Source organism: Stenotrophomonas sp. GD04145 (assembly GCF_029835135.1).
GTDB lineage: Bacteria > Pseudomonadota > Gammaproteobacteria > Xanthomonadales > Xanthomonadaceae > Stenotrophomonas > Stenotrophomonas maltophilia_P.
The window spans coordinates 55,944-113,614 of the sequence record NZ_JAODZG010000001.1 but is presented as its reverse complement, the minus strand read 5'-3'; the positions used below and the strand labels follow the sequence as shown (position 1 = coordinate 113,614).

Genomic DNA, 57,671 nt, shown 5'->3' with positions numbered 1-57,671 from the left:
ACGTGGACCTTTATGAACCTCAATCGGCATCGAACGCTCCTGTCGCTTTGGAGCAAGCAGTACGGATGGGCCTGTTCGCCAGAACGGAGTTTGACGCGCACCAAATCGATGTTGAATGCAAGATCTCCATCGATATGCCCAATGGCGCGCGTGTTACGCGCAAAGTGTCACGGCTATGGCTTCTCATCGAAATAGAGACTGAATCCAGGGCGGTAACGGGATGGCTTCTCTGTGTCGGCCAGAGCTATGACAATCTTGATGTAGCGCTCTGCTTGTCCAAGTCAATGGAACCCTGGGCTCCCAGGGACCTGACGATCCCGGACCTCTTCTACGCACCTGGCGCTGGAATGCCCGTCTATCAGGCAGCAACGCCGATAGTCACGCGCTCGGCCGCTGTCGCACTGGACAACTTCCTTGCGCACTCGGCCCATGCACTCGAAGCAGCATTCTGCAGGGCTCGGGGAGGTGTGATGATCTTCGGAAAGTCGCACACACCGCGCTCACGACCCATTGTAGAGCAATTCTTCTCGCGCTTGGAACGTGGTGCGCTGCGTAAGATCCCCGGCGGTTTTGAGCCCGCCAAACGGCTGGGGGAAAACAAGATCAGGATCAGCAACTTCTCTCCGGATGCCCATCCCATCCAGATGCACCTTCTCGAGGAGCTCCTGGACGTCATCATAGCCAACTACAACGCGACGCCTCACTCCGCACTCGGACAGATGACGCCGCTAGCGTATCTCACGAATCGCAAAGAGTCAGCGTTTGCGTTTGCGCCGGAAACCTGTGGCCTGGATGCTGCAGATATGGCTTCGACAATCGTAAGCCTGCCCGTAAAAGGCAACAAGGATAATGGGGAGTTGCCCCATGTCACCTACTTGTATGCGGACTACCGATCCCCTTCCCTTAACGATAAATGGGGACTGATTGGCACCAGGATTCTTGCGCGCGTGAATAGGCGCGATCTTCGTTCAATCGTGCTACTTCAAAGTGCCACCGTGCCATTCGGAGTGGCTACCGCGCGAGCGCCTTGGTCGCGCGCGCCGCATGACGAGAGGACGCGAAGGATCATCTGTCGTTGGTCCAAACAGCGCAGTGATTTCTCAATCGCTGGCGTGGAGTGTGCAATTGAAGCCTTCATAGCGCATCTTCGATCTACTGCAGACACGTCCCAACCCGCAGTCGACCAACTTGCGCGCTTGCAGCAGTTGCACTTCGGCCGTCTGCCCGACATTCGGTCCCAGCCAGCTCACATCCCGGTAAGAGTCCCCCGGGGAGGCAAGGTGAATCTTGATGACTAGATCGGACCTTGCGGAGGCCATCATGGCCGTCCGTCGCCTTGACCCCGACCATCCACTTTTCATTGAGTCTGGCTACCGTATCAACACGAAGCCTGTCGAACGCATGGCGGATTTCGTTCTGTACAACATTCAGCAGGGTCATCATGGGTGCTCTCTTTATTCAGAGAGCGGGGTTGGCAAATCCACGGCGCAAGACTATCTAGTCGAAACCGACTGGCGCTGGCTCGTGGAGGACGGACGCCGCGCAGGTGTGGCCAGGGCAATCGTCGCAACCTCAGATGCATGCAGGAGCCCGCTGAGCTTCTGGCACGCGCTTTCACATCAACTGGGAATGCCGCGCTGGTCATCGGCCAGGCCTCACGAGCTGAGGGCACGAATACACAATCACATGCGCGCCGCGTGTGGGCACGCCGACGTACGCAGGTACGTATTGTTCATCGACAGTGCTCAACGGCTCACCAATCTTGAGTTTCAGTGCTTAGAAGATCTTGATAACTTGATGAGCAAGGACAGGCTTACTCTCTTTTTGGTCTTTGTGTACCAAAGTGACCAGCAGGGCATCGAGCTTGGCGACATGTGGCAGCACCATCCGTCACATGTTGTTCGCCGGTGGTTTCTGGACTCAGCCCCATTTCTTCCTCTTGCGGCGCGAGATGAGGTCAGGCATGCCCTGTCGCGCTACGACGGCGCAGCATGGTGGCCGACAGAGGACATGCCATTTTCTAGATACTTCGCCACCGACGCATTTGATCGCGGATGGCGGCTGGAATCTGAAACGGAGATGATTTGCGATGCTGTGTCCGCCCTCCGGAGGGAGGTGGGACTTCCCGAACATAGTGGCTGGCCGATGTGCTCCTTCACATCGACCGTGCGGAATCTGCTAACGAACGCTTGGTTTCAGCAGAGTTTCGAACGCTTCACTCCATCTGACGTCCGTGCTGCGCTTGTGCATGTCGGGTACCTGCGAACCGAGTTCATTCGCATGCGCGAGAAGATGTCCGACAAGGCAATCGCCATCATTGAGAAGATACAGAATACGGCAAACCAGGTAGGGGGAAGCAATGAATAGCTCTCGCGCCGTAAATCCTTCTACGCCTCGGATTGTCGGCGCAGAGCATGAGTTCTATCCATACATATCGGGCTACGGCGTGCTGCAGCGGATCGTTGCACTGGGCATGCCAACAAGTGAGCAACTCATGATCATGGGGGTGAGGCGTAAGACTGGGCGCTCCATGCTCCGCCCTTTGCTTCTGCCGGGCCGGGTGCAGGATACTTTTGCGTCAGCCATCGAAGTCCGTGACGTCACAACGAAGAATCTATGGAATCCGGCCGCGTGGCTTCCAGTTCAATCACTTCGACTTCTCGCGGGTAGTGAGCTTCCATATATGCGGTGCCCCGCATGCGCACTTCACGGCTACCATTGTTCACTATTTCTCCTTCCTTCCATCTCTGCGTGCCCTTGGCATGGCGAGAAGCTCATCAGCCACTGCGAGGCATGCGGAAGGACGCTGGGCACCAGTTTTGACCACTCCGGTGGTCTCGGGACTTGTACTTGTGGATTTCAGCCAATCGACGCCCACACAGCGCTACTGGACGTCAGGCAATTTCCCGCTCGTGAAGTGTCGCAGTGGGTGGATGACTACCTTCATTGGGCATCACGCCAGCGGGCAGGCCGAGTGATTCACTTCCCCAGTGATGCGCAAAGCTGGCCTTCAGCTCTGGCGCGCCTGATTGATAGAACGACTCCTATGCCGCCCGTCCACCAGGACGATGGCAATGCTCACGTAAGGTATGAGGCTTTCCAGCCATCCGCTGACGATCCGGAGCCAGGGGCGTTCTGGGGCTGGGCAATGATTGGCGGCAACTCGGGCCTCATGTGCGCTCCGCTCCCATTGATGGCCTACGATGCTTTGACGCGGGCCACTGCAGCGGCATGCGCCAGGGTCGGACTTGAAGGCCTATCTGTCCTGAGCTTCCGCTCAACGCACTACGACACCCAAGGGCCCACTGAGGTAGAGCGGCACGAGTCGTTCCTAGCTCCCTATGGTGTTTCTGCCAGCGGCGCGACTTGGCTCAATCTCTCGGTTGTCGACCCGATGGTAACGTTAGCGTGCGGCACAGCGCTGGAGCTGGCCGCTGCGGCCTTTGGTATCGCGAACGACAAGCCGGATAGGTCCCCTTCCGTAATCGTCGCTTCGGTATTGGACAGCATTAAGGGAAGATCCGCCTTGGTCGACGCGCTTGTGTGGGTTCTGGCAACCGCTTATGAGGAAGGCTTGGCGTTGACGCTTGCAAGGGTGTTCAAGCTGAATCCGAAGGATGTACTGCCTTCAGGTGGGTATCCGGTCATCGAGCTTCAGGGTTCCGCCCGTTCCTTGAGAGAAGTCCGGGTCGCCTGGGTGACACCTCGAAAAACAGCTAGAATCCAGTAGAAATCCTAAGGCAGGCAGTTCTTAGCAATTTTTGCCATCATTGGGGCAACGGCACTGTCTCGTGCCGGACTGCGAACGGCAGTAGCCTTCATGCGAGTACGCAACACAAGGGGAGGCTTTGCCGCCGCGTGGGCTAATTGGCAATTCTAATGAACCCCCGGCAGTCGTGGGCGTGTTTTATGGGCTTCCGGAACTGTTGGGCGTTATTTATGTACTTCTGGAAATGCCGGGCGTCTTTGGTGAACTTCCGGGAATATCGGGCATCTTTGGTGAACTTCCGGGAATATCGGGCATCTTTGGTGGACTTCCGGAAATATCGGGCATCTTTGGTGGACGGAAGCTGCCAGGAAGAGGCTAAGCTCACCCCATCCATATCTTCTAAAATCAATGCGTTAGAGGCCGGGCGTTTTCGGTGCGGCAGACAGATGAGCTTGCAGCATGATCGAGATGGATCCGCACGACAGAATTGACCTGACCGGCCCTTGGGCCGGTTTCGGCTTCCAAGGTGGGCACATGTTCACCCCGGAGGGTCACCAGCTTGAACCGTGCGACATGACCTGGTGGTCCCTGACCTGCAACATTGCGCGGGAATGGCGACGAATGATGGCCGAGGCCCGAGCCGAGATAGCTACTTCATCGGTCCCAAGCCGAAATGCGCCCTCCACGACGAAATCCAGCGTGATCAACCTTGCCGAGGCGCTCAGAATTCGCCGGGAAAGGCGGTTGGGCGTGTGCGGCCCCGGTTCCGACGCCGAAACTTCCAATGTGGTCTACCTGAGCCGTGGGCCAAGGCCGCGTCAGCGCGTGTGAGGCGCTCCCGTAGGGGCGCCGCGCCTACGGGAAAAGGCTATGGCTTATTTGACTGATTGCTCGTTTGCCTCCACCTTTGGGAGCTCGAAGTTCAGGAATTTTTCGCCAGGGAATCGCAGCTCCAAGGCCGCCCGAAGCCCATCTTTCGCCGCGATCAAGGATGCCAGGGTGGCATCTACATCCTTAAGGATGTACTCGGTAAGGGTAATGAGCCCGTCAATAATTCGGGGGCCGACCTCGACGCGCAGATCATTCAACGTGAGGTCTTTTCTCTCATGGAGCTTCTTTGCCTCGGCAATTGGCTGATACTCATCAAGATGTAGCTTTGATCGTCGGTCGATGGCCTGCATGAGAGTGTGAAAGCGGCGCTCCTCAAGCCACAGATCAAACACGGCTTCTTGCTCCTCCTTCGTAACCATGAAGCTTAAATCGGTTACTTCGAAATGCTCCCTGCTCACATCCTCCGAAATTGTAGCGCTCATGCTGATTGCAGCGCCGAGCCCCAAATGGCGAACCGGGTCCACAACCTTTGTTCTGTAGTTACCTACAATGTTCACCATCCGCAAGATTCGCTGGAGTCCAGCATTTGCCTTCGCGATTTGAACTTCCCGGAGCTCCTTCGCTTTCTCTCGCTGCTGGAACTGGAATGCGAAGCGTGCACCGAAGAATGCTGCAGCCAGAGTCGCGACTGCGGAAAGGTAGTCAGTTTTAAGAAGGGCCAAGATGATCCGCCCGATGATTGCTTGTGCTTCATGAAACAGGTTGAACGCGCCGCAAGCAGTTGTAGCTTCAATGAGTCCCCCAATCGTCATCCCTGCCTCCACCTTTTTCTGCGGATTCTATCCGATGGTGTCCAGGCCCGAGCGTGCCTGTCAGCGCGCAGGCTGAAGGTGCCTCGGCACCCTGGGGCTCGCCCTACCTAATTGAGCGCTTCCACAAAGGTTGCCTTCGCTTTGATTAGAATGCTCGCAGGACGATTAGGGGGACGTATGGAACGCGAACGACCGGAATACCTGCCGCCTATCCAGCGCAGCCGCTGGAACTTCCCGTGGCTGATCACCGGCTTTCTCACGATGTTGAGCCTTGGCGCGCTTGGCGTCCTCATGCTTGGCCGCACCAACGGTGCATGGAACGAGCGATTTCTTGGCGCTGGCCAGCCTGCGGAATCGCAGCGTACGGAACTGCCGGTGCGGGCCGAAGCTGAAACGCGCCCCACGGCTGCGGACCTTGCGGAAATCAGGGCGCGGCGCCAGCAAGCTGAGGCCACAGTCAGTCGCCAAAGTGACGGGATGCGCTGCATCAACGGGATGATGTTCCGCCGAATCAACGGTGGCTGGGAGAACCTCCCCGGTTCCCGTTGCGGCGACCAGCCATCGACCAACGTGCAGTGCTTCGCAGGCAGGCCCTATAGGCAAATGGCGGCAGACGGCGGCTGGGTGTTTTCGCCGCGCGACCGCTGCCCGTGATGCGTCACGTTAATCAGAAGCTTGGCGGGTAGGGTTTGGATTCCGGGGACGTGCCCATGGGGCGCTCACCTACGCGCACGATGGCGCCTCCACTACTTGCCGCCATGACCGCGCCCGTGCCGCCGCCGCTTCCACTCGCTGCGCTCGCAGAATCAGCGGCGGCACGGTCACTGTCCAGGCGGTACAGCATTGGCTCTTCTTCGCGCCGGGGCGCTTCCCTCGGCCACGCCGTTGCAACCGTCTCAAGCGAACCTGCCGTGAGGCGAACTCCGTAGACGGCAACCCTGGGCCGGTAGCCCATCGCAATACACCTTTCGCGGACGCCCGGCAGGTGAGCGTGCAACTCACTCAGTATCGATCCAGCCCGCATCGCGCGCACGCGCAAGATCTTCTGGCGTGTCGATATCGAGGCCCAGTTCCGGTGTCTGTAGGACATGCACCATATCGGCAGGAAGTTGCTGCAGGCGCGCTCCGAAGCCGCGGTCACCGGCTGCACCCACAGGGGTGAACCAGGCGCGCGGCACTACCGCGGGAACGCCAAGCGCACTCCCGTGACGGGTGCCAGCGCACCCTGACGTCGTGGCGCGGGCACCCGAAAGCAGCGCCTGCAGATGGGAACGCTCGATTGCGGGCTGGTCGCATGCCACGACCATCACCGCGCTCACCGTCGGCAGCAGGTGTGCGCCGGCAACCTGCAGACTGCTCGCCAGGCCGCGTTCCCAGTGGTGGTTGGTTACCGGGGTGGCATCCAGCCCGGCAATGCTGGATGTCACTGCCTGTGCGTTCGCGCCTACTACGACCAGCACCTGCGCTGGCGCGAGCTCCAGCGCCAATCGGACCACGCGATGTACCAGGGTCTCGCCCTGCCGGGTTAGAAGCTGCTTGGGCTGGCCAAGTCGGGTGCTCCCGCCGGCAGCAAGCACGACGACCGCATGCGGGTCGGTCACCTGCCGTGCGCGCTTCGCCATTGCTGCAGCTGCGCGGCGATGCTGAGCGAAATCGCCTCTGGCCCTCGGCCGCCGATTTTCAGGCCAACCGGTGATCGAAGTCTCGGGGACAGGCGGTGGCGCTGATCCGGAGTCAGCAGTTTGAATAAGTCCTCGCGCCTTCGCTGCGGACCCAGCAGTCCAATGAACGCGACTTTGGTATCAGCCAGGGCCACCAGCGCCTCCCGGTCAAGTTCGAAATCGTGATGCATCACCAGTACCGCGTCGCACGGGTCGCCATGGAGGGCCTCGGCCGGGCTGGTCTGCACCTGTGCATCCGCGCCCTGCCCCGCTGAGGCCCAGCGCGCTCGCCGTTCGGCCACGCTGATCCGCCACCCCAGGCCACGCAGCAACGGAACCAGGAAGGGCGTTTCAGGACCGCCCCCCAGGATCAGGGCCCGCGGAAGCCGGGGCAGCGTCAAACACCACGCCCCCTCACCAAAGGGCTGCATACCGTCCATCGGATGCAGCTGCCACGTCCGCTCGCGATGGCCCGCGCGGAAAACAATCTGCCCCGATGCGCGAAGCTCGCGCTGTAGTGGCACACCCTCGCGCAGCCATGCCTCGATGACAACGTCGATGCCGGCCATGGCACGCAATGGCAGAAGTGCAATCCGCAGCCGACCACGGCAGCCAAGCGCGGACCCACTCAGCAGGTCCTCGTCACTGCGCGTGTCGATCTCGATCCAATCGACCTGCCCTGCCGCGCTTACTTGCTCTGCGCGTCGCGCGAGCTCGGGCTCCAGGCATCCGCCGCTCAGCCAGCCGACCTGGCTGCCGTTGCAGAACAGCACCATATCGCCGGCACCGGCGTAGGTGGAGCCATCGGTTTCCAGTACCAGCGCCAGCACGGCGTGATCCCCCGCGCGCGCGCGCGTCAAGGCCGTCTCGAGCACGCTCCGCGGGCTTCCTTCGGTGAGGAAGCCCGGTGCTGCGGACAATTGCCCGGCAGCATCCCTGAGCCCTCCTCCGCCTATCGCGGAGGCCTCCAGAGTGGCCGAGGCCTCGGATCGGTCCATGCGCAACGTCAGCCTACGTCGGGCAAGCCGGGCAACAGCTTGTCCAGGGTGATGGGATAGCTGCGTACGCGCACACCGGTTGCGTTGTAGACCGCATTGGCGATCGCGGCGCCGACCCCACAGATGCCCAGTTCACCCACGCCCTTGGCCTTCATCGGCGAGATCACCGGGTCCAGCGTATCGAGGAAGACCACTTCCTGGTACGGAATATCGGCGTGCACGGGAACCTCGTAGCCGGCCAGGTCGTGGTTGATGAACAAGCCAAGCCGCTTGTCGACCACCAGTTCCTCCATGAGGGTCGCACCCGCGCCCATCACCATCCCGCCGATGACCTGGCTGCGTGCGGACAGCGGATTGAGGATCCGGCCGCCATCGCATACGGCAAGCATGCGGCGAATGCGCGTCTCTCCAGTGTAGGCATGCACGGCGACCTCGCAGAAATGCCCTGCGTAGGTGCCGACGTCGTAGCCTTGTTTGAAGTCGCCGAAGGCAATGCCGTCCTCCGCCGACAGTGTCCCCGCCTCCGCCAGCTTGATGGTCCGCCCATCCGCCTGGATGCGGCCATCGGCGAAGTTTGCGGTGTCGCCGTTGAAGCCCATTTTCTCGCCCACCTTGCGGCGCAGGCTGACGCACGCCGCGTACACGCCTGCGGTGGAGCTTGCCGCGCCCCACTGGCCGCCGGAACCGGCGGAGGCGGGATGACGAGAGTCGCCGAGGGTCACCTGGACCCGGTCCAGCGGCACGCCCATGGTCTCGGCTGCCGTCTGCGCGATGATCGTGTAGGAGCCCGTGCCGATGTCGGTCATGTCGGTTTCCACAATCACGCCGCCTTGGCCGTCGAGCCGCACCCGCGCCGCCGACTTCATCGTCGGTGCGCCGCGATACCCCGCGGACACGCCCATGCCGACCAGCCAGTGCCCTTCCCTTACCTGCGCCGGCCTGGCATTGCGCTTGTTCCAGTTGAAGCGCTTGGCGCCTTCGCGCAGGCAGCGCACCAGGTTGCGGTCGGAGAACTTCTTGGACGGGTCGCCGGGTACGACCTCCGGCTCGTTGAGGATGCGGAACGCGATGGGGTCGAGGCCCAGCTTCTCGGCCATCTCGTCCATCGCCACTTCCAGCGCCATGTGGCCTGGCGCTTCGCCCGGCGCGCGCATTGCATTGCCTTCGGGCATGTCGAGCGTGGCGATGTAGTTGGCCACCAGGCGGTTGGCGCCCGCATAGAGCTTGGGCGTCTGCAGGGTGCCGTTCTCGCCGTCCTCGCCGTTGATGTTGCCCGACCAGTTCTCATGGGCGATGGCGGAGATCCTGCCGTCTTTCGCGCAACCGATCCGGACGCGTTGAATGGTTGCGTGCCGGTGGGTGGTGTTGTTGGCCATCAAAGGCCGTTGCAGCGCGATCTTCACCGGTCGCCCGACCTGCTTGGCCGCCAACGCGGCCAGCACCGCGTCGGCACGGATGAACAGCTTGCCGCCGAAGCCGCCGCCGATATAGGGCGAGTCCACGCGCACCTTGGCAGGATCGATGCCGAGGATCGCCGCCATGCCCTGCTTGGCCCAGTCGATCATCTGGTTCGCCGTCCAGAGCGTGAGCGTGTCGCCCTCCCAGGCGGCGATGGTGGCGTGCGGCTCCATCATCGAATGACTTTCGTCGGAGGTGTGGTAGGTCTCGTCGAGTTTGACCGCGGCGCTCGCGTAGGCGGTGTCGAAATCGCCCAGCGCCTGCCGGTCGGGCTTGCCATCGCGCCCCTTTGCCAGCGGCGCGGACGGCGCCAGTGCGGGAAAATCGAAGCGGCCCTTGCCGCGCTCATAGCGGGTGCGGATCAATGCCGCGGCGGCGCGGGCCTGCTCGAAGGTCTCTGCCACCACGCAGGCGATGGCCTGGTGATAGTGGGCCACGTCGGGGCCGCCGAACAGCGGTGCATTGTTCCAGTTCGATTTGCCGACCGGCTTGGTCTCCGGTGCGGTGATGACCGCCAGCACGCCCGGGGCGGCGCGTGCGCGGGAGGCATCCATCGAAATGATGCGCCCCTTGCCGATGCCCGCGCCGACGATATAGCCGTAGGCCTGGTTCGGTGCCACGTCATGGCGCTCATACGCATAGGGGGCGGTGCCGGTGGTCTTGCGTGGGCCGTCGATGCGCGGCGTCGACTTGCCGACGACCTTCGCCTTGTCGAACAGGTTGTCACCGGCGGGGGTGTTGAATTCAAGGGGCATCAGTGCTCTCCTTCCACCAGCACGGCTGCGAGGGTGCGCTCGGCGAGAGCGATCTTGAACGCGTTCTCCCGCGTCGGACGGGCGCCGGCGAACACCTGCCGGGCCGCGGCCTTTACGCCGTCGCGCAGCAGGGGTTCGGCTGCCTCGATGCGCCACGGCTTCGGCGCAACTCCACCGAAGGCGAACCGCGCCGAGCCGTCTTGCTGCACGACCGCGGCGACCGACACCAGTGCGAACGCATAGGACGCGCGGTCACGTACCTTGTGGTAAACGTGCCGACCGCCCAGGGGTTCCGGCAGCGTGACGTGCGTGATCAGCTCACCGCGCTGCAGCACGTTGTCCTGCTGCGGCCTGTCGCCGGGGGAACGATGGAAATCGGCGATCGGGATGCTGCGCGTACTACCGTCACCCCTGACGGTCTGGATCGAGGCGTCCAGCACCCGCAGGGCCACCGCCATGTCGCCTGGATAGGTCGCGATGCAGCTGTCCGAGGTGCCGATCACGCCCATCTGCCGGGAGAACCCTTCGAGCGCGCCGCAGCCTGATCCGGGCAGGCGCTTGTTGCAGGGCAGATGGGGGTCGTAGAAATACGGGCAGCGCGTGCGCTGCAGCAGATTTCCGCCGGTGGTGGCTTTGTTGCGCAGCTGCCCGGAGGCGCCTGCCACGATCGCGCGGGTCAACACCGCGTAGTCGCGGCGCACGCGCTCATGCGAGGCCAGTGCAGTATTGGTGACCAGCGTGCCGATGCGCAGGCCGCCCTCGTCGGTGGGTTCGATCCTGTCCAGGCCGATGTCCTGCACGTCGACCAGGTGCGTTGGCGTCTCGACCTCCAGCTTCATCAGGTCGAGCAGGTTGGTCCCTCCGGCCAGGAACTTCGCGCCCTCGGTACCGGCCACGGCTTTGGCGGCCTCGGCTGGGGATTTCGCGCGTTCGTAACTGAAGGCCCTCATGAGCGCCTCCCTGCAGAGGTCACGCCAACGACCTCTTGCATTGCCTCGGCAATGTTGGAATAGGCGCCGCATCGGCAGAGGTTGCCACTCATGCGTTCGCGCATTTCCATGCTGGTGGCCTGGGGCAGTGCGCTGACGTCCGCCTGCACATGGCTGGGGACACCCCGCGTGATCTCGTCCAGTACCGCTACCGCCGAACAGATCTGCCCCGGCGTGCAATACCCGCACTGGTAACCGTCATGCTTGATGAAGGCGGCCTGCATCGGATGCAGGTCATCGGGGGTTCCGAGGCCTTCGATGGTGGTGATGGCATCGCCCTGGTGCTGCACCGCTAGGCTGAGGCAGGCATTGATGCGCTCACCGTTGACCAGCACGGTACAGGCACCGCATTGACCGTGGTCGCAGCCCTTTTTGGTCCCGGTCAGCTCCAGATGTTCGCGCAGGGCATCGAGCAGCGTGGTCCGCGTGTCGAGCTCAAGCTCCCGGCGCGCGCCGTTGACGGTCAAGGCCACCGTGCTGATGACCGGCGGCCTGGGCGGCGGGGATGCCGCCAGTTCGGCGGCGAGCGATGACGCCCCCGGTGCGGCGGACATCGCCACGGTCGTGGCGCCGCCGGCGATCACCTGGCGACGCGTCAACTTCATTCCTTCATCCCAACTTGGCACAGTGACCTCCTGGCGTTCGGGGAAACCCCGTGGCTGGATGGACGCGCTCACACTACTCAAAGGGCACTATGCCCGTCTGCGGGGTACAGATTTGTGAAACCGGCCCGAGGCGTGCCGGAATCGTCGGTCGAGCCTACTGGCCGGTCATCTTCAATGCTGCCTCTGGCAAACGTGCGCCACTGACACTGACCGCCGCCACTTGCTTACTGATGCGCGCCAGTTCGGTTCCATCCAGCGCCAGATCCACCGCGCCCAGATTCTCATCCAGCCGGTGAAGCTTGGTGGTGCCTGGAATCGGCGAAATGTACGACCCTTGGGCAAGCAGCCACGCCAGAGCGACCTGCGCGGGCGTAGCCTTCTTCGCTGCAGCCAGCGTTTTCACCGCGTCGACCAAGGCCATGTTGGCCCGGCGTGACTCCGTGGAGAAGCGGGGTACCGAGTTGCGGAAGTCCGTCGCATCGAACTGCGTGTGCTCGTCAATCTTTCCGGTCAGGAAGCCAGCGCCCAGTGGACTGAAGGGTACGAAGCCAATGCCCAGCTCCTCAAGCAGCGGCAGAAGTTCTGCTTCCGGCTCACGCCAGAACAGCGAGAACTCGCTCTGCACAGCCGTCAACGGTTGCACTGCATGGGCCCGGCGGATCGTCTGCACGCCGGCTTCAGACAGGCCGAAATGCGCAACCTTGCCCTCTGCAATAAGGGCCTTCACCGTATCGGCAACCTGCTCGATGGGCACCGCCGGGTCAACGCGGTGCTGGTAAAGCAGATCGATGCGATCAATGCCAAGCCGTTTCAGGCTGCCCTCCACGGCGGCCCGGATATGCGCGGGCTGGCTGTTGGTACCGGCGCCACGGGCACCGGTCGCAGGATCGATGTCGAAGCCGAACTTGGTGGCGATCACCACATGGTCGCGAACCGGCGCCAAGGCCTCGCCCACCAGCACTTCGTTGGCGAAGGGGCCGTAGGCTTCGGCGGTGTCGAAGTGGGTGACGCCACGCTCCACCGCCGTGCGGATCAACGCGATCATTTCCCGCTTGTCGGCGGCCGGGCCGTACGCCGAGCTCATGCCCATGCAGCCAAGGCCGAGGGCAGAGACTTCAAGGCCTTGTCCAAGCGTGCGGGTCTTCATGCTCGAATCCTCATCGGGGAGTGTGCGGAGCTGCCAACCAGGCGTTGACGCTCTCCATGGTTTTGCGCTCCTGGTCGGCCTGCATCACGAATGCCTGCAATATGCGTGCATCAGGCGCGTGGCGAGCAAGCACGCGTAGGCTGCTACCCACGCCGTAGCCGCCATGGGTTATGAACGGCACGATGGTCTTGCCACTCATGTCGTGCTGCGACAGTAGTGATCGAATGATCGGCGGCGTGGTTTCACCCCAGATCGGGAAACCCAGGTACACGGTGTCATAGCGATCAATGCCGGTAATACGCGTGCGCAGCGCAGGTTCCACGTCGTCGTCGCGCTCCTGCCGCGCCTTCGCTACCGTTTCCAGGTAGTCCGCCGGGTAGTCCACGGCAGTCTGTATCTCAAACAGGTCGCTGGGCATGCTGCGATGAATGAGCCCGGCGACAACCCGGGTGTTGCCCGAGCGTGAGAAGCAGGCAATCAAGGTCCGTGCACTTGATCGGTCAGCGACCATACCCTCCTCCGGCACTGTGGCGGAACATCCCAGCGGGAGCGAGGCCAGGGCGGCGATGACGGCCCGGCGACCAAGGTTGGGGTTTGGAATCGTCATGGCGCCAATCTACGCCCCCAAAACAAATTCTTGCAGAGGCATAATCGGATATCGCTTATATCCGGTGCGCATCAATGAGCGTCGAGAATTACGATCAGCTGGCCATGTTCGTGCTGGTGGCCAGGGAACGCAGCTTTACCCGGGCTGCGGCCCAGCTCGGCATGTCCCAGCCTGCCCTGAGCCGGTCGATGCGTCAGCTCGAAGAGCGCCTGGGGGTGCGCTTGCTTGCCCGGACCACCCGCAGCGTTTCGCCCACCGAGGCCGGAGAGCAGTTGCTGCGGGTGATTGCACCGCGCTTCGAGGAGATCGACAGCGAGCTTGCGCAGCTGAATGCCTACCGCGACAAGCCCGCCGGGCGCCTGCGCATCACTGCCGGCGAACATGCGGCGATTACCGTGATGCAGCCGGTACTGGGCAAGCTGCTGCCGGCCAATCCTGATCTGAACATCGAGGTGATCGTCGACTACGGGCTGACCGACATCGTGGCCGAGGGCTTCGACGCCGGCATCCGCATGGGCGAGCAGGTGGCCAAGGACATGATTGCCGTGCGCGTTGGGCCCGACCTGCGCATGGCCGTGGTCGGATCGCCTGCCTACTTCCAGCGTCATCCAAAGCCGAAATCACCGCACGACCTCACCCGGCACAACTGCATCACCATCCGCCTGCCGACCCACGGCGGCATTTTCGCGTGGGAGTTCGAAAAGAAGGGCCAGGAGTTGAAGGTGCGGGTGGAAGGCCAGCTGGTGTTCAACAACATTGCCCTGCGCCTGGGAGCTGCACTGGAGGGATTGGGGCTGGCCTACATGCCCGAGGATCTGGTGAGCCCCCACGTGCAGGCAGGCACCCTGGTCCACGTGCTGCAGGACTGGTGCCCCTCCTTCCCCGGCTACCACCTGTACTACCCCAGCCGCAGGCAGTCGTCGCCTGCGTTCACCGTGCTGCGCGATGCTCTGCGCTATCGCGGTTGAACGGCGGCACGGTCATGGCGAAGGCGCGGGGGTTTGCTCCAGTGTCTGCACTGCGCGGGCTGACGCGGCCGCATGACCGCCATGTGCCAGCAGCCGGGCCAGGTGTTCCAATTGCGCGCGACTGAGGCCTACGCGCTGGCTGGCCGCCATGTGCGAGCGCAGTTGCGCCTCCACGCCGGGCATGGCCGCCAGCGCACCCACCGTGGCCAGTTCACGGCTCTGCCAATCCAGGTTGTCGCGCTCGAAGATGTCACCGAACAGGTGGGTCTGCAGGTATTGGTTGATGATGGGCGCGAAGTCCATGACCGGCCCGGTGACCGGGGCGCCGGAGATGCGGGTCTGGTTGGCGGTGCCCACGGCGCGCAGTGCATCGCCCACAGGCACTTCAGCGGTGGGTGGCTGCCCGGCTGCGGTGGCGATCCTCTGCGCCTCGCGCTCGCGTACCACGCTCAGCAGTTCGCCCAGCGCATTGAGGCTCTTGGGGAAGCCTGCATAGGCATACAGCTGCACGAGCACTTCCTTCGCTTCGCTCACGGTCAAGCCGGCATCAAGCCCTCGATTCAGTGCGGCGTTGAGCTGGGGCATGTTGCTGCTGGCAGCTGCGGCTGCAATGAGCGGGATCGATTGCTGCCTGGGCGTTAGCGGCCCGGCCACGGGGGCGTCGACACTTGCTGATGCCTCGCGATACTGGTCATCGGTTACCTGCTCCAGCCAGTCCACCGATTTCCCGCCTGCCACGCCGGTGACCGTGAGGTGGGTCATCGCACTGTGTGGCGCCGCGCCGTGCCAGTGCTTGACGCCGGCTGGGCATACCACCACATCGCCGGCCTGTATCTGCTGCACCGGCTTGCCCCATTCCTGGGTCAACCCCACACCTGAGGTCACCACCAGACGCTGCCCGGCAGGATGGCTATGCCAGGCCGAACGTGCGCCGGGCTCGAACGTGACGTAGGCAGAGGCGGCCTGCACGTCATCGTTCGCCGGGAACAGCGGATCGATGCGAACCTGGCCAACGAAGGTCTCGGCGGGGCCGGCAACCGACGCCTGGGCCCCTGCCCGGGTGATCTGCTGCGTGGGCGTCTCGCCGGCGTCGGCAAAGGGTGCCGCCACGCTCAATGCAGCGCCCAGCAGCGCGGTGTGCGCGGGTGATTTACGAGGTGTAGTCATAGCGCAAGCGTCCGGCTGTAGAACGTGGTGAGCGAAGCAACGGCGGCATCCACGTACTTGGGCACCCAGTACGTCTCGATGTGCGTGGCACCGTCCAGCAGCACCAGTTGCTTGTCGGTGGTGCCGGTCGCCTTGGCGAAGGCGTCCTGGCTCATGTACAGGCTGTCGGCCTTACTGCCGGCAATCATCAGCAGCGGCTGGTTGATCAGTTCGATCTGGTCGGTGGCGTCCCAGCGCATCAGGTCCAGCAGGCTGCTGGTGGTGTAGCGGAAGGTGGAATTGGGATGGGCATGCGTCTTCCAGTAGTACTCATAGCCTTGCCGATACAGATCGAAGGGTAGTTTGGCGATCTGTTCGTCGCTGAGGTTGGCGTCGCCGGAGTACATCACTTCGCCGCCAGCGGCTTCCTGCGCACGGGCCTGCGAAGCCTGTTGCAGGCGTTGCTGGAGAGTGTCGCGCTGTGAGTCGCCATAGCCGTTGCGGCGCACACGGCCGGAATTGAACATGCTGATGGTGGCGATGGCCTTGAAGCGCTTGTCGGTCTGCGCGGCGGCCAGCGAATAGCCGCCACCGCCACAGATGCCCAGCAAGCCCAGGCGCGAGGTATCCACCCAAGGGAATCGGCTGATGAAATCCGCCATGCCATGGATGTCTTCGATGCGGTGCGACGGCGTGTCCACGTTGCGCGGCTGGCCGCCACTGGCGCCCTGATAGGCCGCGTCGGCGGTAATGGCGATGTAGCCCTGCTCGGCTAGGCGCTGTGCGTAGAGGCCGGCGACCTGCTCTTTCACGCCGCCGTTGGGGTGGGCCACCACGATGGTCGGGTACTTCCGCGAGGCATCAAAGTTGGCGGGCGTGTAGAAGTTGGCCGCGATCTCGATTCCATTCAGCGGATAGGACACCGAATGGATGTTGACCTCGCTGGGTACGTTGCGGGTGATGGCACCTTCATAGGCCAGTTTGAAGGGATTGAGCCTGTAGTCCGCAGCGCAGGCGTTGCCTGTCGCCAGGCCGAGCGATATGGCCAACAGCGTGGCGTGCACGATGTGCTTCATTCAAGTGCTCCCAGTCTGGATATTCCCCGACCGGAGCGCACTGGGCGCCTGCGTTGGCGGGGATCAGAAGTAAAGCTAACCGTCGCGCACTCATGGAAACAGGGCATCATCCGGATATCAGTCATGCACGCATGTTATGAATGGCAATTCGGCTCAGTGATCCAGATGCTTCTTCTCCAGAAATGCACTCACCAGATCGGCGATCTGGACGTTGTTGAGGTCCGAGAACGGGAAGTGACTGTTGCCGCGAATACCCAGGTCTGGCAGATGGACAAGGGTGACATCCCCACCCTGCCGATTGACGGCATCACGCCAGGCGCGGGCCATTTCCAGTCGCGCCCGCCAGCTGTCCTGCGCGGGCAGGTCAACGGGCGTGTCGGGGATGTTGTCGCCATACAGCACCAGAATCGGAATGCGGGTCAGCGCCTTGAACTGTTCGGGCGAAACCACTGCGGGTGCTACGGTGTCGAAGGCACTGGGAATCGGTGCGGGCGCATCACCCTCTGCAAACACGAAGCTGCTGCCTGGCTCGAAGGCAACGATTGCGCGAACGTTCGGGCTCTTTATGGCCGTCATCCAGCCAGGACCACCTGCCTGCGAATGGGTAAACAGGATGGCAGGTCCTGTCTTCTGCAGTAGTGCCGCTACGCCGTCGGAGACCACATCCAGGTCAAACGGCCCGGTGTTGGGAGTGACCGAACGGAAGAACTGCTCAAGCACGGCCTCGCCTTTCGGGAACTGGCTGCCACTGAAGTAGTTTGGCCAGAGCCCGATGCGGAACTGGTTGAACCACATCTGATCGTCTGCCACGGGTGCCAGCGAGGCCTCCACCATGCTTCGGCCGGCTTTGCCTCGGCGTGGCTGATCGATCAGGTAAGTCGTGAAGCCACGACGCAGGAACAGATTCTGGAAGCCCTCGCGCCCATCGGCGGTCGTTTCCCAGCTCTTCGATGACTGCCCTGCCCCGTGCCACATCACGATCGGCAGCGGACGCGCATTCACCGGCTTCTGGTAGAAGGCGTAGACGTGGTCACCGTGGTAGCTCTGCCCGGCCGGGTTGGAGGGCTTGAGCGGATCGAACGTGCCAGGTTCCGTCTTTTTCGTGCCGCCCGCGAGAAGGCTTCCTTGCGATTCGATCTGCAGTGGCTCGCTGGCAAGCGCAGCGGTGGCGCAGAGGGAGGCCGCAATCCAGATCAGTGTGGCGGGAAAACAAGGCACCAGGGTGCGGAGGCGGGTGCGAGTCTGCATGGGTCACTCCGTGACGGATTGTCAGGGGAATCTAGCCTCCGCGCCGTGCCGGAAGAAGCACGTGTGTGCATATGACTGATGCATGCAAGGTATATATGCATGTGTACGCTGCAGTGGTTGCGTGCGAGCGAGGATCTTCAATCGGCAGCTAGTCGGACTGGATGCGAATCTCCACCGGCCCCTTCTTTCGAAGGTGCTGCAACCCGCCTTCTACTCGACCCAGTCTGACCAGGCCTTTCGAGTAGGCAAACGGCCTATGGAAGATCGCCAAATTTCCCCATGGCGCATAGAAGGCGATGTCACCCGCCAACGGCGTGATTCCCTCCGGCTCGCCCGTCACGTTGAGACGGCGCGGAAGCTGCGCGATCTTCTCGGTCTCTGCGTAGTCTTCAAGCTGCAGGGTCAGTGGCAACTGGGCGATGAACTCGCGTGCGGGAAGGCTGTCTTCCAGGGTGGCCGACAGCCGTTGGTCGTTGATGATCAGTCGAACCTTCATGGGATGAACCTCTTGGTTGGCGCTAGTCCTGGTGGTCGCGACAACTTGATGATCGGGCGCGGCTCGGCATGCTGCTGCCGTCGCAGATGCTACGAGGAGCAAGAGAAGTTTCGCGGAAGGCGACGTAAAGCGTGTCATCGCTTCGGAACCTCCCTGGGAATCGCCGCTGCTGACGTGTCCAGATCTTCCGAAGCCGTGAGGTAGGCAAGCAGCGCGGCAAACAACAGGAAGCCCGCACCGGCCAGGAAAGTACTGGCAAAACCGCAACTATCGAACAGCAGTCCGCCAAGGGCGGCGCCCAGCGCGATGGAGCACTGCACCACGGCAACCATCAGCCCGCCACCGGCTTCGGCATTATCGGTGAACGTGCGCGCCAGCCAGCTCCACCAGCCAACCGGTGCAGCCGTGGCCAACAGCCCCCAGGCCGAGAGCAGTACGGTGGTCGGCCAAAGGTGCGCCCCCAGCGGAATCAGGCCGACGGCAATCAGCGCCATCAGGGCCGGAAGGGTCACCAGTGTGCGATAGAGCCCGCGGCTGACAAACGCACCGATGGCCAGTGTGCCCACGAAGCCACTCACCCCGATGGCCAGCAGCACCCATGGAACATCAGATGCCCCCGCAAGGGTCACCCGCTCCAGGAACGGCCGCACGTAGGTGAACAGGGCGAACTGCCCCATGAAGAAGGCGGCGCAGGCCGTCATGCCCAGTGCCACCACCCGCCGCCGCAACAACACGACCACCCCGCTGCGTGATTGACCTTCCTCCGCAGCCATGGACGGCAGACAAAACCACTGCCACGCCAGGGCGACAGCAGCCACCGGCAGAAGGCACAGGAAAGCGCCGCGCCATCCGATCATGCTGCCGAGGTAGCTACCCAGTGGCGCCGCAATGACCGTTGCAAGCGCGTTGCCGCTGTTGAATACCGCCAAGGCTCGCGGGACCTCGGCCTCCGGCACCAGCCGCATCGCCGTTGCGGCGGACAACGACCAGAAGCCACCGATCACCACGCCGATCAGCGCACGGCCTGTCATGTAGACCGGATAGTTCGGGGCCAGCGCTACCACCAGTCCCGATACCGCCATCAACGCCGTGAGGATCAACAGCAACGTTCGCCGGTTCACGTTGCCCGCCAACCGGGAGATCGACAGGCTGGTCAGCACCGCAAAGGCACCCGAGATCGCAATGCCGTAGCCTGCAAGGCCTTCGGTCACGCCCAGATCTGCTGCCAAGGGCGTGAGCAGGCTCACCGGCATGAATTCCGAGGCGATCAACGCGAAGACGCATAGCGTCATTGCGAGCACCCCGCCCCAGTTCGCGCGATCCGGGAGGGCCTCGGTGCTGCTCATTTCGCCGCCAGGCCGCGCTGGAAGAATGTGGTCAGCTTGTAAAAGGGAATCAGCGGGGTGCGATCGTACAGATCCACGTGGCCGGCGCCCTTCACCCAGTAGAGCTCCTTCGGCTGCCCTGCCCTTCGGTAGGCGTCTTCGCTGAACTCACGGGAATGCGCGGCGTCGCCGGAGATGAAGAGCATTGGCCGAGGCGAGATCGTCTCAATGTCGTTGAAGGGATAGAAGTTCATGAATTTGACCAGGCTGCTGAAGAGCGGCTGGGTTGTCAGTTCGGCCTTGTCACCCTTTGGCGTGTAGGCGCCGCGCGGGGTGCGGTAGAAGTCGAAGAACTCACGCTGGATGGCGGGCGTGTCAGCATCGAGTTGGTTCACGGTGCCAGGCACGAACACCGGCGCCCCGCCCTTGAATTCGGCCAGACGCTGGTCTGTCGCGGACTGGATCACCGCCTTGCGCTGCTCCAGCGACTGGCCATTGTTCAGCCCCTGCCGTGCCGCCGCGCCCATGTCGTACATGCTCACCGTGGCGATGGCCTTGATGCGCGGGTCGATCTTGGCGGCACTGATCACAAAGCTGCCGCTGCCACAGATGCCCAGGCCGCCGATGCGGTCGGGGTCGACAAAGGACTGAGTGCTCAGGAAATCCACGGCCGCACTGATATCGTCCGAGTAGATTTCCGGCGCCACCAGGTGTCGGGGGGCGCCAGCACTCTCGCCCCAGAAGGAAAGGTCGATCGCCAGCGTAACGAAACCCTGCTCGGCCAACTTCTGCGCGTAGAGCTGCGAGCTCTGCTCCTTCACTGCGCCCATCGGGTGGCCAACCACCACTGCGGGGGCGCGGCTGCCGCCAGGCAAGCCTTGAGGGCGATAAAGCGTGCCCACCACCTCCATCTGGTACTGGTTGTGGAAGCTCACGCGCTCCCCCTTGACCGTTGGGCTGCGGTAGAAGTTGTCGGCTCCAAGAGCCCGGGCCGGCACCGGTGCGTCAGCGGCCATGGCCGAAGCCGGAACATTGAGGCTGGCGAGCAGTGCCAGCAGCAGCGTGGTGCGTTTCATGGGCGTGTGGCCTCGGTTGGGGGACTTGGGCCGCCACGATAGGCCCCGGCCCCTATATCGATAAGCCGCTTGAAAGTTGATGCATTGCTGAGTTGAGCTCACAATTGATCCATGAGCACCGTGAAGACTCACGATCTGCAAGCGTTCCTGGTTGTGGCGCAGGAGCAGAGTTTCACCAAGGCGGCTGTTCGTCTTGGGGTAACGCCCTCTGCGCTGAGCCATTCGATGCGGTTGCTGGAAGAGCGCCTGGGCATTCGCCTCCTGGCCAGGACGACGCGCAACGTATCGCCCACGGAGGCAGGCGAGCGACTGATGCGCTCGATCGCGCCGCATTTCGAAGCTATCGGCGCCAGCGTAGAGGCGTTGGGAGACCTGCGCGACCGACCCGCCGGAACGCTACGGATCTCCTGCACTGACGATTCCATGGAGACCGTCATCCGCCCGCGGCTTGCTGGGTTCCTGGCCGAGTACCCGGACATCACGCTTGAGTTCTACGTGGATTACGGCTTCACCAATGTGGTGGAGCAACGCTTCGATGCGGGCATCCGGCTCGGGGAGGCGCTGAGCAAGGACATGATCGCTGTCAGGGTTGGCCCCGATTGGCGTCTGGTCGTGGTGGGCTCGCCCGACTACTTCGAGAAGCATCCGAAACCGAAGAAGCCCGCCGACATTACGCACCACCGCTGCGTCCACATCCGGCACCGCCCAAACGGTGCCATCTATGCATGGGAGTTCGAAGAGAAAGGCAAGGAATTCACCGTGCGCGGCGACGGGCCGTTGGTCTTCAACAGCATGACCCACGTCATCAATGCCGCACTGGATGGCCTGGGCTTGGCTTACGTGCCGGAACCGCTGGTGGCCGAGCACATCGCGCACGGCAGGCTGCTGGCCGTGCTGGACAGGTGGTGCGTTCCTTTCCCCGGCTACCACCTCTACTACCCGAACCGTCGGCAGCCGTCGCCCGCATTTGCGGCACTGGTCGCGTGGTGGAAGCTGGATAGGTGATGTGGAGGCCGATGCCGGGTGCGGTCCTAATTCCCCTTTGTGCCCTGTATCGGCTGGAAATGGACACCCGCCCTACCCCGATAAACATCCGCAATCACAACCAATCTGCCCCATGCCGCGGAGTGGCGAAGGCCGGTGCGAATCAACAGCCCACAACCAGAAAGCAGCTTCAAAGCAACAACCTTTCTACCACTCTATTCCCCAGTCGGCGCTCCTGAAGTGCCCTTACGGGCCAATTCAAGCCTTTTAACATCACCAACAGGCACAAGAACAGCGCTTCTCCGCGCCAGATTCCACAACACATAGCTGTCGCCGAGGCGGCCGATCAAAGTCAGATCTCGCTGTGTTTCTCCCTCCAAGCTCAAGGTCGCGCTGTAGCTGGCGCCTCCGCGGACTATCGTTCTTGCACGCTCCTGCCCGAACCAGCTTGATGCAAATGAGACATAGATTACCCATACGGCAATGTAGGCGATCCAAGGCGACTCCCGAATGGCACGGGGCACAATGGGCACGAACTGGACGACGACAATGCAACCGACCGTAAGCGCCATGCCGAAGACAAGCGGCCACGCGTCTATCCACCAGATCAGCGCACCCAAGGCGCCGAAGAAAAGAGCAGCCAATACCTTCCCGAGAACGCTGGCTTTCGAGTTGCCATTCGTCAGTTTGGGCTCCATCCAGCCACCAAAGAGCGTCGCCACCAGCATCAGGAACAATACAAAGCCGATGGCCACAAGGCCGGCCAAGGCAAGTTCACTTACGGCAACGAACTGGAAAGGATCAAGGCCGAAATAGCTCCAGAACGCCCTCAGGTAAAGCGCGCCTTGAATCAGGCCGAACGTAGCAAGCAATGAGCCCCACCCCGCCACTTCGGCCATGGTCAGGTCCTTCTGCGCTCGCTCCATATCCCCTCCTGATAGATGTCAACGCGTGCCCATGCTGACACGCAACTCGATACCTGCAGATACTATCGCCTGTCTCGATTGCCCTGAAATTCTGCAACAACGACTCAGGCAGTCGTCACCACGACAGCCCAAGCCTGAAATCACGCCAAACCCTTGCACGACGGGCGCCTCCCTGCCCTTGCCTGCCATGCGACAACGCAAGAAGCGTCGAGGGCGTGGTCGGCATCTACCCCATGCCCTTGGCCTCCCACATGACCGGGAGTAATTCTTGGCGCGCCACCGAAAACGGGTTCCGGGCTTCGAAGCCTCGGTTCTACGCCGAAGTACACGCTTGCCAGCCAGCTATGGCGGGCGGTGCGCGGAGGCCTTGTGCCTGCCGGTTCCAGCGTAGACCGGGTTTCGAGCCTCGCACCGTCCGCCACCTTTATCGGTGGCGGCTTCCGTTTATCTGTTCGGAGCCCTGCAACGCCTACTCCCCTCCTCCGCAGCCGATCCGCCTGCATCCCGCCAACGAGCCCACACCGGATCGCAACGCCTTCGTTTCGCTGCTGCACAGCATCGGCGCAGGCGCAGCGTCCAACGGCCGGCCCTGGCCGGAGGGTCATCTGCCGCAAGGGCGACGCATGGCGCTGTCCGACGCCGACTGCTCTCTCAATGGCCTGCGCGTGGTGATGGAAATTCTGCTTGCCGCAGAGCGCGCACGGCAGCATGGAGAGCGTGACCAGTATGTCGGCAACCGCGTGCTGGAGCAGCCGGCCAGACCGGCAGGCGGCACCCATTAACGTGACGCATCACACCCAACCACGTGCCGTTAACAGTCGCGCACTATCCTCGAAGCCCCTGAACCTTCACGAGGCGAGTCCATGACCAAGCTCCACACCGTGCTGATTACCGGCTGCCTGCTGGCCCTGAGTCCGCTGGCCTCGGCCGAAACCGTGAACCTGACCAACAGCGCCGAAGGCGCCAACCGCGATGCCGGCATTGCTGCGGTCAAGAAGAAGCTGCAGGACGCCTGCACCGATCGCAAGGGCTCGCCGGATACCGACTCGTTCGAGGTGGTCTTCGAGAAGACCAGCGACAACCCCAACGTGCCCAAGCCGTACTACGTGGACGGAAAGATGAAGTGCGAGCTGCCGGGTTGAACCCGGCGACCGCTATCGACCGGCCTCGTCCCCGGACATGACGCGGTCGATCCAGCCGGCGTAGCGTGAGATGCGCACGTTGAACACCACCTGGCCATAGAAGCCGGCCTCAAGGGCGTGCTCGGGAACGGCGGTGATCCAGGAGCCCAAGCCGACCAGTTGCCAGTGGCCCTGCGCGTTGATGACCAGCGGGCCGCCGCTGTCGCCGTTGCCGAGCACGCCTTCAAGCGGCAGGGCGCGCGGCGGCGGATCGAACCGGTACCAGAGATAGCGGTCGTTGCCGCCGGTGATGGCGTTGAATGCACGCCGCAGGGTGGTGCGATGCGACCCTCCGGGAATCAACCCCTCGGCGCCATTCCCGGTGGCGCCCTTCCCTATCAAGGTGGCCACCTGCGCAACCTCGCCCGCGCCCCGATAAAGCGCGACGGGCTCGACATCGGCGACGGGCGTTGCCAACCGGATCAGCGCGATGTCATCCGATGCCGCCAGGAACGCGTGGATCTTCCCTGCACTGCCTGTTGCCAGGGCCTCTTCGCCCAGCGCGGCCGGCATCGGCCTGAAGCCGGGGTGCAGATACACACGCTCGACGGCGTAGTTGCGCCCACCGACGGTGACTTCGGCACCCATGCCGTCCATCGGTGCGGCGTGCGCGGCGGTGACCACCCAGCGTGGGGCGATCAGCACGCCGTGCCCCTCTCCCGGCAGGTCGGCCAGTGCCGGGAAGGCAGACCCATCGATGCGGTACCGGGCATCGTCCACGTCGTCACGGATGACGATGGCCCCGGCGGCAAATGGGACCGTCAAAAGCATCAGGAAGAACCAACGTTTCATGTATTTCTGCATCCCCGTGTTCAAGTGCCCACGCTAGCCGAAACCCACCTGCCTGGTGAATGGCGTGCGACCAGACCCGAAGAAGGCCGACGAAGACCGGCAAACCGGGCGCGGAGTCAGGGCTGTGCTTGCACCTGCTGCGCAGCCGACGGGTTCTCTGCGGCGCTTCCGAAGCATTCGATCAGCATCTCGGTCAGCACCCGCACCTTGCGCGCGGGGTGCGGCGTCGGCGGCCTCACCACGTACATGCCCGCCGGCCGCACCGGGTGGTGTTCCATGAGCGACACCAGTGCGCCCGAGGCAAGATGTTCGCTGACCAAGCCCTCGGGCACCATTGCGATGCCCAGGCCCGCCAACGCAGCGGCCACCAGCGCCGTACCGTTGTCGCCCTTGAAGCGCCCCTGTGGCCGCACAGCGATTACGGTGTCCCCGTCCATGAACTGCCAGCTCTCCGTGCCCTGCATCAGGCATTCGTGGGAAAGCAGTGCATCCGGTGTCTGCGGCGCGCCGCGCGTGGCGACATAGCCGGGTGTGGCCACCAGCTTTCCGAAGATCGGCCCGATACGCCGCGCGATCAGGTTGGAATCGGGAAGGTGGCCAAGCCGTATCGCGCAGTCGTAGCCCTCGACCACCAGGTCCACATGCCGATCGCTGTAGCAGGCATGCACGTGCAGGTGCGGATGGCGCTGCGCCAGCCTGGCGAAGATGGGCGCCAGGTGGGTCGGTCCGAACGACAGCGGTGCAGCGATGCGCAGGCGCCCGCGCAGTTCGCCCGCCGGAAGCAGGGTTTCCTTGGCGATGTCGATTTCGGCGGTAACCCTGGCCGCATAGTCGCGGAAGGTGGCGCCTGCTTCTGTCAGCGACGCGCCACGGGTGGTGCGGGCCAGCAGCTGGATGCCGAGATCCGCTTCGAGCCGTGCCAGCCGCCGGCTGACGATCGACTTGGCAATGCCGAGCCGCTGCGCCGCCGCGGTGACGCCGCCGGCATCGGCCACTTCGACAAATGTCCGCAGTTCCTCTATGTCCATGGCGCGTTCCCCGATGTGCGACACAGTGTAGCCCGGTCGGTGGCTACTGTCCCGAAACGCGGAATGCCAGTATCGATCCCGGGTCGCACACGCACACCGGCCTTCACATCCATCCGCATCTCACTGCCAGAGGAACAGTCATGACGTTTCGCAACGGTCTGGATTCATTGCTTCGCCCGGAAGATTCCGTCCTCGTGCTGATCGACCATCAGCCCTACCAGCTCGCGAACGTGAACAGCCACGACCCGCAGGCGGTGGTGAACAACGCCACGGCCCTGGCCAAGTCGGCCAAGGTGTTCGACGTGCCGGTCATTCTGACCAGCGTGATCGCCGAGCGCGGCGGACTGCTGTTCCGCCACATCACCGATGTGTTCCCGGGCCAGGAGGTCATCGACCGGACCTCCATCAATACCTGGGAAGACAAGGCCGTTGTGGACGCAGTCAAGGCGACGGGCCGCAAGCAGCTCATCATCGCCGGCCTGTGGACCGAAATCTGCGTTGCGATGCCGGCGATCCAGGCTGCGGGTGAAGGCTGGGACGTCACGGTCATTACCGATGCCTCAGGCGGCGTCTCCACCGAAGCGCACGAGGTGGCCATCCAGCGGATGATCGCGGCCGGCGTCAACATGATGACCTGGCTGGCGCTTGCCGCCGAGTGGCAGCGCGACTGGGCACGCGTGGCATCGGGCGAGAAACTGACGCAGGTGATGATCGATCACGTCGGCGGCAGCGGCATTGCCTACATGTGGGAACAGCAGCTGCTCAATACGCCGGTGCCTGCGAAGGCGGGCTGATCGGACAGTGCCGAGGGTGCGCTCAGGCGCCCTTCGTTCTACCCAGCTCAACCACGCGGTCGGCATCGGTGACGACACTGCGCCGATGGGTGATGGCCACCACGGTCACCTCGCTGGCCAGCGCCCGGATATGACCCATGATCTCGCGTTCGGTGGCCTCATCCAGGGCCGAGCTCGCTTCGTCCAGCAACAGGATCGCGGGCTCGCCATACAGTGCGCGTGCGATGGCGATGCGCTGCCGCTCACCGCCGGAGAGCTTCAGGCCACGCTCGCCGACGGTGGTCTCGAAGCGCTCGGGCAGTGCCTCGATCAAGGTGAGGATGGCAGCCTTGCGTGCGGCGTGCCGCAGCCGCTCGTCATCGCGCGGGCGCCCCAGCAGGATGTTGTCGGCCAGGCTTTCGTTGAGCAGCATCACGTCCTGCGGCACGACGGCGACGGCCGCGTGCCACGTCGCGCGATCGATCCGTGCCAGGTCGGTACCGTCCACCCGTATCCGGCCTTGCTGGGGCTCGATGGATTTCAGCGCCAGCTTGAACAGTGTCGACTTGCCGGTACCGGTCTCTCCCATCAGGAAGGTGATGCCGCCGCGTCCGGCGTGGAAGGTCGCATCGGTGACGCCGCGACCATTGTCATAGCGATGGCTCACTGCGTCGAACTGGAGCAGGCCGCTGCGGGCGGAGAACCGTTCGGCATGGGCCACCTGCGGTTCCTCGGGCGCGGCCCACAGGGTAGAGAGCGGCGCCAGCATGCTCCACGAGCGCGCGACGTCGTCGATGGAGCGCGCGATCATCTCCAGCGGCAGGTTGAGCTGGAGCAGCAGCAGATTGAACAGGACGATGTCGCCCACGCTCAGCTGTCCGTTCTGGTAGCGCGGCAGCAGGAGGCTAAAGGTGACGATGAACTCGATGGCCAGGCCGATGCCCAGCAGGGCGATGAAGCCTACGCGCTGCAGTACGTAGGCGCGCCAGCTGTCGCGCACGCTCTGTGCCTTCTGCTCGAAGCGCTGCACCATCCAGCTGCTGCCGCCAAACTGCCTGAGTGTTTCCATCGCATTCATGGCATTGCCGACGAAGCGGGCGTTCTGCTGGCCGGCCTCGACGGCCGCTTCGCGGTGGATGCGTGCACGTCGGGTAGCGAGCGCGGAAAGCGCTACGGCCACCGTGCCGTAGCCCAGCACGATGGCCACGATCTGCAGATTGATCAGCGCGCCCAGGGTGACCAGGGTCAACACGATCTGCAGGGCACTGGGAATGAAGGCCACCAGGCCCAGCTGCACGACGATCTTGAGCGCCCCCCGCCCCTTTTCGCCGGCCACCTGCAGTTCCGCTGCGTTGTATTCCACGAAGAAGCTGCTGGTCTTCTTCAGCAGGCGCGCGAAGTAGCGGGTACTGGTGATGAAGCCCAGATTCTCGCCGCTGAGGAATGACAGGTACTGCACCGTGTTCTGCAGCACGCTGCCCACCCCGAGCAGCACGGCGTAGAGAACGAACCACCCGGCCAGGACGGCTGCGCCCTGCCAGGGGAGGCGGTCGATCAACCGCGAGAACAGATAGGGCGCGGCAACGGTGGCCAGGCCGGAGAGCAGCACGGTGCCGGCGATGAGCAGCAGCAGCGTGCGATCGGCTTTCCAGTAGGCCGTCAGTATCTCGCTGACAGGCGCGGGCACAGCGAACGGCTTCATCACTCTCGGTCCCCGGCGTCTCGGCGGTCCACAGGGAAGGAAGTCCCTGTGCGGCTAAATGATATGATATAACATCGCCATCAAGCGCACGTGACCGTGCTGCAGGCCGATATCGGATGAGAGTGATGGACCGGGGAATGGAACAGGTATTCAAGGGCGGTAGGCGCGCGTTGCTGGCCGCGAGCATCGCTGCCGCGCTGCAGATCGGAGCACCAGCCCAGGCACAGAAAGCGGGCACCGACGACGATGCACCCACGGCCACCCTGGACAAGGTGCTGGTCATTGGCAGCAACATCCGCGATGCCGTCGGCGGTGGTGCGTCGCCGGTCATCGTGATCGACCGGGAGGCCATCGACCGCACTGGCGTGGCCTCCCTGCAGCAGCTGTTCGAGAAGCTGCCGCAGAACTTCGGTGGCGGCGCCAATGGTGCCAATGTGGCCAATCTCGGTGTTGACCGTGATACCGGCAACAACTTCGGCCAGGGCACCGCGATCAACCTGCGTGGCCTGGGTACGGGCACTACGCTGACCCTGGTCAACGGCCATCGCGTGACCTCATCGAACCGCTACCAGTATGTCGATGTATCGCTGATTCCACTCAGTGCGGTCGAACGCGTGGAGATCCTCACCGATGGTGCCTCTGCCATCTACGGCACCGATGCCGTCGGTGGCGTCGTCAACATCATCCTGCGCCAGGACTTCACCGGCTATGAGTCGTCGCTGCGGTACGGCACGGTCACCACCGGCAACATGGACGAGTACCAGGTGTCGCAGTCCGCGGGGTGGGCGTGGGACCGCGGCCGTGTGCTGGCAAGTTACGAGTTCCTGAAGCAAGGCAACCTGCCCGCCACCGACAAGGATTTCTCCCGGAACGTCACGGTCAGGCCCTACGATCTCTATCCCGGATCGAAGCGGCACAGCCTGTATGTCGATGGCGTGCAGGAGCTCAGCGATGTGCTGACGCTGAATCTCACCGGCTCGTTCGCCAAGCGCGAGATGGACACCACCATCTCCGGCACGGCCGACGAAACCCGGTTGTTCCCGCACACGCAGCAGTTCGATGTGTTCGCAGGCCTGACCCTGGAGCTCCCGCGCCAGTGGCAGGCGCGCCTGGACGCTGGATTCGGCAGGAACGAGGTGTCCTACGAGCGCACGACCATTACCGGCAGCACCGTCAGCACGGCGCCACCGACGGATACGAACTCTGAATCGCGCTATCTGGACGTGGTGGCCGACGGTGAGGTCTTCAGCCTGCCCGCCGGCCCGGTACGCGCAGCGGTCGGCGTCGGTTACCGCCGCGATGGCTATGAGCTGCTCGATCACCGTGGGCTGGAAAAGCCGCTCGATCTGCAGCGCACGATCAGGTCCGCCTTTGCCGAGCTCAACATCCCGCTGCTCAAGGAGATGCCCGGCGTTCGCAGCCTGTCGCTGACCGCGGCGGCGCGCTACGACGACTACAGCGACTTCGGCTCCACCTTGAATCCCAAGCTGGGGCTGCTGTGGGAAGCCACCGAGGGACTCTCCTTCCGTACCAGCTACGGCCGCTCTTACCGCGCGCCGGTCTACCAGGACATGCAGCTGAACAACACCGTGGTCGTGGCGAACGTGCCGAACCCGAACGCGGCCAACGGCAGCACCGTCCTGATGATGCTCTCCAACGGCAATCCCGATCTCGGCCCCGAGCGTGCGAAAACCTGGACCGGCGGGTTCTCGTTCGCGCCGCCCTCCGTTCCCGGCCTCACGGTTGATGCCAACTACTATCACATCGACTATGCGGACCGGATCGGCAGCGGCTTCGGCGGCAGCTTCCCGTCCCTGTTCCTGCAGTCCACGGCCCCCTACGCGGACATCCTGACCGTCGATCCATCGCAGCAGCAGATCCAGCAGGCGCGCCAACTGGGCGTGTCGGGCCTGGGGCTGTTCGTCTCACGTGTGGGGCCGTATGCACTCCCTGCCGGCCTGGATGAGACCAGCAGCCAGGTGATCCTGGACAACCGCTTCCGCAACAACGCATACACCTCGCAGCGCGGCGTCGATCTCAACGCGTCCTATCGCGTCGATGTGGGCCAGACGCGGATCGCGATGAACCTGGCCGGGCAGTACATCCTCGAATCGACGCGGCGCGTGACCAGCACATCGCCCGAGCTGGACGCGGTCAACGCGGTCTACTACCCGGTCGACCTCAAGCTGCGCGGCGGCCTGACCCTGGACCGGGGCCAGGCCGCAGGCGGCGTCTTCGTGAACTACGTGGACAGCTACCGCGATCCGGCCAACATCGCCCACCCACACGTAAGCTCCTGGACGACCGTCGACCTGAACCTCAAGTACCACTTCGGCGCCCCGGCCGGCGACCACGAAGGCACGTCGCTCGCCCTCAACGTGCAGAATCTTCTCGACCGGGATCCGCCCTTCATCATCAACAGCATCAACACCGGCTACGACCCCACCAATGCGACCGCGCTGGGGCGCTTCCTGTCGGTGACCCTCACGCATCGCTGGTAAGCCGGATGAGCCCGCCCTCCCCCGCCCGCTTCCGGCCTGCGTCGACGCTTCGGCAAGCTGCCGGTGTCGCGGCAACCCAGCTGACCTTGATGTGGCGTGAGCGGCGCCTGCCGTGGCTCGCCCTGGTCCTGCTGCTGCTTGCGGGCGCATCCGTTGCCACGGGTGCCGCGCGCCTGTCCCTGCAGGCGCAGGAGCACCAGGCCGTAGCAGCGGAGGAAGCGCGGCTGTGGGACGGCCAAGGCGTGATCGATCCCCATGCCGCGGCGCATGTGGGACGCGCCATTCCCGCACCGGTGCGACCCCTGGCCGCGCTCGATCCGGGACTGACCGATGTGCTGGGCACCTCGGTGTTCATCGAAGGTCACGCACAGAACCCGGCCAGGCATCGCGCGATGGACGCGGGCACCGCCCTCAGCCGGTTCGACGGTTTCTCTGCCGCCTGGGCGCTGCAGGTAGTAGCGCCGCTGCTCATCATCCTTGCCGGCTTCGCCACGCTGTCCGGTGACGTCGCCCGCGAAACCCTTCGCCAGGAACTCGGCACCGGGGCGTCGCCTGCGGTGCTGATCATCGGCCGATTGATTGCTCTGGCAAGTGCTTCCCTGCTCCTGGTGCTTGCCATGCTGGCGGCGACGGTTCCCGCTGTGGCGGGACAGAACGCCGGCTGGATGGACATCGCCGCGCTGCTGGCCATGTGCGCGGCCTACGGACTCTATCTGCTGGTGTTCTGTGCCCTCACGGTCGGTGTCTCGGCGTTGTCCAGCTCGGCGCGGACCTCGCTGGTGGTGCTGCTGGGGTTCTGGGTGGTAGCCACCGTGCTGGTGCCACGAATGGCGCCAGCGGTGGCCGAATCGCTGGATCCCACGCCCAGCGCGCCGGCATTCAGGGCCGCCGTGACGGAAGAGGCGGAGAACGGAGTGGATGGCCATGACCCTGCGGACAAGCGGCTGGACGCCCTGCGACACGCGCTGATGGCGCGCTACCAGGTCGACACGGTGGAAGAGCTTCCCGTCAACTTCCGGGGCGTGGCCCTGGAGTTCGCAGAGAGGAACTCGACGGACACCTACAACCGCCATTTCGAGCGGATCCATGCGACCTATCGGCAGCAGCAAGCAACACAGCGCGCATTCGCCTTCGTTTCTCCGGCCATCGCGCTGCAGTCATGGTCGCGCGCATTCGCCCGCACCGATTTCGCGGCGCACCTGGCCTTCCTGCAGAGCGTGGAAGACTACCGCTACCGCCTGATCCAGGCACTCAATGCGGAAGTGAAGCAGCACAAGGCGCCGCAGGGGGAGAAGCATCGTGCCGACATCGCGACCCTCACCCGGTCCGTGGCCTACACGCCGGGGCAACAGTGCCTGGCCGGCATTGCCGCGGCACAGGCGGCGAACCTGGCCATTCTGCTGGGCTGGGTGCTGCTGGCGCTTGGACTGGTGTTCTTCTCGGCCCGGCGCCTGGGGACGACCCCATGAGCAGTCTTTCCGTTGCCGGCCATGAGGCCCGCAGGCTGCTACGCGATCGGGCGCTGCCCACCCTGCTGATGCTGCTGCTGGCGCTGGCCGCCTACGCGGCGTGGAATGGCAGGGCGTGGGTCGAACAGCGTAACGCCGCCATCGGCGTGATCCAGCTCGAAGAGCAGCACACCCATGACCGCAGCCGGGTGTTCGTCGGCAAGGCGCCCTCGGTGTTGCCGCGCGTCCAACCCGTGCTACCGCCGGCTGCGATGGCGTCGGTGTCGATCGGGCAGGCGGAGGCCTATCCCTATACGGCCGATGTGGTGGCGCTCGGCGATCGCACCCAGCTTTTCAGGAACGTGTGGGCCGACATCGGCAATCCGGCAGCGCGGGCCGCAGGCCGGTTCGATCTGGCGTTCGTCATCGTCTTTCTGCTGCCCTTGGTCATCCTGGCAGCCAGTTATGACCTCTGGGCCCGCGAGCGCGAGCGTGGCATCGCTGCGCTGGTGCTGTCGCAGCCGGTCGCGGTGGGACGGCTGATCGCAGTGAAGGCGCTGGCCCGAGGCGGCGTGGTGCTGCTGCCTGCGGGAGTGATCCTGGTCGGCGCGGCGGCGTGGTCCGGTGCGGAGAGCCTTGCCGGCCTCGGCCTGCTCTCGCTGGTCATCCTTGCCTATGGCGGCTTCTGGCTGGCGGTGGCGGTGCTGATCGGCTGTTTCGCCCGGCGCACCACGGAGGCGGCCATTGCGGCCGGCGGAGTGTGGTTGCTGATCGTGGTGATGGCCCCGTCGTTGACCCTCGCCGCAGTGAATCTGGCCGTTCCGCCGCCATCACAGATGCAGCTCGCGACCGACGTGAAGGCGCGGCTGGCCGCAACGGCCAGGCAACAGGCACTCCATCGCCGCAGTGCTTCAACGACTGTACGTTCTTCGCCACCGGTGATTCCGGACCACGTGCGCGAGGCCTATGCCGACCTGCTGGCGACCGATCTCGACCTTGCGCCGCTGATCGAATCGCATGAGCGGGCGCAGGATGCACGCCGCCGGGTGCTGGACAACGTGCGGTTGCTGATGCCCGCGGTCGCAGTACAGGACGCGCTGGACCGCATCGCCGGCTCGGACGCGGATCGCGCGCTCGCCTTCCAGGACCAGGTCCATGCGTTCTGGCAGGCCCGTCGGTTGCTGCACAAGGCGTACCTGGATCGCGACGCGCCGCAGACACTTGCCGAATATGAAGCCCTGCCCCGCTTCCGGTTCGTGGAGCCGGCCGGCGTGGGCCGGCGTGGAGTGCGTGCCGATCTCGCGGCGTTGCTCGCCGCCACCCTGATTCTGCTGATCGCCGCCGGATCGATGCGTCGCCGGTTGGCGGCCCCTTGAGGAGCCCACATGCTTTCTGCAAAGAACCTGGTCAAGGAACACGGCACCCACCGGGCACTCGACGACGTCAGCTTCGAGGTGGGACCCGGCGAGATCTTCTGCCTGCTCGGAGCCAACGGTGCGGGAAAATCGACCACGATCAAGCTCTTTCTGGGCTTCCTCACCCCTACCTCCGGATCCGCGGAAGTCGATGGACTCAGCGCGCACCGGCACCCGCAGGAGGTGCGACGCAGGCTGCTGTACATCCCCGAGACCGTGGCGCTGTACGACGAGCTGTCCGGTCTTGAGAACCTGGACTACTTCGCGCGTCTGGCCGGCGTGGACGACCGCTCACCCGCCCGGCTGCGGGATGCACTGAGTACAGCGGGCCTGGCGCCGGATGTCTTCGGACGACGCGTGGGCCTCTACTCCAAGGGCATGCGGCAGAAGGTCGGCATTGCCCTGGCCATCATCAAGGACGCCAAGGCACTGCTGCTTGACGAGCCAACCTCCGGCCTCGACCCCACCGCGTCGGCCGAGTTCCATGACCTGATCGTGCGGCAGCGTGATCGTGGCACCGCCATCCTGATGGCCACGCACGATCTGTTCCGCGCGCGCGAGGTGGCCACCACGATCGGCCTCATGCAGGCCGGGCGGCTGCGCAGGACATTGGATGCCACCACCATCACCGCCAACGATCTTGAGAGCCTGTACCTCGAGGAGATGAGCCGGAGCGCCTAGGCGACTCCGGCTCCCTGCCCTGCGGGCCGCTCTGCCCAGCGCCTGAGCCAGGCTTCGATGTTGACCTGCGGGCCGAAGATGCCGAGCACCTGCGACGAATGATCCGGGCCGACCCGACGGATGCCGGCGTCGGCCGACGCGCTGTCGATGTACCCACGCCGGGCCAGCAGGCCATCGACCAGCAGGCTGCGGATGAATGCCTGATGGCCCAGGGTGACCGCGACCGAATGATCGTCGAGGTAGGACTTCACTTTCCGCGACAGCAGCGCATCCGGCAGCAGCCCCTGCAAGGCACGCCGTGCGATCGTCCGGTCCTCCGCATCCGCCATGAGCAGGCGCAGTGGCATGCGCGCGAACAGTTCGACCAGCGGCTGTGCGCTGATCGGAGAGACACCGTGCCAGCGACCCGCGCCCTCGAACGGATCAAGGACGCTGGTCGGAAACACCATCCGGCTGATGTGCGCAAGCTTGTACGGTGACACCTCATGCCCTTCGTTGCGCGCGTGGCGCAGCCAGGCCGGTGGCGTGACGTCCTGCTCGGACACGTCGACCTTCACCCATTCGCAGGGGTTGCCCCAGCGACCGTTGATGCTGGCGGGCCGCCTGAGCAGCCCATGGATCACCGCATCCTTGAGGACGCCATATAGCGAATCGCCCGACTGCGCGGTTTCAAAGGCGACCCGCAAGAAGTGGCGGTCGATGCCGCGCCGCCAGGCATGGTCGATCGCCGCAGCGTTGCCCTTGAAGCGCAGGAAGACCGCGTCGCCGCCGACACCGGTGAACTGCACGGTGTCGCCATCAAAGGCGACATCACGGCGATGCAGAAGGTAGCCCGAGCAATGTGCCGGCCGCGCCGTCCGCGGGAAGGCCATGATCTCTTCCAGCGCGCAGTGGGGTTGCCGCCGGTACTCGACGAACCCGCAGCGCCGGCCTGACGACTCACTGGCACCGGCCACCGCCATGCGGGCGAACATCCGCTCATCGGCACCGATGCCGTCGTCATAGTGGTGGACACAGTCCACTTCCGGCAGGGAGGGCGCGTGCAGCAGACCGGCGAGGATGATGGAGGAATCCAGCCCACCCGACAGCTGCAGCTGGATACGCCGGTGCCGGCTGGCCAGGGCACCGATGCAGCCCAACAGCGTGGAGCGCGCGAGCTGCACCGCCTCCTGCAGGTCTTCGATCGGTTCGTCGCGGGCCAGGCGCACGATGTCCCACTGGCACTGCCGGCTGACCGGCTCGCCATCGCGGATCGAAACGGCCTCCCCGGCCTCGATGGCGGTGACCTCCCTGAAGCCGGTCTGCAACCCGTCACGGAACGGAAACAGCAGCGAGTAGGACAGGAAGGGCCAGTCGATGCTGAAATCGCGCAGGCCCAATGCAAGGCAGTCTTCCATGCTGGAGAAGACCACCGTCAGCTGATCCGCCGTCGTCATGTAACAGGGAATCTCAGCGGTGGGATCACGCAGGACGAACCAGCTCGATGACTGCGGCTGGTAGCCGAACGCTACATAGCGGCCCCAGTAGTGCTGCACGAGGGTTTTTCCCTGCGTGCGGCAGGCCGCATCGGCGGCGGCCGCATCCAGTGGCACGCGCGCGGGCACGGTATCCCGGCCGAAATTCCTGTCGAACAGCGCGCCGAGCACGACCAGCGAGCCGCAGCGGCTGCAGTCCAGGTAGCCCGGGTTGTCACTCTGGACATAGATCGCGGCGCCGTGGTCGTTCATCACGCAGGTGATGCCGGCGTGCATGGCCTCGATGCGCTGCATCGCCTGCTGCGCCCGGGCGGTTGCGGAGTCGCAGGAGGTGTTCCAGAGCACGGCGATGTATCGATACATGCGTGAGGCGCCTCTACAGCACCAGGATGGGAACCATCCGGCGCAGGTTGAAGGGGATATCGGTCAGGACCTGATCGCCGTGCTGCAGCCAGCAGTGCGCCGCGAAGGGCTGGGTCCTGACCGCGAACACCCAGTCCGCGACGATTCCATGCCTGGACAGGAATTCGCGCATCGCCAGGCAGTAGAGAAAGCATTCGTCCGTCTTCCTGAAGGCCAACGGCCGCAGCCAGTCGAACACCCGGACGCGCAGGGCCAGCTCCTGCACGCTTACGTCCGTGCGCTGTGATCCCTGCGCACGCCTGCGCGCCGAGGACACTGTGTGGCTGAAAGGAAGGAACGTCCTGCTGCATCCGGCACGCATGCACGCAGCCATGAATCTGCGGACGTCACGTGCGGTGATGCGCGGACAACCGCGAGGTTCACCGTCGCGTATCCAGTGGCGCGGCAGCGCGATCGAAGCACTGGTCGCGGCTTTGCCTCGCTGCGGATCGTCGGTGATCAGCCCGCGTTGCAGCAGCGACTGCAACAGATCCGGCATCCGCCGGCCGTCTGCCGGCAACGGCCAACCCAGCACCAGCCCGCCCAGGCTGGCTGCACGATGGCGGTCGAGCGACAGGTATTTTCCCGTCGCCTGGTCCAGGATCACCATTGCATCGCCGGTGACACAGATATGGGCCTGCTTCGACAGGAAATAGCGCGCCGCAGGCTGTTCCATTACGTGATCTCTTCAGTCCAGGCGGAGAAGCGGTGCATGCGCAGGGCATGCACCGCAGGTCATGCATGCCGCAGTGGATCAGGGCGAGGTGGTCGGAAACACGCCATCCCACAAGGTGCCGTGGTTGTGTGCCTTGGTTTCCGAAACCACCGAGCCCAGCTCGATCAGATCACCGCCCACACCCTGGTCTTCAGGGTTCTGCTGTCCTGCCACTACACCCAGCTCAATCAGCTCGTTCATGAACATCTCCTCTTGTCAGTGGATGTATCCGGGCGTCGTGCCACGGATACGGAGCAGCCAAGCCACCATCGCTGCGCGTGTTGCTAAGCGATTGCCGTCAAGGCATGCAAATGTTACGATATAACATATTATTTCAGTGTGACGACTGTCGCTGTCCGGCAACGTCGACACGCCTTCTCGAAGGGGAAATGGATGAGCGACCCGATCAGTGACGATGGCCTTGAGCCCACCCTTCTGCTCAAAGGACCGTTCCCGCTGCCGAGGTTCATCCGCTTCATCAGGGAGCGATGCCCGCCCGGATGCTTCGATGAGGCGATGCTGGTGGAGGAATGGAAGAACGCCCGCGCCGACGCGCTGCGCCAGCTGAAGGAAGAGGCCAACGACGCCGACGCGGTCGAGGTGCATGCACTTCCTGCGGAGATGGCGGCGCTGGCCGACCACGCGCCACGCCAACCGTCGATGCACCGCATGACGAACAACGTGCCGCGCGCATGGCAGATGGTCGAGATCGACCGGCTGGTGGTCTTCCAGGAGTGCATCAACCTGCGCCATGTCGGCGAGCTTGCCGCGGCCTTCCCCGCCTCCCCCACGGCACAGGACATCATGGAGCTGGTTGCACGCAACGGGCGGCACGCTCACCCGCCGGTCCGCGCGTCCCGGTCCGAAGGCAGCTACACCTTTGCGTCCAGCTCCAACGACCTGCGCTTTCTGGACGTGGCGACGATCGACCCGTCCGCCATCGCCGGCTACGAACCCTTCGGTGCAGCCAGCCACGCGCTGGTCATCTATCTGGGCTTCAGCGACAACCTCGTCAGTGCCACCCGGATCGGCAACCGCCTGATCCTGACCAATGGCTCCCATCGCCTGTACCTGCTGCGCCAGCTTGGGCTCCGCCATGTACCGTGCCTGGTGACTGACGCCTCCGACAGCGACTTCAGTGACGTGCTGTTGCCGGCAGCAGTCAAGCAGGACCGTGCGTTCTATCTGGGCTCGGCACGGCCGCCGTTGTTCAGGGACTACTTCGATCCACGCCTGACCCGCATCGTGCCGGTGATCCGCAAGAACTATGCGCTGCGGGCCACGCTGGACCTGCAGAGGATCACGGTGCCGGCGGTGTAGCGCATGCGTCAACCCAGCGCCGAAGGTTGATACCGGCCCAGCCATTGCTGCGGCCTGGATGGGAGGCGCCGGATCGCTCCGGCACCTCCCGCCTCCAGCTTTACCTCTGGATCAGCCGTCTGGTCGTCACCAGGCGTACTTCACACCCAGCTGCCCCATGATTTCCCGATAGCCGTGCTGCCCGCGGCGGGCACCCCACTCGCCCCACCCCGACCAGCCGCTGCCAAGGCTGGCCTGTGCGCCGGCTTTGACCTCGTAGCGATCCTTCGGCTCATCACTGCGCAGGCGCTCACCATCGAATACCACGCCGTTGTCATCGCGGCCACGCAGCCAGTTCAGCGCCAGATACGGCTGAACCCGGGTTGCTCCACTCGTGGCGTGGCCGTAAAGGCGCGCACCGACACGGGTGTGGATTCCGTTGTCGGCGTCACTGCGGACTACGGTCCCGTTGCGTTCGACCAGCGAGTCCGCGTCGTAATGACTGTAGCCGATCTGCATCTGCGGCTGGACGAAGACCTGCGAATCACCGGTATCCAGAATCAGGAACGCACGGCCGGCCTCGATCGAACCGGACCAGCTGCGGGCGTCGTAGCGCTCCTTGGCCAACGCAGTCCCTTCAACGGTATTGTTGAACTTGCCGTACTGAAGGCTGCCATCCACATACCAACCGCTGCTCTGTGCCGGGTGCTGCAGCCACGTTGCATAGATGCCGGCGGAGTAGCCTTCCACCCGGCCCTTGGCGGAGTAGCCGGTGAGCGTGGACGTGGCGGTGTTGGTCACCCGACCAGCGCCGAGCATGCCGCCCACACGAAGCCTGCCGTCGCCGGCAACCCATGCATCTGCTCCGGCCTGGAGCAGTGAACGATTGCTGTCCACGTCCAGCTGCCGGGCAAGCGCACCGAAATCGGCCTGGCTGCGCGACGTACGTACCCAGACGGTCCGGTCTGCATCATCGAATGCGGGCTCGCCGATCCGGTCGTGCATCGAATGCTGGAACAGCGAGGCCGCCGAGCTCTGATTGGCCAGGTACACGCCCGGCTCTGGACGCAGCACGGGTTCGGTCGGGCATTCCGGCGCGGTGGGATCGGTCAGGCAGGGGTCGCCTGGATCGAGGTACTCGGAGCGCAGATACCAGTCACCGTCATTCGGATCGGCCTTCCCGCCCTGGAAGACGAAGTACTCGTACTGGCCGGCAACTGCGCGTCCGCGCAGATGGAACTGGCCACTGGAGGCGCCGTCCACCTGGACGATACGGATGCCGTCGGTCGTCTGCGCCCCTGCACCGCCGACATTGTTGATCACCAGATCCGCCTGGCCGGACGTATTGCCCTTGATGTGCAGACGGTCGCTGCTGGAGTCGTCCCCGCCCAGCATCGCATCCATCTGCACGGTGCCACCTGCACCGACGAAGTCGCCATCAATGGTGAAAGTGCCAAGTGTGCCCGCGTCGCCGCCCGGCGCCAGCACACTGCCCGCAGTGAGCGTCACACCCCCCGCCGTGCCTGTGCCCTCGAGGCGACTGCCGGATTCGACCGTGATGTTTCCGCCCAATGCGCCATCCAGACGCAGGGTGCCGCCGCGAACACTCGCACCACCTGCGAAGGCGGACGAGTCTGCGGTCAGGATCAAACGCCCCAGATCGGTCTTGAGCAACGTGCCGGTCCCTTCCAGCTGCGATGCGATGGTGGCGGTGATCGATGCGCCGTCGGCCGTGCCATCACCCACCCGGATAACGGATTCGGGCGCACTCAGGCCCAGCGCGGCGCCCTCGATGCGGTAGCCATCGACAGCGAACTGCATGCCTGTCGCCGTGATGCCACCATGGCTGTCATCGAGCAGAACCGTTCCCGCTTCGCCCTGGAAGATGGCGAACTGACCGCCCCACTGGTCATTGGCCGATCCGTTCGTGTTGGTCCACTGACGATTGTCAGCATCCCAGGTGCCACTGCCACCGTTGATGGTGCCGTCAGCGGTTTCATTCGGGCCGTCCCAGAACTGCACCGAAACGCCCGTGCTGTTGACCAGGTTGACCTGGTTGGCGATGGCCGTCTGGATGGCCAGATCCGCCGGATCCGTGCCCGCCGGCGCGCTGGTGATATCCAGGCCGTTGTCGGTCAATGCACCGCCGTAGTCGAACAGGCGGTAGACGCCCGGCCCGAATCCTCCCAGATCACTCACTTCCAGGCGGCCATCCAGGATCAGGTTGCCATTGACATTGAACAACGCCGCTGAGCCTGGCATGCCAAGCGCGGTCTGCACGATGCTGCCGCCCGACAGCTGCAGCGAGTCCATCGCCAGTGCATTTCCCTGTTGGCCGTAAAGCGTCGCGCCATCTGCGATCGTCACTGCGCCGGAAACGGTGCCGTAGCCACCGAACGTCGTACCGCTGCTGGCGATCAGCGTCGGCGTGACCAGGCTGGCACCGTCCAGATGCAGAGCACCGCTGTTCACGGATACGGTGTCGCTGAAGGTGGAGGAACCCGACAGGCGCCAATCGATGCCGTTCATGGCCAGCGACGCGAATCCAGCCACATTGGCGTCCTCGCTGCCGCTTCCTGCCAGGATGAGGCGACTGTTGGCACCGGTGCTCTGTACGTCGCCGTCCAGGAGGGAGCCGGTGTCCAGCGTCAGCAGCGTGTCGTCACCGCCGATGCTGATGGCGGTGCCGCCCGTGCCACGGATGGTGCCGGTGTTATGGAGGCTGTTTCCGTTTCCGCCGAGCCGCACGCCCTGGCCGCCCTCGATCAGGCCGCTGTTGGTCAGGGTCAGCGTACCGGCGGCAAGCGTACCCAGGCCGATCGTCCTGATGCCGTGGTTGGTCCCCATCAGCGTTCCGCTGTTGTTGACGACGGCATTGGCTGCCGACAGCGACAGTCCGATACGCGAGCCGGTCACATTGGCGGTGTTGGTGAGATCCACGTCGATGAGCGTGCCCTTGCCGTTAACCGCGATCGCCGAGCCACCCGATGTGCTTCCTACCGACGTCACATCACCGCTGTTGGTGATCGTGGCCTTACGGCCGCCATCGACGTAGATGCCGGTGACGTCGCCGATGATGGCGCTGCGATTGTCGATTTCGTAAGTTGCAGCGCCTGAGCCATTGGAACCGACCGAGATGGCTGTCTGCCGCACATCAATGCTGCCGGTCTGGACAATGCTGATATTACCGGTCCGGTTCATCTGAGCATTGATGCCGCCACCAGCCGTACTGGCACCTGCGATCGTTCCACTGTGGTTGATCGTCATGTCGCCGGTGCCACCTGCGTTGGCAACGGCCTTGATGCCGCGACCGCCTTGACTCTCGGTGCTGACAGTGCCGCGGGCGATGATATCGATGGCGCCGCCGACATCGACGTACATGGCTTCGCTGCCCAGGCCGCTGATGTCGATCTCGCCATCGTTGACGAGGGTGGCGTTGCTGCCGGCTCCCTGGTCGCGCATCAGCACGCCCATCTGGCCGGTGGTCAACGCGGAGTTGCCCACCACGATGCGCGCGCCGTCCTCGATGGTAACCCCCAGGTTGCCCGCGACCGCCGCTGCACCATTGGCGGTGCCCGTGGCAAAGCCCACCGTAGTCGTGGCGCTGTTGGTCGGCGCGCTTCCTGTGGTGTCCACCACTGCGCCGGATGCCAGCGTCAGATGGACGTCGCTGCCGGTATAGATGACGCCACCCGTGTAGGGGTTGCCGCTATCGTCACAGACGATGATCGTGCCGGCGCCACACTCGTCGGCAGCGAGCGCACCGCCGATCTGGCTCAGGAACAGTGATGTGGCGATCGCGAGCGGGGCTAGGCGGCGGAGTGGCACTACCTGGCCACGCATGCCCGGCATGGCCATGATCTTCTTGGTCTTCATTCAAGTTTTCCTTTTGACGAAGTAGCCGAGAACTGCGCGTCGGCGACGGCCCCGCCAGACATGCCCGGGGATCCGTGCCCTGATCTCACGAACGCTCTGTCCTGCAATGCCCCCTGCGTACCGTGAGCATGGTGCTGCTCCTGGAGTGCGAAGCGTCACATCTGAAGGTCAATGAACGGCGTATCCAATCGGGCGAGCACAAAGCGTAGTGCGGCTACAGAGATGCCTGGTGCACTGCGCGGCAGCGCATCAGGCCGCCGGGATGCTCTCAGACCCCGTCAATCGCTTGAATAGAGAAAGTTGCGGTTTCAGTCCCTGCATGGAGGGAGCTCCTTGCACGGGACTTGCGCCTGTATAGATCAACCTTGATAGGCACAACCGTGACACTCATCGCATTTATGATACGAAGCGGATCGCAATCCATCTCCATACCCGGTGTCCCGGACGCGTGTGCCGCCACCGGGCCCCTCTAGTCCACCCGCACACCGCGCCCGGACGGCGCATCCAACAGCGGCATGCCGTCCTGGCTCCAATGCACCGGCTGGATGCGCGGCGAGCGCCTGGCGGTGCAGCCCATGTCCGGCCCCGGGTTGGCGTGGTAGATGATCCACGGCGCGCCGTCGGCCATCTGGAAGAAACCGTTGTGCCCCGGCGCGTACACGTTGCCAGCAGGATGCTTGGCAAGGATCGGCTGCTTCGCCTTGTGCCACGCGCTCGCATCCAGCGGATCGGCGCCGGCCTTGGCGTGCAGCAGTCCAATCGCGTAGTCATCCGACCAGCACGCACTGCCCGAATAGGTCAGGAACAGATCGCCGCGTGGGCCCTGCAGGAACTCCGGGCCCTCCAGGATCTGCCGCCCGCCCTGTCGCTCCCACGCCTGGTCCGGCCGCGCGATGATGGTTTCGCTGCCCCGCAGGGTCCAGGGGTTGGCCATGGCCACGATGGCCAGCACGCTGTCCGGTCCCACATAGGGTGAGTACACGAAGTAGCGCTTGCCGCCGGTCACGAAGGTGGTGCCGTCGATGCCGGGGTGTGCCGTGGCCAGCCGTCCGCGATCGGTCCACGTGCCCCGGGTCGGATCGGCATTGTCGTTCTCCAGCACGAACACCCCGCGGTGGGCGTCTTCCTGGCCTTCGGGTGCGTCACCCGCAGCTGCCGTGTAGTAGATGTACCAGCGCCCATCAATGCGATGCAGTTCCGGCGCCCAGATCGACTTGGCATTCGCCCCCGTTGCCGGCGGACGCCACACCGTGACTTCGCGCGCGTCAGCCAGGTGCGCAAGGTCGCGGGTGGCGCGGATGGCGAGGCGATCACCGTGCGTGCCCATGTAATAGAACACGTCCCCATCGCGGGTGATCCACGGGTCCGGCCCGGAGTCCAGCAGCGGATTGTCCACCGCCGGTGTTGCGGCGGACGCGTTCGTCGATACCTGAAGCAGCGCTGCAAGCGCCATGGAAAGCGTGCCGTTCATTGCGTTCCCCTCCCGACTGGAACTGCGCCGGCAGGCTTGCCAGCGAGCGACCACCAAACCATATAATCAGACAATAGGCAACACCATCGCCGCCAAGGAACCGCCATGCAGCAGGACCACCCCGACAGCATCATCGGCATCAACTGGGGCAGCAGCAATCTGCGCGCCTATCTGATCGGACCCAACGGTGAGCGGCTTGATGCCCATGAAATGCCCGCGGGCGTGGCCACGCTGGACCGTGACGACATGGTGGTGGCCGCCAACACGATCCGCGCACGCTGGCCGGCTGCACGCCACGCCTATGCGGCCGGCATGATCGGGTCGAATGTCGGCTGGATCGATGCCGGCTACGTGGAGTGCCCTGCAGGTGTTGCCTCGATCGCGCAGCAGCTGGTGCCGACCCGGATCGGCGAGCTCTCCGTGAGCATCGTGCCCGGCATGGCCTGCGTGCGCCCCGTGGATGGCATGCCGGACGTGCTCCGCGGCGAGGAGACCGAGCTGCTGGGGCTGCTGCGCGGCGGCGATGTCGGCCCCGATGCCATCGTGGCGCTGCCGGGTACGCATACCAAGTGGATCCAGCTGATCGACGGCCAGGTGCAGAGCTTCATGACCTCGATGTCCGGCGAACTGTTCGATCGACTGGCCAGTGGCGGCCTGCTTGCCTCGGTGCTGGACGGACCGGGTGAGCCAGGACCGGCCTTCGCCGAGGGTGTGCATGCAGGCGCCGACCGCCGACTGGGCCTGGGTGCGCTGCTCTTCGGCGTGCGGGCACGGATGATCCGCGGCACCCTGCCGCGCACGGCGACCAGCGCTTACCTGCGCGGACTGCTGGCCGGTGCGGAGATTGCAGACGCATTGGCGCTGTTCCCCGGGCTGAGGTCGGCGTCGGTGCCACTGGTGGGCTCCGGACCGGTCACCCGGCTGTACCAGGCGGCGCTGTCGGAAATCGGCATCGCCACGCACGCGGTGGCGTCCGCCGACGCCGTGGTGCGCGGCTTCTCCGCACTGCACGCGATGACCGCGACTGCGCGTTGACCACGGGTGGGCACGGCGGTCTGATCACGTGCTGCGTCGCAACGTGCGTATTGTCTGATTATATGTTTTTGTACGCGTCACGACATCGAGAGGGGTCTTGAGCAATGCGTGCTGGCAAGGGGAAGACGGCAGGGCTGATCGGCGTACTGGCACTGTCTGCAGTGGGCGCAGGTCAGGCACAGGAACGCGCTGTGGTAGGCCGGACAGCCGATGGCACCGTGGTGGAGTCGATCCTGCTGCGTGACGGCACCGGCATGCAGGCCACTGTACTGACGCTGGGCGCTGCACTGCATTCACTGGAAGTGCCGGACCGTGATGGCGCATACGCGGATGTACTGCTTGGCGACGCGACGCTCAAGGCGACGCTCGACAATCCGCAGTACTTCGGCACGATCGTCGGCCGCTTCGCCAACCGCATCGCCAAGGGTCGCTTCACCCTGGATGGCAGGACCTATCAGGTACCGGTCAACAATGGGCCGAACAGCCTGCACGGCGGCACCCGCGGCTTCGACAAGGTGGTGTGGAAGATCGTCGACGCCGCCGCCGATCACGCCACCCTGCAGCATGTCAGCCCTGACGGCGACCAGGGTTATCCGGGCACGCTCACGGTCACGGCAACCTACGCATTGAAGGGCAATGGCCGGCTGGAGGTGGAGTACCGCGCCACGACCGATGCACCGACCATCGTCAACCTCAGCAACCACGCATACTGGAATCTGTCCGGCGAGGGTTCCGGCTCGGCGATGGATCACGAATTGACCATTCCGGCCAGCGCCTATACGCCGGTGGATGCGAGCCTGATTCCCACGGGCGTGCTGCAGCCGGTGCAAGGCACCGCCTTCGACTTCCGCACGGCCAAGCCGATCGGGCGCGACCTGCGCCAGGGCAATGAGCCGCAGCTGCTGCATGGTCGCGGCTACGACCACAACTGGGTCATCAGCAGATCGCCCACGCGCGAGCCCCGCGAAGTCGCCCGCGTGCACGACCCGCGCTCGGGCCGGGTCATGACCGTGCTGTCCACGCAGCCTGGCCTGCAGTTCTATTCGGGCAACTTCCTCGACGGCAGCACCGTGGGCAAGAGTGGCCGGGTCTATCGCCAGGGCGATGCCATCGCGCTGGAACCGCAGCTGTTCCCGGACACACCGAACCAGCCGTCGTTCGGCTCGGCGCGGCTGGCCCCGGGCGAGACCTATGTGAACCGCATCGTCTACGACTTCTCGACCGACCGCACACCGCCCGCCCGCTGATCCCGCGCAGCTGGCACGCCGGTCGCCCACGGCACCGGCAATCCGACGCAGTACGCACCGCCCGCCTCCTGGCTCACGCCAGGACGGGCAGCTCATGAACCAAGGAGATGCATCTCATGCGAAAGTGGCTTACCCCTTTGCTGGCAACGCTGCTCGCCGTCGCACCGATGGCGCATGCGACCGACGCCGCACGCTGGACCCCGGCCGAAGCCGACGCGTGGTATTCCAGACAGCAGTGGCTGGTGGGCGCGAACTACACCACCTCCAACGCCATCAACCAGCTGGAGATGTTCCAGGCCGAGACCTTCGATTCGGCAGCCATCGACCGCGAACTCCGCTGGGCGCACGAGCAGTTCGGCATGAACACCATGCGCGTCTACCTGCATGACCTGCTGTGGCAGCAGGACCCGCAGGGCCTGCTGAAGCGCATCGACACCTTCCTGTCCATCGCCGAGAAGAACGGCATCCGCCCGATGCTCGTGCTGTTCGACAGCTGCTGGGACCCGGATCCGGTGCTCGGCCCGCAGCGCCGTCCGATTCCCGGCGTGCACAACTCCGGCTGGGTGCAGAGCCCGAGCCGCCACATGCTGGTGGACCGCGCCAATGACGCGCACTTCCAGGCCTATGTGGAGGGCGTGATCGGTCACTTCGCCAATGACACGCGCGTGCTGGCCTGGGACCTGTGGAACGAGCCGGACAACCCCGGGGGTGGCAACTACATGGACAAGCAGCTGCCGGGCGAGCAGGAACGCATCGCCGAACTGCTGCCGAAGATCTTCGACTGGGCACGCGCGAAGAAGCCGGTGCAGCCGCTCACCAGCGGCGTGTGGATCGGCGATGACTGGTCGCCGGGCGCCGCATCGCTCACCGCGATCCAGCGCACGCAGCTGGAGCAGTCGGATGTGATCACCTTCCACAACTACGAGCAGCCGGAGGCATTCGTTGCCCGCATTGCACAGCTGCGCAGGTACGGCCGCCCGCTGATCTGCACCGAATGGCTGGCACGCGGCGCAGGCTCGAACGTGGACACGATCCTTCCGATCGCCCGCCGCGAGAACATCGGCATGATCAACTGGGGGTTCGTGGACGGCGCGATCCAGACCCGCTTCCCGTGGGACAGCTGGCAGCGCCCCTACACGATGGAAGCCCCCACCGTGTGGTTCCACGATCTGCTGAAGGCCGACGGCACGCCCTACCGGGCACGCGAAGCCGAGCTGTTCCGCAGGCTGGCCAAGACCCCGCGCACCTCCGTTCCCGCTTTCTGACCCTACTGGCGCCCGCCTTCGCATGAAGGCGGGCCACTCAACCGCGACTGCTTTCCGGAATCCGGAGATACCGCCATGACCGCTCGTTCTTCCCGCACCGTGCTTTCCCTGGCCATCCTTTCGGCCCTCGCCCTGCCCTGTCTGGTGCAGGCGCAGGAGGCCGGCTCGCAGGAGGCCGTCAACCTGGACACGGTCACCGTGACCGCGCTGCGCCAAAGCCTGCAGACCGCCCAGTCGATCAAGCAGGAGGCGGAGATGGTCGTCGATTCGATCGTTGCCGAAGACATCGGCAAGCTGCCCGACAACAGCGTGGCCGACGCCCTGCAGCGCGTTACCGGCGTGCAGGTGGCGCAGGGCAACCAGGGCGAGACCACCGGGGTGGTGATCCGCGGCCTGCCCAACGTGATCAGCACCCTCAACGGCCGTGAGATCTTCAGCAGCTCCGGCCGCGGCTACGCCTTCCAGAACCTGCCGGCCACCGCCATCAAGAGCCTGAACGTCTACAAGAGCAGCGAGGCGAGCCTGCCACTGGGCGGCATCGCGGGCCTGGTGGACATCCAGCTGCGCCGCCCGCTGGATTTCGACGGTGCGGAGATCGCCGGCACCGTGACCGGTACGCACAGCAAGTACGGTGGCGACATCGATCCCTCCGCCAGCCTGCTGCTGAGCAACCGCTGGGACACCGATGCCGGCGAGATCGGCGCCATGGTCAACTTCGGCTATGTCGGCAAGCGCTACGCGTACGATGCGGTGTGGGGTGACTTCCCGAAGGTCCTGGAGAATCCGGATGGCACGCCGGCGCGTACCGATGACGGCAACCTGATCGCCGCCCCCAATGGCTGGGGCACCAACTACAACCATGGCGACCGCAAGCGCAGTGCGTTCAACTATGCCCTGCAGTGGAAACCCAGCGAACGCACCGAGGTCTATGTCGAGGGCCTCTATGATTTCGTGCGAGACGATTATGACCAGGCGTTCCTGTTCAGTTTCCCGGTCGGGGTGGTGCCGCCGACGGGGCTGCAGGTCGGCGACAACTGCTATGCCAACCGCCTGGACGGGCCGCTCTCCGGCCAGACCATCTGCGACGCCACCGCAGGTACATGGACCGGCGACAGCTATGCCGCCAGCAGCACCCAGGCGCACAAGCAGCGCGGCCAGGACATCCAGAACGCGCTGGGCTTCAAGTGGCGCGGCGACCAGCTGCGGCTGTCCACCGAAGTGGCCCGTACGTCCGGCTACTACCGCGATGAGAACTTCATCATCGACACCTTCCTGGCCGGGCCGATCACCACCGTATGGGACGGCACCTCGGGCAAGCACCAGAACTGGCACCTGGCCGGCAACCCGGCCATGGATCCGTCGCGCTTCTACCTCAATGGCCTGTTCCAGACCTGGGGCGAGTCGCGCGGCGAGGAAAACAGCTGGCGCGGCGACGGAACGTTCGAGTTCCTCGACGGCCCGATCGCCAACCTCCAGTTCGGCCTGCGCTATGCCGACCGTACCGCCAGCGCCAAGGGCAGCGTGGAAATCAGCACGCCGCCGCCAGGCGGTGCCGGTACGGGCAACATCACCGCCTCGCCCAACCCGGCCAACCAGGTGGTGGGGCTGTTCCCGGCCAGCAGCTTCTTCTGCAGCAAGCGCGGCAACTCCGCACTGAGCCAGTCGTTCCTGACGCCCTGCTACGACTACCTGATCGACAACGCCGACGCGCTGCGCCGTTACTACGGTCTGCCGGACGGACTGGCGGCGGAGAATCCCGGCCGCTTCTTCGATATCGAAGAACGCAAGAGCGCCGGCTACCTGCAGGCGAAGTACGACTTCGATCTGGGCGGCCTGCGCGTGGATGGTCTGGTAGGCGTGCGTGCGGAGAAGATCAAGCGTGAACTCAACGCCTTCTCGTTCGACGCGGGCACGGGTGTCTACAGTGCCATCACCCGCAGCACGCAGGACACCAATGCCCTGCCCAACGCGAGCCTGAACCTGCACTTCAACGATGCCTGGCAGCTGCGCGTGCTGGCGGCCAAGACACTGAGCTATCCGGACTTCGGTGCCTTGAACCCGTCGATCTCGCTGAATCCCGGCACCGTCAACCGTGCGGGCGTGGCCAGCAGTGGCAACCCCGACCTGAGCCCGATCAAGTCGACCAACTACGACATGTCGCTGGAGTGGTACTTCTCCCCGGTGGGCTACGTCAGTGCGGGTGTGTTCTATCGTGACATCGATGGCTACATCCAGAACTACATCACCAATGTGGTCATCGCCGGAGAGGACTACGAGCTGTCATCCCCGCAGAGCGCCGGCAGCGGCCATCTGCAGGGTGTCGAGCTGGCCTACCAGCAGACCTTCGACTTCCTGCCCGGCGCCTGGAGCGGCCTGGGTGCGCAGTTCAACTACACCTACATCGAAGGCGATACCAAGTCTCCGGAGTTCCTTGGCGGGCCCGTGATCTCGCGGCCGCTGCAGAACGTCTCGAAGAACAACTACAACGCCGTGCTGTTCTACGAGAACTTCGGCCTGAGTGCGCGCCTGGCCTACGGCTACCGCAGCCGGTACATCGATTTCTTCACCCAGCCCACGGTCGCCGGAACGGAGGACCAGGTCGAGCCGGCCAGCTCGCTGGACTTCTCGATCAGCTACGACGTGACCCCGCGCGCCACGGTGGTGTTCTCGGCCACCAACCTGCTGGGCAACAACCTGCACCAGTACTGGGGCAGCGGCAACACGCGGCCGCGCGACATCCGTTACCAGGACAAGACCCTGGGCATGGGCTTCCGGTTCAAGCTCTGATGAGGACGCTCCCCCACATGCCTCACACCCCGCACCCGTCCTTTTGTCGGATAATAGGAGTGACCGCAGCCTGCGGTGCACCAAGCCAAAGGGATGCCTGTGAAACCGATCGAGGTACGCAACCTCTACGACCAAGTGGCCCAGGAGATCGGGCAGCGGATCATCAGCGGCGCACTTCAGCCGGGCGAATTCCTGCCCAGGGAAGAGCTGCTGTCACAGACCTTGTCCGTCAGCCGCTCCGCCCTGCGCGAGGGCCTGAAGGTGCTGGGCTCCAAAGGGCTGATCGAAACCCGGCAGAAGACCGGTTCGCGGGTGCGCGACCCGCGTCACTGGAAGCAGCTGGACAGCGACATTCTGGCGTGGCGCTGCGCGCTGATGCCCACCCAGGACTTCGTGGAAAAGCTGGTGGAGATGCGCGAGGTGATCGAACCGGCGGCCGCGGCTTCCGCAGCCGAGCGGCGTTCGCCCGCGCAGCTGGCCAGGATCAAGAGCGCGTACCAGGCCATGGCCGATGCACCGGACCAGGATGCGTGGGCCAAGGCCGACCTGATGTTCCACGAGAGCGTGCTGGAAGCCACCAACAACGAACTGCTGGCATCCCTGTTCTCGGTCATCGACGCGGCGCTGGGCACCTTCTTCCTGCTCTCGGCGCAGACCGCGCAGGACTTCAAGTACTCGCTGCCGCGCCACTTCGACGTGTACGACGCCATCCGGCAGAAGCAGCCGGACGCGGCGCGCGCCGCCATGCTGGACATGATTGCCGACTCCCGCGCCAATCTGAAGGGCGCGCGGCTGTCCAGAAAACCCCCACGCTGAAGGAAACACCATGAGCACCGCCTGGATGCAACCCCTCCCCTTGGTTGCCATCCTGCGCGGGCTCACCCCGCAGGAAGCGCCCGCCATCGGCGCGGCGCTGGCCGAGGCCGGCTTCCACATCCTGGAAGTCCCGCTGAACTCGCCGCAGCCGCTGCATAGCATCGAACTGCTCGCAAAGCAGCTCGGCGATCGCTGCCTGATCGGTGCCGGCACCGTCCTGTCCACCACGCAGGTGCAGGACGTGAACAATGCCGGTGGCCGGCTGGTGGTGATGCCGCACGCGGACGTGGAGGTCATCGCCGCCGCCCACGCCAGCGGCATGGTCTGCACGCCCGGCGTGGCGACGCCCACGGAAGCCTTCGCCGCCCTGCGTGCCGGTGCGGATGCACTGAAACTGTTCCCCGCCGAACAACTGCCCCCCCCGGTGCTGAAGGCGTGGTCCAGCGTGCTTCCGGCCGGTACGCCGCTGCTGCCCGTCGGCGGCATCACCCCGGAGCGCATGGCCGCCTACCGCCAGGCAGGTGCGGCCGGCTTCGGTATCGGCTCCGCCCTGTATGCCCCCAAGACCCCCGCGGACGACGTCGCACGCCGCGCGCGCGCGTTCATCGACGCCTGGAACAGAACGAACACGGACTCCCCCGCATGAAGATCACTGCCATCACGACCTACCTGGTGCCCCCGCGCTGGCTGTTCGTCCGCATCGATACGGACGCCGGCATCTGCGGCTGGGGCGAGCCCATCGTCGAAGGACGCGCGCACACCGTGGCGGCCGCCGTGGAAGAGCTGTCCGACTATCTGGTCGGCAAGGACCCCCGGCACATCGAAGACCACTGGAACGTGCTCTATCGTGGCGGCTTCTACCGTGGTGGTCCAATCCTGATGAGCGCACTGGCGGGCATCGACCAGGCGCTGTGGGACATCCACGGCAAGGCACTGGGCGTGCCGGTGCATGCCCTGCTGGGCGGCCCCGTGCGCGACCGCATCCGCGTGTACTCATGGATCGGCGGCGATCGGCCGGCCGACACCGCCCGTGCCGCCCGCGACGCCGTGGCACGCGGTTTCACTGCGGTGAAGATGAACGCCACCGAGGAAGTGCAGTTCGTCGATAGCCATGACAAGGTCACGCGGGTACTGGAGAACGTGCAGGCCGTGCGCGATGCGGTGGGCCGCGATGTGGGAGTGGCCGTGGACTTCCATGGCCGCGTGCACAAGCCGATGGCCAAGGTGCTGATGCGCGAGCTGGCGCCCTTCGGGCTGATGTTCATCGAAGAGCCGGTGCTTTCCGAGCACCTGGAAGCCATCCCGGAACTGGCCGCCCTTTCGCCTGCGCCGATCGCGCTGGGCGAACGCCTGTACTCCCGCTTCGACTTCAAGCGCGTACTGCAGACCGGTGGCGTGGACATCCTGCAACCGGATCCATCGCACTCGGGTGGCATCACGGAAACCCGCAAGATCGCGGCCATGGCCGAAGCCTACGACGTCGCCATCGCTCTGCACTGCCCGCTCGGCCCGATCGCGCTGGCGGCCAACCTGCAGCTGGATGCGGTCTGCTACAACGCCTTCATCCAGGAACAGAGCCTGGGCATCCACTACAACGCCAGCAACGATCTGCTGGACTACCTGGTGGACCGCGCGCCCTTCGAGTACAGGGAAGGCTTCGTCAGGATTCCCGACGGCCCGGGGCTGGGCATCGAGATCAACCAGGCCTACGTTGACGAGCGAGCCGCCGAAGGCCACCGCTGGCGCAACCCCATCTGGCGCCATGCCGATGGCAGCGTGGCCGAGTGGTGAGCGCCATGACCGATCAGGCACGCTATCCCAGCCTTGAGAACCGCGCGGTGCTGATCACCGGTGGTGCCACCGGCATCGGCGCCGCCTTCGTCGAGCACTTCGCGCGGCAGGGTGCGAAGGTCGTCTTTCTCGACATCGACGACAGCGGCGCCCAAGCGCTGCTGGAAAGCCTGCGCGACGTTGCGACTGCCCCGCGCTATCTGCATTGCGACATCACCGATATCGAGGCACTCCGGTCCGCCATCGCCCAAGCGCGGATCCTGGCTGGACCGTTCTCGGTGCTGGTCAACAATGCCGCCAACGATGCTCGTCATGCCCTGGCCGACACCGGCATCGCGGACTTCGAACGCAGCATGGCGGTGAACCTGCGCCACCAGTACTTCGCCATCCAGGCGCTGGTGCCGGACATGCGCGCCCTCGGCGGCGGTTCGATCATCTGCCTGGGTTCGACGGGCTGGATGATCAAGAACAGCGGGTATCCGCTGTACGCGGTGGCCAAATCCGCGGTCCACGGGCTGGTCAACGGCCTGGCCCGGGAACTGGGGCAGGACCGCATCCGCATCAATGCGCTGGTACCGGGTTGGGTGATCACCGAGAAGCAGCAGCGGCTGTGGCTGGACGCGGAGGGCGAAGCACAGCTGCGTCGTGCGCAATGCCTGCCGGGCTATCTGCGCGCGGATGACCTGGCGCGCGCCGCCCTGTTCCTGGCCGCCGATGACAGCCGCATGTGTACCGGCCAGGACTTCATCGTCGACGGAGGCTGGGTGTGAGCGGGTCCGCCACTGTCGAGGTGCCGGCCGCAAACACTCTGGGCGAAGGCGTGCTGTGGTGTGATCGCGAATCGGTGGTGTACTGGACCGACATCGCGCAGGCGCAGCTGTGGCGCTATCGCCCCGGTGACGGCGCGCTCACCCGCTGGCCGATGCCGGAGCGGCTGGCCGCACTGGCATTGTGCGAAGCCGAAGGCTGGCTGCTGCTGGCGTTGGCGTCGCGGCTGGCATTCTTCCATCCGGCGCGCGGCGAGCTGCGTGACGTGCTTGTGCTGCCCGACACAGGGGCGCGTCTGCGCGCCAATGATGGCGCCTGTGACCGCCAGGGCCGCTTCGTGTTCGGCATGCTGCATGAGCCCACGAACGGTCCGAAGCAGGCCGTCGCACCCTTCTACAGGCTCACCGCCGAGCTCGTGCTCGAGAGGCTTCCGCTACCGACCGTGGCGATTGCCAACAGCGTAGCGTTCAGTCCGGACGGCCGCACGATGTACTTCTGCGACTCGCTGCAGAAGCAGATCCTGCGTTGCGATTACGGCGACAGCCCGGGCGCGGTAACAGTGTTCGCCGATCTGCGCGCTGAGGATGGCGAGCCCGATGGCAGTGTGGTCGATGCCGAAGGCGGACTCTGGAATGCCCGCTGGGGCGGTTCGCGCGTGGTGCGCTACCGGCCCGATGGCCGGCAGGACCGCATGCTTTCCGTCCCGGTCGCGCAGCCCACCCGCCCGGTCTTTGGCGGCAGCATGCTGCGAACGATGTTCATCACCAGCGCACACGACGGCCTGGACGCGACGGCGCGCGCGCGCGACCCCTTCGCCGGCCATCTGTTCGCCACCGACGCCGGCATCGCCGGCGTTCCCGAGCCCCGGTTCGCCGGCAACCCCAATGACGTGCCGCCGTGCCCACAGCGCGGACCCATCGCGGAGCTTCCATGAGCCTTTCCACCCTGGATATCAGCATCGTGCTGGCCTATCTGGCTGGCATCTTCATCCTCGCGCAGTGGGTTTCCCGCGAGAAGGCCGGCCGGCAGAAGTCGGCCCAGGACTACTTCCTGGCCAGCCGCAGCCTGCCGTGGTGGGCGATCGGTGCCTCGCTGATCGCGGCCAACATCTCGGCCGAACAGATCATCGGCATGTCCGGCTCGGGCTATGCCATCGGCCTGGCCATCGCATCCTATGAATGGATGGCGGCAATCACGCTGCTGATCGTCGGCAAATGGTTCCTGCCCATCTTCCTGCGCAACGGCATCACCACCATGCCGCAGTTCCTGCAGGAGCGCTACGGCAACCGCATCCGCACGCTGATGGCCGTGTTCTGGCTGGGCCTGTACGTATTCGTCAATCTCACCTCGATCCTGTGGCTGGGTTCGATCGCCATTGCCGGCGTGGCAGGCCTCAACCAGGACGTGGCGCTGGTGCTGCTGGGCGTCTTCGCACTGGCCTATCAGCTGTATGGCGGCCTCAAGGCGGTCGCGCTGACCGACATCGTGCAGGTCTCGCTGCTGGTTCTGGGTGGCCTGCTGGTCACCTTCATCACGCTGGGCCAGATCGGCAACGGCAGCGTCACCGACGGCTTCATGCAGCTGTGGCAGCAGCATCCGGAACGCTTTGAAATGATCCTCAGCAAGGACAACCCGTTCTACAAGGATCTGCCCGGGCTGTCGGTGTTGCTGGGCGGCATGTGGATCGCCAATCTCAGCTACTGGGGTTTCAACCAGTACATCATCCAGCGCGCACTGGCCGCCAAGGATCTACGTGAGGCGCAGAAGGGCGTGGTATTCGCTGCGTTCCTGAAGCTGCTCATTCCGGCCATCGTGGTGCTGCCCGGCATCGCCGCGGTCATGCTCGCCCCTGGCCTGGAACGCCCGGACGCGGCCTACCCGACGATGCTGGCGCTGCTTCCCAGCGGCATCCTGGGTCTGGTGTTCGCTGCGCTGGTGGCCGCCATCGTTGCGTCGCTGGCATCGAAGATCAATTCCGTCGCCACCATCTTCACGCTCGACTTCTATGCCAAGCGCGCGCCTGATGCCTCGGAAGCCAGACTGGTGCGTGTCGGCCGGTTCGCGGCATCCGTCTCGATCATCGTGGCGGTGCTGACCGCGCGCCCCCTGCTGGGCGGGTTTGACCAGGGCTTCCAGTACATCCAGGAGTTCACCGGGTTCTTCACCCCCGGCATCGTGGTGATCTTCCTGCTGGGACTGTTCTGGAAGCGTGCGAACGAAGCCGGTGCGCTGGCTGCGGCGGTCGGCTCCTTCGTACTGTCGCTGGCCCTGAAGCTGCTGTGGCCCTCGCTGCCCTTCATGGACCGCATGGGCGTGGTGTTCCTGGTCACGCTGTTGCTGGGCGTAGGCGTCGCGCTGGGCACCCGCGCCAGTGGCGATCGTGATCGTATCCGCACCGACGATGTGAGCTATGCCACCGCCCCATCGTTCAACGTCGCTTCGCTGGCGGTGCTGGCGATCCTGGTGGCCCTCTACGCAACCTACTGGTGACCTGGATGCGCCTGACTGTCCGACACACATTCGTTCTGCGCAGTGGTATGCGCTGCCTCGCCCTGCTGGCCCTGACCGGGTTCGCCTCTGTGCTGCACGCAGCGGAGATCACATGGACCGGCACCGCCACCGTGGCTGCCCGCAACGCGGGCTGGGGGCGATTGGCGCAGCTGCCGGATGGCCGCTGGCTGGCAGTGACCACGCGCTTCAATGAAGGGCAGCCGACCACCCTGCAGCTCTCGATCAGCAGTGACCGGGCCCGCAGCTGGGCGCCCTGGTCCGACGTGGCCGAGCCCGGCCGGATGATCGACAACGGCGAACTGCTGGTGCTGCCGGAGGGGCGTGTGCTGCTGGCGATGCGTTCGCTGGTCGAAGGCGTCTCCTACCGGCTGCATCTCTATGCCAGCGACGACCTTGGAGCACACTGGACCTTCCTGAGCACCCTTGCCGGCAACGAGGCGCCGAACGGGCGCAAGGACCGCGGCGTGTGGGAGCCGGTGTTGACGCGCCTGGACGACGGCACGCTGTCGGTGGTGTATGCCGATGAAACCCGTGCCGACGAGCATCCGTCCTACAACCAGGTCGTTTCACAGCGCCTGTCCAACGATGGCGGGCGCACCTGGGGACCTGTGATGACGATTGCCGAACAGCCCGGCGGTGGGCAGCTCCGGCCCGGCATGCCCGTCATGGCACGCCGCCCCGCCGGTGGCTACCTGATGGTGTTCGAGACCTGCGGCGATGACCCGCAATGCCCGGTGTCGTACAAGGTCTCGACGGACGGGCGGACCTGGTCGGCCGGCCTCGGTACGCCGCTCGCCGACCAGCGCTGCGGCCCCCACGTCATGACCAGTACGCGCGGGGTGATGTTCGTGACCTCGTGCCTGAACGAAGTCAGCTGGAGCGAGGACAGCGGATCGAGCTGGCGCACGGTAACACCTCCCGCATGGCCGCTGGGTTTCCGCCATTCCTGGCCCGCCGTGGTCGAGCTCGGCCCTGCGGAGATCGGCGTCGTGAACGTGGTGGACGGCGCAGTGCAGATCCGTTTCGGGAGCTACTAGGGGGGCGCATGCGGGGCAACCCGGCAGGACGAGGCTGCACATGCGGTGCATTCACGCCATGTTGGCGCAATGTTTCCGTAATACCTTGCCAGCGCCCTGCCCTTTGCGCCTTCTGGTAGGGCCGCCTCCCGCCCATTCCTGGACGCCACCGATGCACATCCTGCTGGTCGAAGACGAGCCAGAACTGGCTGAGGCCCTGAAGTCCGCACTGCAGCGGGACCATCATGTGGTGGACCTGGCAGATACCTTCGGACTTGCCCGGGAGGCTGCATTGCACGGGGCACACGAATTGATCCTGCTGGACCGGACGCTTCCGGATGGGGATGGTCTCGCTCTGATACCGCTGCTGCGTGCACGCAACTGCCTCGTGCCCGTCATCGTGCTGAGTGCCTTGGGTGGCCTGCCAGATCGGGTCGAGGGCCTGGACGAGGGTGCGGACGACTATCTCGGCAAGCCCTTTGCACTGGAAGAACTGTTCGCACGCATCCGCGCCGTCGGCCGTCGGCCCTCCGGGATCCAGGAAGAGTCGATCCGCGCTGGCGATCTGCTGTTCGACCCGATGACAGGTGAGGCTACCGTCCGCGGCGAGCGCCTGGAGCTTCCCCGGCGCGAGATTCGGGTGCTGACCGTGCTGACCCGAAGGCTGGGGCGTACCGTGCTGCGGGAATCCATCGAGATGGCGGTGTATGGCTTCGACGACGGCATTCATTCCAACACGCTCGATTCACACGTATCACGACTGCGCAGGAAGCTGGCTGACGCCGACGCGGGGGTGGAGATCCATGCGATCCGTGGCGTCGGCTACCTGATGCGGGAGCGCACGTGAGCAGGCGACAAC

General features: G+C 64.7%; 49 protein-coding genes and 1 pseudogene (2 of these 50 cut by a window edge). 27 read left to right on the top strand and 23 right to left on the bottom strand.

Annotated elements, in window-relative coordinates; genetic code table 11:
- The 3 genes from N7367_RS00510 to N7367_RS00500 all read left to right on the top strand — a co-directional run.
- On the top strand, positions 1–1,298 hold the 3' portion of the coding sequence (locus N7367_RS00510) for a hypothetical protein (protein WP_024956856.1). It extends 553 nt beyond the left edge of the window; only the last 1,298 of its 1,851 coding nucleotides appear in the window; the start codon falls outside the window, past its left edge; its stop codon occupies positions 1,296–1,298.
- Between the two features lie 22 nt (positions 1,299–1,320).
- Positions 1,321–2,367 carry an ATP-binding protein gene (locus N7367_RS00505; RefSeq protein WP_072167141.1) on the top strand — a complete coding sequence of 349 codons (1,047 nt, stop codon included), beginning with the start codon at positions 1,321–1,323 and terminating at the stop codon, positions 2,365–2,367.
- A gap of 1,801 nt (positions 2,368–4,168) precedes the next feature.
- Complete coding sequence (locus tag N7367_RS00500) at positions 4,169–4,540, top strand: DUF3653 domain-containing protein (RefSeq protein ID WP_345781883.1); 372 nt, start codon at positions 4,169–4,171, stop codon at positions 4,538–4,540.
- A 44-nt stretch (positions 4,541–4,584) separates the two neighbouring features.
- Here N7367_RS00500 and N7367_RS00495 read toward each other — a convergent pair whose 3' ends face one another.
- Positions 4,585–5,352, bottom strand: coding sequence for a hypothetical protein (locus N7367_RS00495; RefSeq protein WP_279941498.1), 768 nt, complete (start codon positions 5,350–5,352; stop codon positions 4,585–4,587).
- Positions 5,353–5,529: 177 nt separating this feature from the next.
- Between N7367_RS00495 and N7367_RS00490 the strand changes: the two genes are divergently transcribed.
- Entirely contained in the window at positions 5,530–6,006 is a 477-nt protein-coding gene (locus N7367_RS00490; RefSeq protein ID WP_279941497.1) for a hypothetical protein, read from the top strand.
- A gap of 344 nt (positions 6,007–6,350) precedes the next feature.
- Here the strand turns inward: N7367_RS00490 and N7367_RS00485 are convergent, their stop codons facing one another.
- The 7 genes from N7367_RS00485 to N7367_RS00455 all read right to left on the bottom strand — a co-directional run bounded on the left by N7367_RS00485 (position 6,351) and on the right by N7367_RS00455 (position 13,572).
- Entirely contained in the window at positions 6,351–6,974 is a 624-nt protein-coding gene (locus N7367_RS00485; RefSeq protein ID WP_279941496.1) for a nucleotidyltransferase family protein, read from the bottom strand.
- A complete protein-coding gene (locus N7367_RS00480; protein WP_279941495.1) occupies positions 6,950–8,011 on the bottom strand; it encodes an XdhC/CoxI family protein in 1,062 nt (353 codons plus the stop codon). Before N7367_RS00480 ends, N7367_RS00485 begins: the two co-directional genes overlap by 25 nt.
- An 8-nt stretch (positions 8,012–8,019) precedes the next feature.
- Complete coding sequence (gene paoC, locus N7367_RS00475) at positions 8,020–10,224, bottom strand: aldehyde oxidoreductase molybdenum-binding subunit PaoC (RefSeq protein ID WP_279941494.1); 2,205 nt, start codon at positions 10,222–10,224, stop codon at positions 8,020–8,022.
- Positions 10,224–11,174: a xanthine dehydrogenase family protein subunit M gene (locus N7367_RS00470; protein WP_053515781.1), complete on the bottom strand. Its 951-nt coding sequence runs from the start codon at positions 11,172–11,174 to the stop codon at positions 10,224–10,226. The genes paoC and N7367_RS00470 overlap by 1 nt, the downstream gene beginning before the upstream one ends.
- A complete protein-coding gene (paoA, locus tag N7367_RS00465) occupies positions 11,171–11,818 on the bottom strand; it encodes an aldehyde dehydrogenase iron-sulfur subunit PaoA (protein ID WP_279941493.1) in 648 nt (215 codons plus the stop codon). Before paoA ends, N7367_RS00470 begins: the two co-directional genes overlap by 4 nt.
- Positions 11,819–11,972: 154 nt before the next feature.
- The gene (locus tag N7367_RS00460) at positions 11,973–12,965 is read right to left on the bottom strand and encodes an aldo/keto reductase (RefSeq protein ID WP_128988206.1); all 993 of its coding nucleotides are present in this window, start codon (positions 12,963–12,965) and stop codon (positions 11,973–11,975) included.
- A 10-nt stretch (positions 12,966–12,975) separates the two neighbouring features.
- A complete protein-coding gene (locus N7367_RS00455; RefSeq protein WP_128988205.1) occupies positions 12,976–13,572 on the bottom strand; it encodes a flavodoxin in 597 nt (198 codons plus the stop codon).
- A gap of 74 nt (positions 13,573–13,646) precedes the next feature.
- On the opposite strand from N7367_RS00455, the gene N7367_RS00450 reads away from it, so the two are divergent.
- Complete coding sequence (locus tag N7367_RS00450; protein WP_128988204.1) at positions 13,647–14,540, top strand: LysR family transcriptional regulator; 894 nt, start codon at positions 13,647–13,649, stop codon at positions 14,538–14,540.
- Positions 14,541–14,552: 12 nt separating this feature from the next.
- Here the strand turns inward: N7367_RS00450 and N7367_RS00445 are convergent, their stop codons facing one another.
- The 6 genes from N7367_RS00445 to N7367_RS00420 form a co-directional block, all read right to left on the bottom strand.
- Positions 14,553–15,707: a carboxymuconolactone decarboxylase family protein gene (locus tag N7367_RS00445; protein ID WP_279941492.1), complete on the bottom strand. Its 1,155-nt coding sequence runs from the start codon at positions 15,705–15,707 to the stop codon at positions 14,553–14,555.
- Complete coding sequence (locus N7367_RS00440; RefSeq protein WP_279941491.1) at positions 15,704–16,762, bottom strand: alpha/beta hydrolase; 1,059 nt, start codon at positions 16,760–16,762, stop codon at positions 15,704–15,706. The genes N7367_RS00445 and N7367_RS00440 overlap by 4 nt, the downstream gene beginning before the upstream one ends.
- Before the next feature lie 153 nt (positions 16,763–16,915).
- On the bottom strand, positions 16,916–18,010 hold the full coding sequence (locus N7367_RS00435; RefSeq protein WP_128988201.1) for an alpha/beta fold hydrolase: 1,095 nt from the start codon (positions 18,008–18,010) through the stop codon (positions 16,916–16,918).
- 148 nt (positions 18,011–18,158) lie between these two features.
- Positions 18,159–18,506: a cyclophilin-like fold protein gene (locus tag N7367_RS00430; protein ID WP_279941490.1), complete on the bottom strand. Its 348-nt coding sequence runs from the start codon at positions 18,504–18,506 to the stop codon at positions 18,159–18,161.
- Positions 18,507–18,640: 134 nt separating this feature from the next.
- Positions 18,641–19,852, bottom strand: a complete 1,212-nt coding sequence (locus tag N7367_RS00425; RefSeq protein ID WP_279941489.1) for an MFS transporter — start codon at positions 19,850–19,852, stop codon at positions 18,641–18,643.
- Positions 19,849–20,907: an alpha/beta hydrolase gene (locus N7367_RS00420; protein ID WP_279941488.1), complete on the bottom strand. Its 1,059-nt coding sequence runs from the start codon at positions 20,905–20,907 to the stop codon at positions 19,849–19,851. Before N7367_RS00420 ends, N7367_RS00425 begins: the two co-directional genes overlap by 4 nt.
- 111 nt (positions 20,908–21,018) lie before the next feature.
- On the opposite strand from N7367_RS00420, the gene N7367_RS00415 reads away from it, so the two are divergent.
- The gene (locus tag N7367_RS00415; RefSeq protein ID WP_128988197.1) at positions 21,019–21,912 is read left to right on the top strand and encodes a LysR family transcriptional regulator; all 894 of its coding nucleotides are present in this window, start codon (positions 21,019–21,021) and stop codon (positions 21,910–21,912) included.
- Between the two features lie 194 nt (positions 21,913–22,106).
- Here N7367_RS00415 and N7367_RS00410 read toward each other — a convergent pair whose 3' ends face one another.
- The gene (locus N7367_RS00410; RefSeq protein ID WP_279941487.1) at positions 22,107–22,790 is read right to left on the bottom strand and encodes a hypothetical protein; all 684 of its coding nucleotides are present in this window, start codon (positions 22,788–22,790) and stop codon (positions 22,107–22,109) included.
- Between the two features lie 473 nt (positions 22,791–23,263).
- On the opposite strand from N7367_RS00410, the pseudogene N7367_RS00405 reads away from it, so the two are divergent.
- Together N7367_RS00405 and N7367_RS00400 are read left to right on the top strand one after the other, a co-directional pair.
- Positions 23,264–23,566 (top strand): annotated as a pseudogene (locus tag N7367_RS00405) (hypothetical protein); the annotation flags it as partial.
- Between the two features lie 114 nt (positions 23,567–23,680).
- Positions 23,681–23,959, top strand: coding sequence for a hypothetical protein (locus N7367_RS00400; RefSeq protein WP_053515798.1), 279 nt, complete (start codon positions 23,681–23,683; stop codon positions 23,957–23,959).
- A gap of 12 nt (positions 23,960–23,971) precedes the next feature.
- On the opposite strand, the gene N7367_RS00395 is transcribed toward N7367_RS00400, so the two are convergent.
- Both N7367_RS00395 and N7367_RS00390 read right to left on the bottom strand, forming a co-directional pair.
- Positions 23,972–24,790, bottom strand: coding sequence for a trypsin-like serine protease (locus tag N7367_RS00395; protein ID WP_279941539.1), 819 nt, complete (start codon positions 24,788–24,790; stop codon positions 23,972–23,974).
- A gap of 116 nt (positions 24,791–24,906) precedes the next feature.
- Positions 24,907–25,818, bottom strand: coding sequence for a LysR family transcriptional regulator (locus tag N7367_RS00390; RefSeq protein ID WP_128988194.1), 912 nt, complete (start codon positions 25,816–25,818; stop codon positions 24,907–24,909).
- Positions 25,819–25,958: 140 nt separating this feature from the next.
- Between N7367_RS00390 and N7367_RS00385 the strand changes: the two genes are divergently transcribed.
- Positions 25,959–26,612: a hydrolase gene (locus N7367_RS00385; RefSeq protein WP_128988193.1), complete on the top strand. Its 654-nt coding sequence runs from the start codon at positions 25,959–25,961 to the stop codon at positions 26,610–26,612.
- A gap of 22 nt (positions 26,613–26,634) precedes the next feature.
- Here the strand turns inward: N7367_RS00385 and N7367_RS00380 are convergent, their stop codons facing one another.
- Complete coding sequence (locus tag N7367_RS00380; protein WP_279941486.1) at positions 26,635–28,293, bottom strand: ABC transporter ATP-binding protein; 1,659 nt, start codon at positions 28,291–28,293, stop codon at positions 26,635–26,637.
- A 137-nt stretch (positions 28,294–28,430) separates the two neighbouring features.
- Between N7367_RS00380 and N7367_RS00375 the strand changes: the two genes are divergently transcribed.
- The 4 genes from N7367_RS00375 to N7367_RS00360 are packed head-to-tail and all read left to right on the top strand — an operon-like array spanning position 28,431 to position 34,338.
- Positions 28,431–30,794 (top strand): TonB-dependent receptor, encoded by a 2,364-nt coding sequence (locus N7367_RS00375; RefSeq protein WP_279941484.1) that lies wholly within the window; start codon positions 28,431–28,433, stop codon positions 30,792–30,794.
- A 5-nt stretch (positions 30,795–30,799) separates the two neighbouring features.
- The gene (locus N7367_RS00370; protein ID WP_279941483.1) at positions 30,800–32,263 is read left to right on the top strand and encodes a DUF3526 domain-containing protein; all 1,464 of its coding nucleotides are present in this window, start codon (positions 30,800–30,802) and stop codon (positions 32,261–32,263) included.
- On the top strand, positions 32,260–33,618 hold the full coding sequence (locus N7367_RS00365) for an ABC transporter permease subunit (protein WP_279941482.1): 1,359 nt from the start codon (positions 32,260–32,262) through the stop codon (positions 33,616–33,618). Before N7367_RS00370 ends, N7367_RS00365 begins: the two co-directional genes overlap by 4 nt.
- Before the next feature lie 9 nt (positions 33,619–33,627).
- Positions 33,628–34,338, top strand: a complete 711-nt coding sequence (locus tag N7367_RS00360) for an ABC transporter ATP-binding protein (RefSeq protein ID WP_279941481.1) — start codon at positions 33,628–33,630, stop codon at positions 34,336–34,338.
- On the opposite strand, the gene N7367_RS00355 is transcribed toward N7367_RS00360, so the two are convergent.
- From N7367_RS00355 to N7367_RS00345, 3 genes are all read right to left on the bottom strand, one after another.
- Positions 34,335–36,176 carry an asparagine synthase-related protein gene (locus N7367_RS00355; protein WP_279941480.1) on the bottom strand — a complete coding sequence of 614 codons (1,842 nt, stop codon included), beginning with the start codon at positions 36,174–36,176 and terminating at the stop codon, positions 34,335–34,337. The two genes, N7367_RS00360 and N7367_RS00355, sit on opposite strands and share 4 nt — an antisense overlap.
- 13 nt (positions 36,177–36,189) lie before the next feature.
- Positions 36,190–36,891: a lasso peptide biosynthesis B2 protein gene (locus N7367_RS00350; RefSeq protein ID WP_253118498.1), complete on the bottom strand. Its 702-nt coding sequence runs from the start codon at positions 36,889–36,891 to the stop codon at positions 36,190–36,192.
- 78 nt (positions 36,892–36,969) lie between these two features.
- Positions 36,970–37,131 (bottom strand): hypothetical protein, encoded by a 162-nt coding sequence (locus N7367_RS00345; protein ID WP_180875215.1) that lies wholly within the window; start codon positions 37,129–37,131, stop codon positions 36,970–36,972.
- A gap of 192 nt (positions 37,132–37,323) precedes the next feature.
- On the opposite strand from N7367_RS00345, the gene N7367_RS00340 reads away from it, so the two are divergent.
- Positions 37,324–38,250, top strand: coding sequence for a hypothetical protein (locus N7367_RS00340; RefSeq protein WP_193395798.1), 927 nt, complete (start codon positions 37,324–37,326; stop codon positions 38,248–38,250).
- A gap of 126 nt (positions 38,251–38,376) precedes the next feature.
- Here N7367_RS00340 and N7367_RS00335 read toward each other — a convergent pair whose 3' ends face one another.
- Together N7367_RS00335 and N7367_RS00330 are read right to left on the bottom strand one after the other, a co-directional pair.
- On the bottom strand, positions 38,377–42,105 hold the full coding sequence (locus N7367_RS00335) for an autotransporter outer membrane beta-barrel domain-containing protein (protein ID WP_279941479.1): 3,729 nt from the start codon (positions 42,103–42,105) through the stop codon (positions 38,377–38,379).
- Positions 42,106–42,574: 469 nt separating this feature from the next.
- The gene (locus tag N7367_RS00330) at positions 42,575–43,576 is read right to left on the bottom strand and encodes a glycoside hydrolase family 43 protein (protein ID WP_279941478.1); all 1,002 of its coding nucleotides are present in this window, start codon (positions 43,574–43,576) and stop codon (positions 42,575–42,577) included.
- A gap of 105 nt (positions 43,577–43,681) precedes the next feature.
- Between N7367_RS00330 and N7367_RS00325 the strand changes: the two genes are divergently transcribed.
- From N7367_RS00325 to N7367_RS00265, 13 genes are all read left to right on the top strand, one after another.
- A complete protein-coding gene (locus N7367_RS00325; RefSeq protein ID WP_180875190.1) occupies positions 43,682–44,611 on the top strand; it encodes a 2-dehydro-3-deoxygalactonokinase in 930 nt (309 codons plus the stop codon).
- 104 nt (positions 44,612–44,715) lie between these two features.
- Positions 44,716–45,858, top strand: a complete 1,143-nt coding sequence (locus tag N7367_RS00320; RefSeq protein WP_065182275.1) for an aldose epimerase family protein — start codon at positions 44,716–44,718, stop codon at positions 45,856–45,858.
- 116 nt (positions 45,859–45,974) lie between these two features.
- Entirely contained in the window at positions 45,975–47,123 is a 1,149-nt protein-coding gene (locus tag N7367_RS00315; RefSeq protein ID WP_279941476.1) for a cellulase family glycosylhydrolase, read from the top strand.
- A gap of 75 nt (positions 47,124–47,198) precedes the next feature.
- A complete protein-coding gene (locus tag N7367_RS00310) occupies positions 47,199–49,910 on the top strand; it encodes a TonB-dependent receptor (RefSeq protein ID WP_253118502.1) in 2,712 nt (903 codons plus the stop codon).
- A 93-nt stretch (positions 49,911–50,003) separates the two neighbouring features.
- Positions 50,004–50,726, top strand: a complete 723-nt coding sequence (locus tag N7367_RS00305; protein ID WP_053515824.1) for a FadR/GntR family transcriptional regulator — start codon at positions 50,004–50,006, stop codon at positions 50,724–50,726.
- A gap of 10 nt (positions 50,727–50,736) precedes the next feature.
- The gene (locus N7367_RS00300; RefSeq protein ID WP_279941475.1) at positions 50,737–51,372 is read left to right on the top strand and encodes a 2-dehydro-3-deoxy-6-phosphogalactonate aldolase; all 636 of its coding nucleotides are present in this window, start codon (positions 50,737–50,739) and stop codon (positions 51,370–51,372) included.
- Positions 51,369–52,517 carry a galactonate dehydratase gene (dgoD, locus tag N7367_RS00295; RefSeq protein ID WP_065182278.1) on the top strand — a complete coding sequence of 383 codons (1,149 nt, stop codon included), beginning with the start codon at positions 51,369–51,371 and terminating at the stop codon, positions 52,515–52,517. The genes N7367_RS00300 and dgoD overlap by 4 nt, the downstream gene beginning before the upstream one ends.
- Positions 52,518–52,522: 5 nt before the next feature.
- Positions 52,523–53,287, top strand: a complete 765-nt coding sequence (locus tag N7367_RS00290) for an SDR family NAD(P)-dependent oxidoreductase (RefSeq protein WP_279941473.1) — start codon at positions 52,523–52,525, stop codon at positions 53,285–53,287.
- Positions 53,284–54,219 (top strand): SMP-30/gluconolactonase/LRE family protein, encoded by a 936-nt coding sequence (locus N7367_RS00285; protein ID WP_279941472.1) that lies wholly within the window; start codon positions 53,284–53,286, stop codon positions 54,217–54,219. The genes N7367_RS00290 and N7367_RS00285 overlap by 4 nt, the downstream gene beginning before the upstream one ends.
- On the top strand, positions 54,216–55,775 hold the full coding sequence (locus N7367_RS00280; RefSeq protein WP_279941471.1) for a sodium/sugar symporter: 1,560 nt from the start codon (positions 54,216–54,218) through the stop codon (positions 55,773–55,775). Before N7367_RS00285 ends, N7367_RS00280 begins: the two co-directional genes overlap by 4 nt.
- Positions 55,776–55,780: 5 nt before the next feature.
- Positions 55,781–56,833, top strand: coding sequence for a sialidase family protein (locus N7367_RS00275; RefSeq protein ID WP_279941470.1), 1,053 nt, complete (start codon positions 55,781–55,783; stop codon positions 56,831–56,833).
- A 151-nt stretch (positions 56,834–56,984) separates the two neighbouring features.
- The gene (locus N7367_RS00270; protein WP_279941469.1) at positions 56,985–57,659 is read left to right on the top strand and encodes a response regulator transcription factor; all 675 of its coding nucleotides are present in this window, start codon (positions 56,985–56,987) and stop codon (positions 57,657–57,659) included.
- Positions 57,656–57,671, top strand: partial view of a HAMP domain-containing sensor histidine kinase gene (locus N7367_RS00265; protein ID WP_279941468.1) — the beginning only. It continues 1,340 nt past the right edge of the window; 16 of the gene's 1,356 nt are visible here — the first part of the coding sequence; its start codon is at positions 57,656–57,658; its stop codon lies beyond the right edge, outside the window. The genes N7367_RS00270 and N7367_RS00265 overlap by 4 nt, the downstream gene beginning before the upstream one ends.

Coding starts and splice junctions, on each gene's coding strand:
- N7367_RS00340 (WP_193395798.1), top strand. CDS start 37,324: ATGAGCGACCCGATCAGTGACGATGGCCTTGAGCCCACCCTTCTGCTC.
- dgoD (WP_065182278.1), top strand. CDS start 51,369: ATGAAGATCACTGCCATCACGACCTACCTGGTGCCCCCGCGCTGGCTG.
- N7367_RS00440 (WP_279941491.1), bottom strand. CDS start 16,762: ATGAAGCACATCGTGCACGCCACGCTGTTGGCCATATCGCTCGGCCTG.
- N7367_RS00495 (WP_279941498.1), bottom strand. CDS start 5,352: ATGACGATTGGGGGACTCATTGAAGCTACAACTGCTTGCGGCGCGTTC.
- N7367_RS00505 (WP_072167141.1), top strand. CDS start 1,321: ATGGCCGTCCGTCGCCTTGACCCCGACCATCCACTTTTCATTGAGTCT.
- N7367_RS00470 (WP_053515781.1), bottom strand. CDS start 11,174: ATGAGGGCCTTCAGTTACGAACGCGCGAAATCCCCAGCCGAGGCCGCC.
- N7367_RS00460 (WP_128988206.1), bottom strand. CDS start 12,965: ATGAAGACCCGCACGCTTGGACAAGGCCTTGAAGTCTCTGCCCTCGGC.
- N7367_RS00450 (WP_128988204.1), top strand. CDS start 13,647: ATGAGCGTCGAGAATTACGATCAGCTGGCCATGTTCGTGCTGGTGGCC.
- N7367_RS00430 (WP_279941490.1), bottom strand. CDS start 18,506: ATGAAGGTTCGACTGATCATCAACGACCAACGGCTGTCGGCCACCCTG.
- N7367_RS00375 (WP_279941484.1), top strand. CDS start 28,431: ATGGAACAGGTATTCAAGGGCGGTAGGCGCGCGTTGCTGGCCGCGAGC.
- N7367_RS00380 (WP_279941486.1), bottom strand. CDS start 28,293: ATGAAGCCGTTCGCTGTGCCCGCGCCTGTCAGCGAGATACTGACGGCC.
- N7367_RS00365 (WP_279941482.1), top strand. CDS start 32,260: ATGAGCAGTCTTTCCGTTGCCGGCCATGAGGCCCGCAGGCTGCTACGC.
- N7367_RS00280 (WP_279941471.1), top strand. CDS start 54,216: ATGAGCCTTTCCACCCTGGATATCAGCATCGTGCTGGCCTATCTGGCT.
- N7367_RS00385 (WP_128988193.1), top strand. CDS start 25,959: ATGACGTTTCGCAACGGTCTGGATTCATTGCTTCGCCCGGAAGATTCC.
- paoA (WP_279941493.1), bottom strand. CDS start 11,818: ATGAAGTTGACGCGTCGCCAGGTGATCGCCGGCGGCGCCACGACCGTG.
- N7367_RS00415 (WP_128988197.1), top strand. CDS start 21,019: ATGAGCACCGTGAAGACTCACGATCTGCAAGCGTTCCTGGTTGTGGCG.
- paoC (WP_279941494.1), bottom strand. CDS start 10,224: ATGCCCCTTGAATTCAACACCCCCGCCGGTGACAACCTGTTCGACAAG.
- N7367_RS00370 (WP_279941483.1), top strand. CDS start 30,800: ATGAGCCCGCCCTCCCCCGCCCGCTTCCGGCCTGCGTCGACGCTTCGG.
- N7367_RS00410 (WP_279941487.1), bottom strand. CDS start 22,790: ATGGCCGAAGTGGCGGGGTGGGGCTCATTGCTTGCTACGTTCGGCCTG.
- N7367_RS00300 (WP_279941475.1), top strand. CDS start 50,737: ATGAGCACCGCCTGGATGCAACCCCTCCCCTTGGTTGCCATCCTGCGC.
- N7367_RS00485 (WP_279941496.1), bottom strand. CDS start 6,974: ATGGCGAAGCGCGCACGGCAGGTGACCGACCCGCATGCGGTCGTCGTG.
- N7367_RS00480 (WP_279941495.1), bottom strand. CDS start 8,011: ATGGACCGATCCGAGGCCTCGGCCACTCTGGAGGCCTCCGCGATAGGC.
- N7367_RS00290 (WP_279941473.1), top strand. CDS start 52,523: ATGACCGATCAGGCACGCTATCCCAGCCTTGAGAACCGCGCGGTGCTG.
- N7367_RS00310 (WP_253118502.1), top strand. CDS start 47,199: ATGACCGCTCGTTCTTCCCGCACCGTGCTTTCCCTGGCCATCCTTTCG.
- N7367_RS00320 (WP_065182275.1), top strand. CDS start 44,716: ATGCGTGCTGGCAAGGGGAAGACGGCAGGGCTGATCGGCGTACTGGCA.
- N7367_RS00455 (WP_128988205.1), bottom strand. CDS start 13,572: ATGACGATTCCAAACCCCAACCTTGGTCGCCGGGCCGTCATCGCCGCC.
- N7367_RS00420 (WP_279941488.1), bottom strand. CDS start 20,907: ATGAAACGCACCACGCTGCTGCTGGCACTGCTCGCCAGCCTCAATGTT.
- N7367_RS00270 (WP_279941469.1), top strand. CDS start 56,985: ATGCACATCCTGCTGGTCGAAGACGAGCCAGAACTGGCTGAGGCCCTG.
- N7367_RS00435 (WP_128988201.1), bottom strand. CDS start 18,010: ATGCAGACTCGCACCCGCCTCCGCACCCTGGTGCCTTGTTTTCCCGCC.
- N7367_RS00325 (WP_180875190.1), top strand. CDS start 43,682: ATGCAGCAGGACCACCCCGACAGCATCATCGGCATCAACTGGGGCAGC.
- N7367_RS00395 (WP_279941539.1), bottom strand. CDS start 24,790: ATGAAACGTTGGTTCTTCCTGATGCTTTTGACGGTCCCATTTGCCGCC.
- N7367_RS00330 (WP_279941478.1), bottom strand. CDS start 43,576: ATGAACGGCACGCTTTCCATGGCGCTTGCAGCGCTGCTTCAGGTATCG.
- N7367_RS00390 (WP_128988194.1), bottom strand. CDS start 25,818: ATGGACATAGAGGAACTGCGGACATTTGTCGAAGTGGCCGATGCCGGC.
- N7367_RS00425 (WP_279941489.1), bottom strand. CDS start 19,852: ATGAGCAGCACCGAGGCCCTCCCGGATCGCGCGAACTGGGGCGGGGTG.
- N7367_RS00490 (WP_279941497.1), top strand. CDS start 5,530: ATGGAACGCGAACGACCGGAATACCTGCCGCCTATCCAGCGCAGCCGC.
- N7367_RS00350 (WP_253118498.1), bottom strand. CDS start 36,891: ATGGAACAGCCTGCGGCGCGCTATTTCCTGTCGAAGCAGGCCCATATC.
- N7367_RS00345 (WP_180875215.1), bottom strand. CDS start 37,131: ATGAACGAGCTGATTGAGCTGGGTGTAGTGGCAGGACAGCAGAACCCT.
- N7367_RS00355 (WP_279941480.1), bottom strand. CDS start 36,176: ATGTATCGATACATCGCCGTGCTCTGGAACACCTCCTGCGACTCCGCA.
- N7367_RS00400 (WP_053515798.1), top strand. CDS start 23,681: ATGACCAAGCTCCACACCGTGCTGATTACCGGCTGCCTGCTGGCCCTG.
- N7367_RS00500 (WP_345781883.1), top strand. CDS start 4,169: ATGATCGAGATGGATCCGCACGACAGAATTGACCTGACCGGCCCTTGG.
- N7367_RS00275 (WP_279941470.1), top strand. CDS start 55,781: ATGCGCCTGACTGTCCGACACACATTCGTTCTGCGCAGTGGTATGCGC.
- N7367_RS00305 (WP_053515824.1), top strand. CDS start 50,004: ATGCCTGTGAAACCGATCGAGGTACGCAACCTCTACGACCAAGTGGCC.
- N7367_RS00315 (WP_279941476.1), top strand. CDS start 45,975: ATGCGAAAGTGGCTTACCCCTTTGCTGGCAACGCTGCTCGCCGTCGCA.
- N7367_RS00445 (WP_279941492.1), bottom strand. CDS start 15,707: ATGACTACACCTCGTAAATCACCCGCGCACACCGCGCTGCTGGGCGCT.
- N7367_RS00360 (WP_279941481.1), top strand. CDS start 33,628: ATGCTTTCTGCAAAGAACCTGGTCAAGGAACACGGCACCCACCGGGCA.
- N7367_RS00335 (WP_279941479.1), bottom strand. CDS start 42,105: ATGAAGACCAAGAAGATCATGGCCATGCCGGGCATGCGTGGCCAGGTA.